The organism is Nitrospirillum amazonense, assembly GCF_007828045.1.
GTDB classification, from domain to species: domain Bacteria; phylum Pseudomonadota; class Alphaproteobacteria; order Azospirillales; family Azospirillaceae; genus Nitrospirillum; species Nitrospirillum amazonense_C.
This window is the reverse complement of record NZ_VITN01000033.1, coordinates 1-50,501: the sequence shown is the minus strand read 5'-3', so window position 1 is coordinate 50,501 and position 50,501 is coordinate 1. Positions and strand designations below refer to the sequence as shown.

Annotated in this window: 27 protein-coding genes and 1 pseudogene; 17 read left to right on the top strand and 11 right to left on the bottom strand. The window is 68.6% G+C overall.

The window, feature by feature from the left end:
• The first annotated feature begins 169 nt into the window (after positions 1-169).
• A complete protein-coding gene (locus tag FBZ89_RS31775; RefSeq protein WP_246172850.1) occupies positions 170-346 on the top strand; it encodes a hypothetical protein in 177 nt (58 codons plus the stop codon).
• Here FBZ89_RS31775 and FBZ89_RS28485 read toward each other — a convergent pair.
• From FBZ89_RS28485 to FBZ89_RS28470, 4 genes are read right to left on the bottom strand one after another with little or no spacing between them, the layout of a single operon-like run.
• On the bottom strand, positions 343-6,210 hold the full coding sequence (locus FBZ89_RS28485) for a non-ribosomal peptide synthetase (protein WP_145754268.1): 5,868 nt from the start codon (positions 6,208-6,210) through the stop codon (positions 343-345). The two genes, FBZ89_RS31775 and FBZ89_RS28485, sit on opposite strands and share 4 nt — an antisense overlap.
• Before the next feature lie 33 nt (positions 6,211-6,243).
• Positions 6,244-9,168 (bottom strand): non-ribosomal peptide synthetase, encoded by a 2,925-nt coding sequence (locus FBZ89_RS28480; protein WP_145754267.1) that lies wholly within the window; start codon positions 9,166-9,168, stop codon positions 6,244-6,246.
• Entirely contained in the window at positions 9,168-17,924 is an 8,757-nt protein-coding gene (locus tag FBZ89_RS28475) for a non-ribosomal peptide synthetase (RefSeq protein ID WP_186457637.1), read from the bottom strand. The genes FBZ89_RS28480 and FBZ89_RS28475 overlap by 1 nt, the downstream gene beginning before the upstream one ends.
• A 52-nt stretch (positions 17,925-17,976) precedes the next feature.
• Complete coding sequence (locus FBZ89_RS28470) at positions 17,977-19,017, bottom strand: TauD/TfdA family dioxygenase (RefSeq protein ID WP_145754263.1); 1,041 nt, start codon at positions 19,015-19,017, stop codon at positions 17,977-17,979.
• Positions 19,018-19,367: 350 nt separating this feature from the next.
• Here FBZ89_RS28470 and FBZ89_RS28465 point away from each other — a divergent pair, with 350 nt between their 5' ends.
• The 10 genes from FBZ89_RS28465 to FBZ89_RS28420 are packed head-to-tail and all read left to right on the top strand — an operon-like array spanning position 19,368 to position 32,903.
• On the top strand, positions 19,368-19,586 hold the full coding sequence (locus FBZ89_RS28465; protein ID WP_145754261.1) for an MbtH family protein: 219 nt from the start codon (positions 19,368-19,370) through the stop codon (positions 19,584-19,586).
• 59 nt (positions 19,587-19,645) lie between these two features.
• Positions 19,646-21,073: a diaminobutyrate--2-oxoglutarate transaminase gene (locus tag FBZ89_RS28460; RefSeq protein ID WP_145754260.1), complete on the top strand. Its 1,428-nt coding sequence runs from the start codon at positions 19,646-19,648 to the stop codon at positions 21,071-21,073.
• A 49-nt stretch (positions 21,074-21,122) separates the two neighbouring features.
• The gene (locus tag FBZ89_RS28455; protein WP_145754258.1) at positions 21,123-24,296 is read left to right on the top strand and encodes a non-ribosomal peptide synthetase; all 3,174 of its coding nucleotides are present in this window, start codon (positions 21,123-21,125) and stop codon (positions 24,294-24,296) included.
• The gene (locus tag FBZ89_RS28450) at positions 24,293-26,026 is read left to right on the top strand and encodes a cyclic peptide export ABC transporter (protein ID WP_145754257.1); all 1,734 of its coding nucleotides are present in this window, start codon (positions 24,293-24,295) and stop codon (positions 26,024-26,026) included. Before FBZ89_RS28455 ends, FBZ89_RS28450 begins: the two co-directional genes overlap by 4 nt.
• Positions 26,023-27,087 carry a GNAT family N-acetyltransferase gene (locus FBZ89_RS28445; protein ID WP_246172848.1) on the top strand — a complete coding sequence of 355 codons (1,065 nt, stop codon included), beginning with the start codon at positions 26,023-26,025 and terminating at the stop codon, positions 27,085-27,087. Before FBZ89_RS28450 ends, FBZ89_RS28445 begins: the two co-directional genes overlap by 4 nt.
• Before the next feature lie 3 nt (positions 27,088-27,090).
• A complete protein-coding gene (locus FBZ89_RS28440) occupies positions 27,091-28,407 on the top strand; it encodes a lysine N(6)-hydroxylase/L-ornithine N(5)-oxygenase family protein (protein ID WP_145754255.1) in 1,317 nt (438 codons plus the stop codon).
• A gap of 18 nt (positions 28,408-28,425) precedes the next feature.
• On the top strand, positions 28,426-30,618 hold the full coding sequence (locus FBZ89_RS28435) for a TonB-dependent siderophore receptor (RefSeq protein ID WP_145754253.1): 2,193 nt from the start codon (positions 28,426-28,428) through the stop codon (positions 30,616-30,618).
• A gap of 14 nt (positions 30,619-30,632) precedes the next feature.
• Entirely contained in the window at positions 30,633-30,989 is a 357-nt protein-coding gene (locus tag FBZ89_RS28430; RefSeq protein ID WP_211115393.1) for a hypothetical protein, read from the top strand.
• Positions 30,986-32,587: a PepSY-associated TM helix domain-containing protein gene (locus tag FBZ89_RS28425; protein WP_145754251.1), complete on the top strand. Its 1,602-nt coding sequence runs from the start codon at positions 30,986-30,988 to the stop codon at positions 32,585-32,587. Before FBZ89_RS28430 ends, FBZ89_RS28425 begins: the two co-directional genes overlap by 4 nt.
• On the top strand, positions 32,580-32,903 hold the full coding sequence (locus tag FBZ89_RS28420; protein ID WP_145754250.1) for a DUF3325 domain-containing protein: 324 nt from the start codon (positions 32,580-32,582) through the stop codon (positions 32,901-32,903). The genes FBZ89_RS28425 and FBZ89_RS28420 overlap by 8 nt, the downstream gene beginning before the upstream one ends.
• Positions 32,904-32,990: 87 nt before the next feature.
• Here the strand turns inward: FBZ89_RS28420 and FBZ89_RS28415 are convergent, their stop codons facing one another.
• On the bottom strand, positions 32,991-34,025 hold the full coding sequence (locus FBZ89_RS28415; RefSeq protein WP_246172846.1) for a LacI family DNA-binding transcriptional regulator: 1,035 nt from the start codon (positions 34,023-34,025) through the stop codon (positions 32,991-32,993).
• 176 nt (positions 34,026-34,201) lie between these two features.
• Here FBZ89_RS28415 and FBZ89_RS28410 point away from each other — a divergent pair, with 176 nt between their 5' ends.
• The 3 genes from FBZ89_RS28410 to FBZ89_RS28400 all read left to right on the top strand — a co-directional run bounded on the left by FBZ89_RS28410 (position 34,202) and on the right by FBZ89_RS28400 (position 38,215).
• Positions 34,202-35,164, top strand: coding sequence for a dihydrodipicolinate synthase family protein (locus FBZ89_RS28410; RefSeq protein WP_211115392.1), 963 nt, complete (start codon positions 34,202-34,204; stop codon positions 35,162-35,164).
• A gap of 252 nt (positions 35,165-35,416) precedes the next feature.
• Complete coding sequence (locus FBZ89_RS28405; RefSeq protein ID WP_246172844.1) at positions 35,417-36,682, top strand: MFS transporter; 1,266 nt, start codon at positions 35,417-35,419, stop codon at positions 36,680-36,682.
• Between the two features lie 84 nt (positions 36,683-36,766).
• On the top strand, positions 36,767-38,215 hold the full coding sequence (locus FBZ89_RS28400; RefSeq protein WP_145754246.1) for a carbohydrate porin: 1,449 nt from the start codon (positions 36,767-36,769) through the stop codon (positions 38,213-38,215).
• 123 nt (positions 38,216-38,338) lie between these two features.
• Here FBZ89_RS28400 and FBZ89_RS28395 read toward each other — a convergent pair whose 3' ends face one another.
• The 4 genes from FBZ89_RS28395 to ptsP all read right to left on the bottom strand — a co-directional run bounded on the left by FBZ89_RS28395 (position 38,339) and on the right by ptsP (position 45,071).
• Positions 38,339-39,664 (bottom strand): carbohydrate porin, encoded by a 1,326-nt coding sequence (locus FBZ89_RS28395; RefSeq protein ID WP_186457636.1) that lies wholly within the window; start codon positions 39,662-39,664, stop codon positions 38,339-38,341.
• Positions 39,665-39,734: 70 nt separating this feature from the next.
• A complete protein-coding gene (locus tag FBZ89_RS28390) occupies positions 39,735-41,516 on the bottom strand; it encodes a fructose-specific PTS transporter subunit EIIC (protein ID WP_145754245.1) in 1,782 nt (593 codons plus the stop codon).
• A 46-nt stretch (positions 41,517-41,562) separates the two neighbouring features.
• Positions 41,563-42,543 carry a 1-phosphofructokinase gene (pfkB, locus tag FBZ89_RS28385; protein ID WP_145754243.1) on the bottom strand — a complete coding sequence of 327 codons (981 nt, stop codon included), beginning with the start codon at positions 42,541-42,543 and terminating at the stop codon, positions 41,563-41,565.
• Complete coding sequence (gene ptsP, locus FBZ89_RS28380) at positions 42,540-45,071, bottom strand: phosphoenolpyruvate--protein phosphotransferase (protein ID WP_145754241.1); 2,532 nt, start codon at positions 45,069-45,071, stop codon at positions 42,540-42,542. Before ptsP ends, pfkB begins: the two co-directional genes overlap by 4 nt.
• Before the next feature lie 163 nt (positions 45,072-45,234).
• Here ptsP and FBZ89_RS28375 point away from each other — a divergent pair, with 163 nt between their 5' ends.
• Positions 45,235-46,227, top strand: coding sequence for a LacI family DNA-binding transcriptional regulator (locus tag FBZ89_RS28375; RefSeq protein ID WP_145754239.1), 993 nt, complete (start codon positions 45,235-45,237; stop codon positions 46,225-46,227).
• Between the two features lie 2,300 nt (positions 46,228-48,527).
• The gene (locus FBZ89_RS28370; protein WP_145754238.1) at positions 48,528-48,863 is read left to right on the top strand and encodes a helix-turn-helix domain-containing protein; all 336 of its coding nucleotides are present in this window, start codon (positions 48,528-48,530) and stop codon (positions 48,861-48,863) included.
• A 91-nt stretch (positions 48,864-48,954) separates the two neighbouring features.
• Here FBZ89_RS28370 and FBZ89_RS28365 read toward each other — a convergent pair whose 3' ends face one another.
• The gene (locus FBZ89_RS28365) at positions 48,955-49,536 is read right to left on the bottom strand and encodes a TetR/AcrR family transcriptional regulator (RefSeq protein WP_145754236.1); all 582 of its coding nucleotides are present in this window, start codon (positions 49,534-49,536) and stop codon (positions 48,955-48,957) included.
• A 410-nt stretch (positions 49,537-49,946) separates the two neighbouring features.
• Between FBZ89_RS28365 and FBZ89_RS32100 the strand changes: the two genes are divergently transcribed.
• On the top strand, positions 49,947-50,111 hold the full coding sequence (locus FBZ89_RS32100; RefSeq protein ID WP_145754235.1) for an AAA family ATPase: 165 nt from the start codon (positions 49,947-49,949) through the stop codon (positions 50,109-50,111).
• A 227-nt stretch (positions 50,112-50,338) separates the two neighbouring features.
• Here FBZ89_RS32100 and FBZ89_RS28355 read toward each other — a convergent pair.
• Positions 50,339-50,501 (bottom strand): annotated as a pseudogene (locus FBZ89_RS28355) (transposase); the annotation flags it as partial.

Here is a 50,501-nt window from a genome sequence, read left to right as displayed (position 1 = left end):
CCGCGCACAAAGGCCGGACACATGACCGCTTTCAACCCAAACAAAATCTTACGCCAACACCTTGTTTCGGCGGGGCCGTCCACACATGGTATAAGACCAGCGCCGCTGGATCGGCTTCCTGGGCGCCCGCGCCAACGCCAACTACGGCGTGGAGTAGTACCTGGGCAAGGTGACGGTGGGCTACGACCTGCCGCTGGCCGGCACCCTGACGCTGACGCCGCAGTATGCCACCGACCTGGGCCGCCTGGCGCCGGACCTGCGTCTGGCCTGGGTGCATGACTACCTGAACGGGCCCATCGCGAGTCTGAGCCGGCAGCATCCCGCATCCGAAGCGATCAGCCGCTAATGCGCTGCAAGCGCCAGAACACGCGCGGCCAGGCTGTCCACAAGCGCGCGGGCATTCCGTTTCCCCATGGTCCGGCCGCAATATTCCAGCCGCAACACCAGCGTGGCGCGAGGAACCACTACCAAGGCCAAGGGATAGCTGAGGCGACCGCGGTTGCTGACGTCGCTAAAACGCACGTCTCCCCGCACCTCATGACGCAAGGCCTCGTCCACCGGATAGTTCTCGAATACCAACGTGCTGTCGAAGGGGGCGTTTGCCGGGTCGTTCCACGATTGCAGATGGGGCGGCGGTGCGTGCTCGAACTGGCGCAGGCGCAGGTTCTGCTCGAACAGCCGGCGCAGGGCGGTACCCCTGTCCTCCCCAGCCGCCAGGGCGTGGACCACGGGCAGCGTGCCCGCCAGCAGGCCCATGACGCTGTCGATGTCGGGCATGTCCAGGCTGCGGCCCGACATGGTGGCGCCGAAGGCCACCGTGGCCTGGCCGGTTACCTCGGACAGCACCTGCAGCCAGCCCGCCTGCACCAGGGTGTTCAGGGTCACCCGTTCCCCCGCCGCCACGGCATTCAGGCGGCGCACGGCGTTCTCGTCCAACTCATATTCCACGGCGCCATCGGTTTCCGCCGGGGCCGGCGGCGCCAGATGGTCGCGCACCCGGGTGGGGGCGGGCAGGCTCGCCAGTTCCGTCCGCCAAAAGGCGTCGGCAGCGCCCTTGTCCTGGCGCCGCTTCCAGGCGGCCACATCGCGTAGCCGGCCAGTAGGCGGTAGCGGCGTTTCGCCATCGTACAGGCGCAGGATGTCACCCAGCAGGCGGGACATGCTCCATCCGTCCAGCAGGGCATGGTGCCAGGTCCAGAGGAAGCGGTACTGCCTGTCGCCCGTCCGTGCCAGGGTCAGGCGCATCAGCGGCGCCCGTTCCAGCACGAAGCCCCGGCGCCATTCCGCGTCCCGGTGTCTGTTCCAGGCAGCGTCGATGTCGGCCTCGCCCCGCCAGTCCAGGTACTGGACATCCAACTCCACCGCCCGGCGCACGACCAGCACCGGGTCGTCGCCGCCTGGCCAGGCGAAGCCGGCCCGCAGGATGTCGCAGCGCTCTGTCATGGCCGCCCACGCGGCCGCCATGCGCGCGGGGTCCAGGCCGTCGATCAGGGCCCAGACCTGCACCCCATAGGCGTCGCTGTCCGGGTGCAGACGGCGATGCCGGGCCATGCCGGCTTGCAGCGGCGTGGCGGGCAGGATGTCGGCGATGTCGGGCGTCGGCACGGGCAGGGTGTCCAATTGCGCCTGGGTCAGCCCCACCAGGGGGAAGTCCGATGGCGTCGCCTGGCCCGGAACCGTGGCGAGGCAGTGCCGGACGACGCTGGCCAGCGCGTCCTCGTAGGCGGCCAGGAAAGCGGCGGCCGTGTCCTCGCGGAACAGGGCGGCGCTGTGGCGCACATATAGGGCCAGTACGCCATCCAGCACCTGCCCGTCCACCGACAGCAGGGCGCCGAGGGGCGCGTCGGGGTCGGTGCCGGCGCCACAATCCTCCGGTGCCGCACGCCAGGGGCCGTCGCGCAGCGCGCCGTCGAACTGGCCCAGATAGTTGAAGGACAGCGACACCGGCGCCGCCAGCGCGTCGCGTGTCACCGCGTCCGGGGCCAGATGGCGCAGAAGGCCGAAGCCGATGCCGCCCTCCGGTATGGCGCGCAGGGTTTCCTTCACCTGGCGGATGGTGGCGTCCCAGCCGCCGGTGGTCTCCAGGCGCACGGGATAGACGCTGGTGAACCAGCCCACCGTGCGCTCCAGATCCAACTCAGGGAATAGCGGTTCGCGCCCATGCCCCTCCAGGTGGACGGTGATGGCGGGGCGTTTCCAGGTGCGGCGCACGGCTTCCGCCAAGGCGGCCAGCAGCAGCACGTCGACGCGGGTGCGATAGGCGGCGGGTGCGGTGGTCAGCAGGGCCTGGGTGGTGGCGGTGTCCAGCCGCAGGGTGCGCGTGACGGCGTGGCGCCGGGTATTGGGGGCGCCCGGCCGATCCGCCGGCAGGGGGGGCGTGTCCAGGGCCGCCCGCCAGCGGGGCAGTTGCGCCAAGGTGGCCGGCGCCCCGGCGAGCCCGGCCAGTCGCCCGGCCCACAGGGCATAGGGGGTGGTACGGCCAGGCAGGGCGCGGTCTTGGCAGGGGCCGGTGGTCAGCGCGCGCAGATCGTCCAGCAGCACCCGCCAGGACACCCCGTCCACCACCAGATGGTGGGCCACCAGGAACAGACGCTGGCCACCGTCGGGCAGTCGGATCAGGCGGGCGCGCATCAGCGGGCCGTGCGCCAGGTCCAGACCGTCCTGGGCTTCATCGCACAGGCGGGTGATGTCGGCCGTCGTCTCCGCTGCCACCTCATCCAATGGGATGACGGCTTGGGCCGCATGGCTTTGCCACCATGCGCCGCCGGCGTCCTGATGGAAGCGCAGCCTCAGCGCGTCGTGGTGGCGGCCCAGCACGGTCAGGGCGCCGGCCAAGGCCTCCGCGTCCAGCGGCCGGTCGCTGGCCAGCAGGATCGACTGGTTCCAGCGCTGGCGCCGGGGGATGGGCTGGCTGAAGAACCAGGACTGGATGGGGGTAAGGGGGGACGGGCCGTCCGGCACCGGCAGGTCTGGGGCGGCGCTCCCCTTCTCCTCCACCACCGGGGCCAAGGCGGCGATGGTCTGCCGGTCGAACAGCTGTTTGGGCGTGAAGCGCAGGCCTTGCGCGCGGGCGCGGGCCACGATCTGCAGGGCCAGGATGGAATCGCCACCGATCTCGAAGAAGTTATCGGTCACACCCACGCTCGCCTGGCCCAGCGTCTCCGCCCACAGCCGGGCCAGAGCGGCCTCGCATGCGTCACGGGGGGGCACCTGACCGTCCGCCTCCCACCGCGGGGCGGGCAGGGCGGCGCGATCCAGCTTGCCCGCAGTGGTCACGGGCAGGGCGGGAAGCAGCATCAGGCGCGCCGGCACCATGTGGGCGGGTAGTACCTCGGCCAGCCGGGCGGTGAGGGACGCCACGTCCACCGTGGTGCCGTCGGCGGGCACCACATAGCCTACCAGGCGGGTGATGCCGCCCGTCTCGTCCGCCACCACCACGGCCTGGTGGACACCGGCTTGCGCGATCAGTTGCGCCTCAATCTCCCCCGGTTCCACGCGGAAGCCCCGTACCTTCACTTGGGTATCGCGTCGGCCCAGATATTCCACCGTGCCGTCCTCGCGCCAGCGCGCCAGGTCACCGGTGCGGTACAACCGGGCGCCGGGGTCCCCGAAGGGGTCCGGGATGAAGCGGGCGGCGGTGGCCGCCGGCTGGCCGACATAGCCCCGGGCCAGGCCACTGCCACCGATCCACAGCTCCCCCGTCACGCCCACGGGCACCGGGCGCAGGTCGCCGTCCAGGATGTGGGCGCTGCGGTCGCCAACCGGCCGGCCAATGGGGACATAGGGGGTGTCCGGCAAGGTGGCGCCGTCGCTTTTCCACACCAGCGGGGTCACCACCGCTTCCGTGGGGCCGTAACCGTTGATGGCCCGGCGGGGGCGTAGGGCGGCGAACAGCCGCTGCAGCCCCATGCGCGGCATGGCTTCACCCCCGAAGGAATAGAGGTGGACGGGGGGCGGATCGCCCTGCGTCTCCGCCCAGGCCGCCAGCTGCTGCAGGTACTTGGGCGGGAAGCCGGCATGGGTCACGCCATGGCGGCGGATGGCCTCATAGGTCTGTTCCGCCGTCCACAGGCTGTCGTCGCGCAGCACCAGGCTGCCGCCCTGGGTCAGGGCGGTCATCCAGCGCTCCTGCGCGCCATCGAAGGTGAAGGACAGGAAGTGCAGCTCACGGCTGCCCGCCGTCATGTCATAGAGGGCGGCGGTGGCCACACAGTGCATGGCCAGCGCCCCATGCTCCACCGCCACGCCCTTGGGCACGCCAGTGGAGCCGGAGGTGTGGATGATGTAGGCCAGGCTGCGCGGATGGGGTGTCACCCCCGGGTCGCTGTCGTCCAACCCCGCCGTGCCGTCATCCGGGCCGGCCAGCATGGGCAAGCCGTCCAGGGGGGCGCCCACCATCAGCGACAGGTTGGCGCCCCTGCGGATGGCGCGCAGCCGTTCCGGCGGATAGTCCGGGTCCAAGGGCACGAAGGCGGCGCCCGATTTCATCACCGCCAATAGGGTGACGATCAGGTCCGGCGTGCGGTTGAGGCAGACGCCCACCCGCGCCTCCGGGCCGGCGCCCAGGGCACGAAGGCGGCGGGCCAGGCGGTTGGCGCGGCGGTTCAGGGCGCCGAAGGTCAGCACGCTGTCGCCGAACAGCACGGCGGGCGCGTCCGGCCGGGTGACAGCGTGGCGGGCGATCAGCAGCGGCACGGCCGGCGGTGGCGGCAGGGCCCAGGCCGGGTCGCGATGCCAGGCGGTGATGGCCGCCACCTCGGCGGGGGTGCGGGGATCAAGGCTGGCGATGGGACGGTCGGGGGCGGCGACGGCTTGCGCCAGCAGCGCCCGCCACCGCTCCACCATGCCCTGGGCGGACTCAGGGCCCAACAAACCGGTGCGATAGGCCAGCCGGCCGAGGATGCCGCCGTCCGCCCGTTCCACGCTGCCCAGCGCCAGGTCGAACTTGGCGGTGCGCACTGGCAGGGGCAGGGATTCCACCGCCAGCCCGTCCATGGCCAGGGCACCCAGTGGCGCCGGCGCATGGTCGAACATCACCTGCACCAGCGGCTGGCACTCCTGCGCGGGCGCCAGGGCGGCGATGTCCTCCAGCGGCAAATCCTGATGGTCCAGCGCCGCCGCCACCTCCGCCGCCGCCTGGGCCATCAGGGTGGTGAAGCCGCCGCGACCGTCCAGGCGCAGGCGCAGGGGCAGGGTGTTCACGAAACAGCCGATCAGGCCTTCCGCCTCGCGTTGGCGGCGGCCGGCAGCGGGGATGCCGATGATCAGGTCATCCTGCCCCGTCAGGCGGGACAGCAGGATGGCGTAGGCCGCCAGCAAGGCGGTGAACAGAGTGTGCCCACCGTCGCGCGCCAGGCATCGCAGATCATGGGTCAGGGCCGGCGGGAGGGCCACGGCGCATTCGGCACCGGCTTGGGATGTGTCTGTTGCCGTCGTGCGGTCGCCATCCGCCGGCAAGGCCAGGGGCGGGGGCGCATCCGCCATTCGGGCGCGCCAATGGTCCCGCTGCCGGTCGGCCTCACCGCCATCCAGCCAAGCCGCCTGCCAGGCAACGGCATCGGCGTACTGCACGGCCTGAGCGGCCGCTTGGGGCTCACCCCGCCGTGCCGCTGCGTAGCCCGCCGCCAGATCCGCCAGGGCCAGCGGCAGGGAGGCGCCATCGGCGGCGATGTGGTGCAGGGCCACCACCAGCCAATGCTCATCCGCCGCCAGCCTCAGCAACTTGGCCCGCAACGGTGCCTCGGCGGCCAAATCGAACGGTTGGGCGACGAAGTCCTCGGCCACCGCGCGGGCCGTCGTTTCGGCATCCGGCCGGTTGCTGAGGTCGCTATGGTCCATGGCGATGGGGCCGGGGGGCTGTACGTGGGGATGGGCGCCGCCCGCGCCATCGGGCCGGTAGACGGTGCGCAGGATGGCGTGCCGGGCCGCCAGACCGTCCAGCGCCGCCCGCAGGGCCGCGATGTCCAGCGTGCCGCGTAGGCGGAATACCCCCGGCATGGTGTAGGCGGCGGACGCGGGGTCCAACTGGGCCTGGGTCCACAGCCGCCGTTGCGCCGGCGACAGCACGGGTACCGCATCCGGCGCCCGCGGCGGGATGGGCAGGCGGGTGAAGGGCAGCCCCCGGGCGGCCAGCGCCTCCAGGAAGCCGCGTCGTTTTTCCGGCGGCAGTTGGGTGAAGCGCTGGGCGATGTCCAAGGTCGTCTGGGCCATGGGCGGGACCGTCCGTGAAATGGGAAGGAAGGGTCAGGCCACGGCCTGTCGTGGGGCATCCGGATCGGCGCCCATGGTGCGCAACTGCCCGGCCAGGGCGGTCACTGTGGGATGGTCGAACACCAGGGCGGGGGCCATCTCCACCCCCAGGCGTCGGCGCAGCCGTGCCACCAGCTTGATGACCAGCAGGGAGTGGAGGCCCAGGTCGAACAGGTTGTCCGTCCGTCCCACGGCGCCGCGTTCAAGCAGCCCTGCCACCAGGCCGGCCACCATGTCCTCCAGCGGGTCGCTGGCGGCGGTTGCCGCATCGGTGGGCATTCCGGCATCGGGGGCGGGCAGGGCGTCGCGGTCCACCTTGCCGTTGCCCAGGCGGGGCAATGCTGGCAGCGTCACCACCTGGGCGGGGACGAAGGCGTCGGGCAGGCGTTGCGCCAGCGCGGCGCGCAGGGCTTGGGCGTTCGCCGTGCCCACGACGTACAGCACCAGCCGCAGGTCGGCACCCTCGCCCCAGGGGCGCACGGCGGCCTGGCGCACGCCGTCCTGGGCCAGGGCCGCGGCCTCGATCTCCGCCGGTTCCACCCGATAGCCCCGCACCTTGACTTGGTCGTCGGCGCGGCCGATGAGGTGCAGGGCGCCGTCAGGCCCCAGGCGGCCCAGGTCGCCGGTGCGGTAGAGGCGTTGCCCGGGTGCCAGGGGATCATCGATGAAGGCCGGATCGTCCGTCCGGTTGAGATAGCCGCGACAAACCTGGGCGCCTCCCACGTGCACCTCGCCCACCGCGCCCAGGGGGGCGGGCCGGCCGGCGGCATCCAGCAGCCGGACCACGGTGCCGGCCAGCACGCGATCCAGCGGCAGGCTGTCTGGAAAGACGGCCTCGCCATCCAGCTTGTGCACCATCACTCCCACCGTCGTTTCCGTGGGGCCGTAGTGGTTGAAGATCTGGATGTCCGGATCCAGTGCACGCACGACGGACAGCAGGGCCGCCGGCGCCCGCTCTCCGCCCAGCACCAGGGTACGGGGCAAGCGCGGGTCGGCCGTGTCCAGCAGAGCGGCGAGGTGGGACGGCACGATCTTCAGGCAGTCGATGTCCCGGTCGGCGATGAAGCGGGCGAAGGCCGCCCCGTCCGCCATGGCCGCGTCATCCGCCACCACCAGGCAGCCGCCGGTGGCGACCGCGCCGAACAGGGTGGTGTTGCCCAGGTCGGCCGCTACGGTGGAGGTCAGGGCGAAGCGCCGGCTGCCCGCCAGGCCCAGGGCCTGGGTGACGCCGGCGGCATAGGCCGCCAACTGCGCATGTTCCACCACCACCCCCTTGGGCGTGCCGGTGGAGCCTGACGTGAAGATGACATAGGCCGCGTCCCTGTCCTTGGGCGGGGCCAAGGCCACGTCCGGTGCCGGCTGCGCCAGCAACTGGGCTACATCGTCCGCTGTCAGCGCCCGGTGTGGCTGGGCCGCCGCCAGCGTGGCCGCACGGCGCGCCTCAGGCCAGGCCGGATCGACCGGCACATAGGCGCCGCCGGCGCGCAGCACCGCCCATAGGGCCAGCACCAGCGGGGCCCCGCGCGGCATGACCAGCGCCACCCGTGTCTCGGCCGCCACGCCGGCATGGCGCAGATGGCGGGCCAGATGGTCCACCTGGCGCAGCAGTTCGGCATAGCTCCACACCGCGTCGCCCTCGCAGAGGGCCGGGGCGGTGGGCTGGCGCGCGGCCCAATGCAGCAACAGGCCGATCACGCCGGGTGCCGCGATCGCCGCCGCCCGTTGGTCCAAGGCCGCGTGCGCCTGGCGGTCACGGTCGCTTAGCAGGGGCAGGTCGCGCACGGCGCCGTCCAGATGAGGGAGCAACGCCGCCAGGGCGACGGCATACTGGTCCAGCAGGGCCGCCATGGCGCCGTCCCCGTACAGCGCCGGGTCATAGCGCAGCGTGGCCACCACGGGACGGCCGCCGTCCAGCGTCAGGTCCAGGGCCAACGCCACGGCGCCCAATGGCCGTTCCAGCGGGACGGCGGTCCAGACCAGGCCGCCCAGCGCCACGGCGGGGATAGGCTCATGCACGGCGAAGCCAAGGGAGGGCATATTTGTTGCGATTTCGGAACGATATTCCTGCTGCGCCCGGTGCTCCTCCAGCAGCGCCATTGCGCCCGCCAGGACGTCGGCGAGGGCGCTGTCGCCCGGCACCGTGACCGCCACGGGCAGCCAGTCTTCCAGCGGGCCGACCGTCCCCTGGAAAGCGTCGTAATCGCGGCGCGGATCGTGCCGCCACCATGCCTGGAAGCTATCCTGCCCCGTGATGCGGGCGGCGACCACCCACCAGAGGGCCTGCAACGCCGCCTCCAGTGCCAGGCCTCGGGCGGCGAGCGCCGGGATCAGGGTGCCGATGTCGGGCAAGCGGCGCTGGACCTGATGCTGGTCCCGGCCGTCGGCCGTCGTGACGTTGCGATAGGGTAGACGCGGTTCCGGCCCCGTCTGGTACCGCCAATAGGCATGCCCATCGGCGGCGTCCGGTGCCTGGGCCAGTTCCTCTCGCCAGGCGGCGTAGCGGGTGAAATCCAGCTGGGACGGTTCCTCCGCCCGGTCGGCATAGGCTGCCGCCACCGTGCGCAGCAGGGGCGCCACGCTACCCCGGTCGAACACCAGGGGCGATAGCGTCAGGATCAGGCGGCCGGCATCGCCACCCATGCGCTGGAAGGCTGCCTGCACCGGGGGGCTGTCCGTCGACGTCCTGGCAGCGGTTTCCCAGGTGACGGGTGCGGGGTTGCGCACCCGCTGCACGCCGCCAGTGATTTCCAGGCGCAGAGCCTCATGGGTGGCGATGGTTTGGTCCAGGGCTCGACGCAAGCGAGCTTCATCCACCGGCCCCCGAATGTCCAGGGTCAGGCGCCAGGGATGGCCGTCCGGTGCTCCGGTGCCCAGGGCCGTCAGGATTTCGGACTGGCGGGGCGTCAGGGCGATGGTCATCACGCCACCTCCGCCGTGCCGGAGGCCGCCAGGCTGGCGCGGTCCGTCATGGCGCCCATGGCGACGACGACGCGGCGTGGGCCCTCATAGGGGTCGCGGGCGTGGGCGGCCAGCATGTTGTCCAACATCACCACGTCGCCGTTACGCCAGTCGAAGCGGACGGCGCAGGCCTCATACGCCTCCCCGATCCGGGCCATGACGGCGTCGGGGATGGGCGTGTCGTCGCCATAGAGGACGTTGCGCGGGAAGCGGTCGATGCCCACCAGGTCCAACAGATCCTCGCGCACGTCGGCATCCAGGCAATGGGGGTGATGCAACTGCACCTGGTTGAAGAAGCTGCGCTCCCCCGTCAGGGGATGGCGGATCACGGCCGGCCCCCGGCTGCGGGTCTGCGGCGTCTCCGGGTCCAGCCAGCGGCAGTCGATGCCCCCGGCCGCGCAGCGGGCCGTCACCGCATCGCGATCCTCGCTCTTGAAGAAGTCGCGCCAACCCACGTCCAGACGGGGGGTGAAGGTGCGGACATACAGCAGGCCTCGGCGTTCCAAATCGGTGATCAGGTCGGCGGGCAGGCGGCGCATCATCTGGCGGCAATCGACGATGGGGGTGCAACCGCCCACGGGGGCCACCTGCTCGGCATAGAACCACTGCTTGCGCGGCCAACGGTCCAGGTGGGCGCTTTCGTTGTGGAACAGGATCATCTGACGTTCCGGATAGGGGGTGGAGCGATAGGTGTTTCGTCCCCCCTCCTTCTTGGGCAGGTCGCCATAGCCGCCGAACAGGCCGCCAGGCTCCATGGCCTCGGCGAAGCCCTCGAAGGCTTGTGCGCCGGGCAGGTCGAAGCCCCGGAACAGGATGCCGGCGTGGCGGGCCAGCAGCCCATCGATCAGCGGCCGGTTGGCCGCCGCCCAGGCGCTGGGGTCCAGCCCGCCCGCCGCCGGTTCCAGCACCACGGGGAAGGTGGCGCCGGGCGTCAGGAAGGACTGGCGCACAGCCTCCGGCTCTAGCGGGGCGGTGGCGGGGCGCGTGGCCGGGGCACCAAGGCGGGCCAGCTTGGCGTTCAGACGCTGGGTGGCGGTGGTCATGGTCGATGCCTTTGGCGATGCGATGGGCAGGGGCTGGTCCGGCGCGTCCACCGCGTGGCGCAGCAGGGCGATCCAGTCTTGGTGGAAACGGGCGATGGTGGCGGGGTCGAACAAGGCGGTGGCGTAGACCCAATCGGCCGCCATGCCGTCCGCGCCACCAGCTCCCTGGGGTTCAAGGAACAGGGCCAGGTCGAACTTGCTGCGCCGTTCCAGCGCCGGCAGCTGGGTGACGGCCAGGCCGGGCAGATCGAACCCGCCCTCCGGTACGTTCTGCAGGACGAACAGGGCCTGGACCAAGGGGTTGCGGCTGCGGTCGCGGGGCACGCCCACCGCCTCCACGATGCGGTCGAAGGGCAGGGCGTCCTGGTCGAAGGCGGCCAGGGCCGTGTGCCGGGTCTGGTCCAGCATGTCGGCCGGCGTCATGCCGGGCCGGCGGCGGGACCGCAGGGGCACCACGTTGACGAAGAAGCCGATCAACTCCTCCACCTCCGGCACGGGCCGGCCGGCGGTGTCTGTACCCACCACCAAGTCGTCGTCGCCCGTCACCTGGTGCAGCAGGGCTTGGAAGCCGGCCAGCAAGGCCATGAAGGGCGTGGCTCCGCGTGTCCGCGCCCACGCGCCCAGGCGGGCCAGCAGGTCCGGCGGCACGGTGAAGCGCAGGGCGCCGCCCGCCGTCTGCGCCACCGGCGGCCGGGGCCGGTCGGTGGGCAGGCGCAGCTGCGTCGGGGCGCCGGCCAGATGGCCGCGCCAGAAGGCCAGGCGGCCGCGCAACCCCTCGCCGGACAACAGGGCCTGCTGCCAGACGGCATAGTCGGCGTATTGCACCGGCAGGGGGGGCCAGTCCGGCGCCGTTCCGGCCAGTGCCGCGCGGTAGGCGGTGGACAGGTCGCGGGTCAATACGCCCACCGACCAGCCATCGGCCACCATGTGGTGCATGGCGAAGACCATTTGGTGGTGGCCGGGCGCCAAACGGAGCAGGCGGGCGCGCAGGGGCGGGCCCTGGGCCAGGTCGAAGGGCCGCCCCATGTCCGCCTCTCGCAAGGCCAGGGCGCAGGCGTCCCGCTCCGCCGCCGGCAGCCCGGACAGATCCTCCACGGGCAAGGGCAGGGTCAGGGACGCCACCGGTACGGCCACTGGCGCCCCATCCTCGTCCGCGTCGTTCTCCGGATAGGCGGTGCGCAGGATCTCATGTCGGGCGATGACGGCGTTCAGCGCGTCCTCCAGCGCTTGAACGTCCAGGTCGCCGCGCAGGTCCAGGGTGGCGGCCATGCTGTAGGCGGCGTCACCCCCCGTCAGCCGGTCGAGCAGCCACAGGCGCTGTTGCGCCGGCGACAGGGGCAGGGGGCCAATGCGTGGCACGGGGCGCAGCGTCGGCAGGGCGCTCACCCCATCGGTGGCCGTGTCGGCATCCAGCCGTGCCGCCAACTGGCGAAGGACGGGGGCCTCGAACACGGTGCGCAGGGCCAGGCCGTCCCATCCCAGGCGCCGCAACCGGGCCACCAGCCGGGCGGCCAGCAGGGAATGGCCGCCCGCCGCGAAGAAATCGCTATCGCGGCTGACGGCTTCGACGGGCAGCAGTTCCCGCCACAGGCCGGCCAGCAGCCGTTCGGTTTCCGTGGCCGGCGCCTCACCCGCCGTTAGGTCCATGCCGGGTTGGGGCAGGGCCTTGCGGTCCAGCTTGCCGTTGGCGTTCAGCGGCCAGGCTGTCATAGGGATCCACTGCGCCGGCACCATGTAAGGCGGCAGGTGGGCGGCGGCGTGGCGGGCCAGATCGTCGGACGTGATCTCATTCCCCGTCGCCTGCCAGTAGGCCACCAGCCGGTCGCCCCGGGCCACCACGGCGGCGCGGCGCACGCCGGGATGGCGTTCCAGCACGGCCTCGACCTCGCCCGGTTCGATGCGGAAGCCCCGCAGCTTGACCTGGAAATCCTTGCGGCCGGCCCATTCCAGCAGGCCGTCGGCCGTCCAGCGGCCCAGGTCGCCGGTGCGGTAGACGCGGGCGCCGGGCGGGCCGTCAGGGTCGGGCACGAAGGCTGCCGCCGTGCGGCGCGGGTCGCCGCTGTAACCCCGGCCCACGCCCACACCGCCCACCACGATCTCCCCCACCGCGCCCACCGGCGTCGGGGACAGGTCGTTGTCCAGCACGCGCAGGTCGGCGTTGGCGGTGGGACGGCCGATGGGGATGACGGTGCCCGGTTCCGGTGCGTGGTGCAGGGCATGAAAGGCCACGTCGTCGGCACACTCCGCCGGGCCGTAGGCGTTCATCAGGGGGACGTCGGGATAGGCCGCGAACCAGGCGCGGGCATCGTTGGCGCCCAGCGCCTCCCCCGTCGGCAGCACCCAGCGCAGGGCGCGCAGGGGGATGGCCCCAGCCCCCACTCCATCACTCTCGACCAGCGCGCGCATCAGCGACGGCACCGGTTCGAACACGGTGACGGCGGCGGTGCGCAGCCGGTCCAGCAGGGCGTCGGGGTCCTTGACCACCGCGTCGGGAATGATCTCCACCACCGCACCCAGCAGGGGCGCCATCAGCGTCTGCCAGACCGAGATGTCGAAGCAGGCCGGCGCGGTCTGGGCGATGACGTCGCCCTCGCCCAGCCCCAGGGGGCCCACTTTGGCCAGCATGTTGTTCAGCATGCCGTCGCGGCTGACCATCACCCCCTTGGGCGCGCCCGTGGAGCCGGAGGTGAACAGCACATAGGCCAATTGCCGCCCGTCCGGGGCCGCCATCGGTAGCGCCCCCTCCGCCGCCCGGTCCAGCAGGTCGGCCGGCGCCAGAGACGGCAGGTCGCAGGGGATGGCCGGGTCACGGACAAGGATGGCCTTCGCTTGCCCGATCACCTGGGCCCAGCGGGCGGGCGGGTGGGCGGGGTCCAGCGGCAGCCAGGCACCCCCGGCGCGCAACACCGCCACCATCATGGTCAGCAGTTCCAGCCCGCGCGGCAGCAGCAGGGCGACGATACCGTCCGGTGTGAGGCCGGCGGCCGACAGGCCGCGCGCCAGCCGTTCCGACCGTTCCCACAGCTGGGCATAGCTGAGGGTGGCGCCGTCACAGCGGGCGACGACGCGGTCAGGATGGCGGGCCACCCGGTCGGCCACGCGGGCGACCCAGTCGGGTTGCAGGACGTAGTCGGCGGCCGTGGTGCGCCAGCGGCGCAGCAGCGCCATTTCCGCGGCACCCAGGGTGGGAAGGCCGCCCAGGGGCGTGTTGGCCCCCCGGGCCATGCCCAGCAGGGTGGCGCGGAAGCCGTCCGCCACGCGGGCCAAGGCGGCTTCGTCGATGCGCCGGGCGTCCGCGTCCAGCGCCACGCCCAGCTCCTCCCCCGGGAACACCTCCACCGTCAGGCCGTAGTGCGTACGCTCCACATTCTGGCGCTGGCGCAGGTCCAGGGCCCCCACGCGGCGGCGGCGTCCTTCCAGCATGGGCAGGTTCTGGAAGACCAGCAGGGTGTCGAACAGTGTCCCGCCGCCCAGATGCTTCTGGATGTCGGCCAGGGCCGCGTGCTCATGCTCGCGCATGGCTACGTTGTCGGCCTGCACCGCGCGCAGATAGTCGCCCAGCCGGCGGCCGGCGGCGGGTTTCATCCGCAGGGGCAGGGTGGTGATGAAGACGCCCAGCATGGCGTCGGCGCCCGCCAGCTCCATGGACCGGCCGGCGGAGGTGACGCCGAACACCACGTCGTCGCGCCCCGACAGGGCGGCCAGGGTCCGGCCCCAGGCCCCCTGCACCAGGGTGTTCAGGGTGACGCCCAGGTCGCGGGCGGCGGCCGTCAGGCGCGCCGTTTCCGACCGGTCCAGCACCAGGGTCCGGTTCAGGGGCAGGGCCGGGCCCGGCTGGGCGGGACGCAGCACGGGCAAGGGGGGCGCATCCTGGACGCCGGCCAGGAAGTTGGTCCAGAAGGCCAGGGGCTGGGCGGTGTCCTGGCGGGCCAGCCAGGCGACGTGGTCACGGAAGGGGCGGCGGTGGGGCAGGTGGGGCGCTTCTCCCGCCAATTGGGCGCGGTAGCGCTCCAGCACCTCATCCAGCAGCAGGATGGAACACCAGCCGTCCACCACCAAATGGTGGCGGCTCCACACCAGCCACCAGCGGCCGTCCCCCCGGTCCATGACCGCCAGGCGCATCAGGGGCGCTGCTTCCAGCACGAAGCCTTGGGCCCGGTCGGTAGCCAGGAAGCCGGCCAGCGCCGTTTCCTGCGCCCCGTCGTCCCAGGCCCGCCAGTCATGCCGGCTGACCGGTAGGGTGGCGGTGCGCTGCACCAGTTGCAGCGGCGCGTCCAGCCCCTCCCACCGGAAGGCGGTGCGCAGCAGGGGATGGGCGTCCACAGCCGCCTGCCAGGCGTGGGCGAAGGCTTCAGGCGCGAAGGGCCCGGTGGCGTCCAGCACCAGCTGGTTGACATAGGCGCCGCTTGCGCCGTCCAGCAGGCTGTGGAACAGCAGGCCTTGCTGCAGGGGTGACAGGGGGTAGGCGTCGACCACGTCCGGCCGGTCGGCCTTGAGCGCAGCCAGGGACTCCGCCCCCAAGCCGCTGAGGGCGAAGGGCGGCGGGTCGGCCACCGGGATGGTGGCCGTCTTGGGCGCCTTGGCCGGCAGCGCCGCCAGGGCCGCCGCCACGGCGGCCACGGTGCGCTTCTGGAACAGCATCTTGGGCGTCAGCGCCAGGCCCTGGGGCCGGGCCTTGGCGATGACCTGAAGCGCCAGGATGGAATCGCCGCCGATGGCGAAGAAATCATCCGCCACCCCAACGGCCGGACGGCCCAGCACCTCCGCCCATAGGGCGCACAGGGCGGTCTCCACCGGCGACAGGCCGGTCCCGGCCGACGCGGCTGCGTCTCGTGGTGCGGTCTCGGCCGGCAGGGCAGCGCGATCGATCTTGCCGTTGGGCAGGCGGGGTAGGGCCGGCAGCACCGTGAGGCTGGCGGGTACCATGGCGTCGGGCACCTGGTCGGCCAGGGCGCGCACCAGGGCGCCGGGCTCCGGCAGGTCGCGGCCGGCGACGAAGGCCACCAATCGCAGGCCGGTGGCGCCCGGGGCGGTGGACCGGGCCACCACCGCCGCCTCAACCACGCCGGGCAGGCGGCGCAGATGCGCCTCCACCTCGCCCAGTTCCACGCGGAAGCCCCGGATTTTCACTTGGTCGTCGGCGCGCCCCAGGAAGCGGATGGCGCCGTCCGGCGTCATCACTACCCGGTCGCCGGTCAGGTACAGCCGGCCGCCGGGGACCGCCGGGTCGGGCACGAAACGCTGGGCGGTCAGGCCCGGCCGGTTGCGATAGCCGCTGGCCACGCCGGCGCCGCCCACGGCCAACTCACCGGGCACACCCACCGGCACCGCTTCCAGATGGTGGTCCAGCACCATCACGTGCGCGCCCGCCAGGGGCCGCCCCACGGGCACGCCGGCCTCATCGGTGTCGCCGGCCCGCCAGGTCAGGCAGCCCACCGTGGTTTCCGTGGGGCCATAATGGTTCACCACTTGGCACTCAGGAGCGAGGGCGCGCACCCGCGCCACAAATTCGGCGGAGAGGACCTCTCCGCCCAGCACCAGGCGCCGGCGCGGCAGCAGGTGCGCCGGTTGGGGAACCGCCATCAGGGCCGCCAGGTGCGATGGCACGATCTTCAGCGCGTCCACCGGCCGTTCCGCCAGATGGCGGGCCAGGGCGTCGGGGTCATCGGCCAGGGCCGTGTCGATGATGCGTAAGGTGCGGCCGCCCAGCAGGGCGCCGAACCAGGCGGTATAGCCCAGGTCGGCCGTGACGGCGGCCAGGGTGGTCAGGGTGGCTTCCGCCGGCAGGTCCAGCGCGTCCAGCACGCCCAGGGCATAGGCGGCCAGGTTGCCCTGGGTCACCACCACGCCCTTGGGTGCGCCGGTGGAGCCGGAGGTGTAGATGACGTAGGCGGGCAGGGAGGGTGTTGCGGGTGGTGGCGGGGCGCTGGGGGCCTGCTGTCCCGTTACGGCCAGGCGGGGTGGTGTCAGCTCCGCTGGCACGCCGTCGCCCACGACCAGGCGCACGGCGGCGTCGGTCGCCATGAGGGCCAGGCGGGCGGGCGGCAGGGCCGGGTCCAGGCAGAGATAGGCGGCGCCCGTCTTCCACACGGCGATCATGGCCACGGCCAAATCCACGCCGCGCGGTAGATGCAGGCCCACGGTGTCACCCGGCCGCACCCCGGCCGCGGCCAAGCGGCCGGCCAGGGTGGCGGCGCGGGCGTCCAGGGCGGTGAAGCTCAGGCTGTCGGTGCCGCATTCCACCGCCGTGCGGTGCGGCGTGCGGTTCACATGGTGGTGGAACAGGGCCAGCGCCGTGTCCGCCCCGGCCACCGGGCCGCTCAGCACCGCGGCGTCGCCGTTGGTTTGGGCGCGCAGGGTGGAAATGCGGGCCTCGGGTGCCGCCAGCACCTGGTCCACCAGGGCCATGAAACCCCGTCGCATGCGGGCGACGGTGGCGGGGCTGTAGCGGCCGGTGTCCTGCCGCCATTGCAGGGTCAGGCGGTCGCCGCCATCCACCCAGCGCAGGTTCAGGTCGTTGGCGCCGCCGCGCTGGGTGGCAAACCGCAGGTGGGGGATGTAGCGGTTCATCAGCCCACGCTCCCCCACCGGCACATAGGTCGTCATGTGTTGGAACAGGGCGCCGCCCCGGCCTATGGCGGCGGCAATGCGCGCCAAGGGCAGGCGGTGGTGCCGCAGCATGGCCATGAAGGTGGCCTGGGTCCGGCGCGCCAGGTCGGCGAAGGCAGGATCGCCCCGCAGGTCCACGGGCCAGGGCAGGGCGTTCACGGTGCAGCCGATCAGGTCGCGGTCCGCCGCCCCCATGCGGCCGGACACGGGCGTGCCGATCAGGAAACGCTCCCGCCCGGTCCAGCGTCCCAGGAACACATGGTACAGGGTGGCCAGCAGGGGGAAGAGGCCGATGTCCAGGCGTCCCGCCAGGGTGCGCAGCGCCGCCGTGGTTTCGGGGGACAGGGCGATTTCGGATTCATGCGTCCCGCTGTCATCGCCGCCATCCGACGGCAGCTCCAGTTCCGCTGGCGGATCGGTCAGCAGGGTGCGCCAGAACGTCTCCAGCTTCTGGCCCCGCGCCCCCGCCAGCGTGGCACGCTGACGATCCACCCAGGCCCGGTACCGGCCGGTGGGGACGGTGGCGGGCGCCAGGCCCTGCACCAGCCGTTCGTAGGCCAGCATCACCTGCCCCGTCAGGGATTCCATGGCCAGGAAGTCACCGGCGATGTGGTGCACGGCCACGACGACGTGGGCGCCGGCGTCCTCCACCAGTACCCGCACGCGACAGACCTGGCCGGCCTCCAAATCCAGGGGCGCGTCCGCCTGGGCCGCCAGCCAGGCGGCGCGGGATTCATCATCGGCGAAGGGGGTGGTGACGATGGCCACGTCCGGGGTGACGGTGCGCAGCGGACGCATCACCGGCGTGCCGGCGGCATCCTCGCCATAGGCGCTGCTCAGCGTCTCATGCCCGGCGATGACATGGGTGAAGGCGGAGGCCAGATGATGAGGGGCCGTGCCCGGCAGCAGGGCGCCGGCATAGGCCATGATGTACCCGGCTTCGCCCGGTGCGGCGCGATAGGCCGCCCACAGGGCGCGCTGCTCCTCACCCAAGGGCTGGGGGGCGTCGGAGGCATGATCGGGCGGGCAGTCCGGCGCGGCGGGCGCCGTGCGCGTCGTGGGCATGGGGGCATCCATCAAGGTGACGGGCAAGGTGACGGGCAAAGTGTGGGAACGGTCAGCGCGCGGCGGCGGCAAGTTCCGAAGCGCGGATGGGGTCGGCCATGGCCACCACCACCTTGCGGGCGCCGGTGAAGGGCGCGCGGCCATGGGCCGCCAGCATGTTGTCCAGCATCATCACGTCGCCCGCCTGCCAGGGGAACGACACGGCGTGGGCGTCCAGCACGCTGCGGATATGGGCCAGGTCGGCTTCCGCGATGGGGGCGCCGTCGCCGTGGAAGACATGGCGGGGCAGGTCCATCTCATCCTCCACCACCGCCAGCAGGGTATCGCGCACGGCGTGGGGTAGGCCGGAAACGTGGAACAGGTGGGCTTGGTTGAACCACACCATCTCCCCCGTCGCGGGGTGGCGGGCCACCGCCTGGCAGGTCTGGCGGGTGCGCAGTTCGCCATCCTCCTTCCATTCCCACTCGATGGCGTTGGCGCGGCAGAACCGCTCCACCGCCGCCGGGTCGTCGGTGTTGAAGGCACGCTGCCATGGCAGGTCCAAGCCGTTGCCGTAGTTGCGCACATACATCAGCCGCCGCTCCGCGAAACGCCGGCGGACATCCGGATCGAGGGCGCGGTAGATGGCGCGGCTGTCGGCAATGGGCGTGGCGCCGCCGGTTTCCGACGCCGTCACGCAATGGAACCAGATCGTGCCCGGCCACTGCAGGGTGTAGGACTGCTCGTTATGCAGGGGGATGGACTGGTGCGCCGGGTATTCGGTGGAGGTGTAGACCCCTCGTTCCACCATCGAGCGCGGAGTAGACCCGAAGTCGTAATCCAGCAGCGGCCGGCCGAAGGCTTCAACGAAGGCGCGAAACGGCGCGTCGCCCTGAATATCCAGCCCCCGGAACACCACCCCCCCCACCGTGGGCAGCACCTGGGCCACAACCCTTTCGATGTCGGTGAAGACGTCACGCCAAACCGTGCCCGGCGCCTTAGGCGTCACCAACAGGGGCAGAGGCGCGTCCCGGTCTTCCAGGAGGGGGGCCAGCCTTAGGGGCTGCGCCGCCGCTGTGGCGGGTGGGGTGGCGAGAGGGGGAAGTGTATCCATTTCAATCCATTCCCGTGTGATTGCCTGCTTCCCAGGCACCGCTGGGGTGCCCCCGAGTCAGCCCGCCGATCCCGCCGAAGGGATGCGCCGGGCTTATGTCTTAGGAATGAGAATCACTTTCAGCGATTGACCGAGGTACGGATTTCCGTAAAACCACTGGGGCCATTGCTATCATCGGCGGTCTTTCTCCAGCGTGCGACGCTGCCCGATCCGATGTGATCAACCTTTCCCATCGTTGACGTACCGATCGTCCCCGAACGTGGCTAACGCTACCCCAGCTTGAAACGACTTGCAAATAAGAATCAGTATCAATATTAAAGAAGATGTCAGACACCGATGGGGGACCACACATGAGCTGGGATAGCCCTGACACCCGCTTCCACGTCGTGATCAACGGGGAAGAGCAATATTCCATCTGGCCGGATCACAAACCGCTGCCCGCCGGCTGGCAGGCGGTTGGCGTCAGCGGTACGCGGGATGAGTGCCTGGCCCACATCGAAACGGTGTGGACGGACATGCGGCCGTTGAGCCTGCGCCGCGCCCTGGAAGCCGCGGATCAGGCGCAATGACTTCGCCGCCGGCCCTTGCCGGCCGGGTGACGCCTTCGCAAGACAATGGGAGATGCACGATGTCCAGCGACCTTCAGGGGGCTGTGCCGTTGACTTTGACCGGGTTTCGCGGCCAGCCGCCCGTCCGCCTGCAGGACGATCCCCTGTTGCGCCGGCAGGCGGCGCGGGAATCCAACGCCCGTTCCTATCCCCGCCGCATTCCCCTCGCGCTGAGGGAGGCGCGCGGCATTTATGTCCGCGATGGGGCTGGCCAGGTGTACATCGACTGTCTGGCCGGCGCCGGCACCCTGGCCCTGGGGCATAACCACCCGGATGTGGTGGCGGCCCTGCGTGAGACCCTGGAGTCAGGTCTGCCCCTGCACACGCTGGACCTGACGACGCCGGTCAAGGATCGTTTTGTCGAGGATCTGTTCGCCAGCCTGCCGGCGGCCTTCGCCGCCAAGGCGCGCATCCAGTTTTGCGGCCCCACCGGCGCCGACGGCATCGAGGCCGCGCTGAAGCTGACGCGCACCGCCACCGGCCGGCGCGTCGTCCTGGGCTTCTCTGGCGCTTACCACGGCATGACCCAGGGGGCCCTGGCGCTGATGGGCAACCGCGCGCCCAAGGAACCGCTGGGCACCATGGGGGCTGACGTGCAGATGCTGCCCTACCCCTATGATTACCGCTGCCCCTTCGGCTTGGGCGGAGAGGCGGGGGTGGACGCAGGCCTGTCCCTGATCGAGCAAATCCTGACCGACCCGGAATCGGGCGTGCTGCTGCCCGCCGCCGTGGTGGTGGAGGTGGTGCAGGGTGAGGGCGGCGTCATTCCCGCGCCGGTGCGCTGGCTGCAGGGCCTGCGTCAACTGACGCGTGAGCACGGCGTGGCCCTGGTGGTGGATGAGGTGCAAACCGGCCTGGGCCGCACCGGCCGCCTCTACGCCTTCGAGCATGCCGGTATCGAGCCGGACGTGGTGGTCCTGTCCAAGGCCATTGGCGGCGGGCTGCCCCTGTCGGTGGTGGTCTATAACCAGGACCTGGACCGCTGGGCCCCCGGTGCCCACGCCGGCACCTTCCGCGGCAACCAGCTGGCCATGGCGGCCGGAGTGGAAACCCTGCGCCGCATCCGCGCCGACCGCCTGGATGAACAGGCCGCCATCCTGGGCCGGCGCCTGGTGGATCACCTGAACAGCCTGCGGGCCGATCACGCCTGCTTGGGCGACGTGCGGGGCCTGGGCCTGATGATCGGGGTGGAGGTCGTGGACGAACGCCGGCCGCAATTGCGCCTGGGCGCGCGGCCGGCTGACGGCGATCTGGCCCGCCAGATCCAGCGGCGCTGCCTGGAACAGGGCCTGATCCTTGAGGTGGGTGGCCGCCATGGCGCCGTCATGCGCTTCCTGCCGCCGCTGATCGTCACCGCCGAGGAGGTGGATGAGATCGCCAGCCGCTTCAAGGCCGGGCTGAAGGCGGCCCTGGCCGACCGACCGGGCATCGCCCTGGCGGCGGAATAACGCGGCCGAGAATCGCGACTAAGTCTGATTAGCGTATGAGGTGGGTCCGATGGATGGCCTGGTGAACGAAGTGGAACGGACGGCGCCGCTGTCGCATGCGCAAGAGCGCCTATGGCTGCTGCACCGCTTCAATCCCGCCGACACCGCTTACAACCTGACCCGCGCCTTCCGCCTGGTGGGCCCGCTGGACAGGACGGCGCTGGAGCGGGCGTTGCAGGCGGTCGCCTGGCGCCACGCCATCCTGCGCACCCGCTTCGCCGAGGGCGAGGACGGGCCCGTCCAGCTTGTCCAGCGCGCGCCTACCCTGCACCTGGCCCTGGAAGACGGTGGCGATCCCGCCGCGCGGGCGGTGGCGGAGGCGATGCGGCCGTTCGACCTGGCGGCGGCCCCGCCCCTCCGCGCCACGCTGGTGAGGACCGGACCCACCGACCACACCCTGATCCTGGCGCTGCACCACATCGTGTCCGACGCCGCGTCCAATCCCATCCTGGCGCGGGACCTGATGCGGGCCTATCAGGCGGCGGCGCTGACGGATGAGGAGGGGGTCGAAGTCGCCGGCCTGCTGCCGCCCCTGGCCCTGCAGTATGCCGACTACGCCGCGGCCCAGCGCGGGCCAGAGGCGCAGCGGCGGGTGGCGCGTGCGGTGGATGGCGCGCTCTTTGTACTGGGCGCGCCGCCGCCGGCGCTGGACCTGCCCACCGACCGGCCGCGCCCAGCGGCTTGGTCCGGGCGGGGTGCCCGTCATGCCTTCGACCTGCCGTTCCATTTGCTGCCGGTGCTCAAGGCGGCGGGCGGGGCGGAAGGCTGCACCCCCTTCGTCCTGGTGCTGGCCGCCTGGCAGGCGGTGCTGTCCCGCTGGGGCGGGCAGCGACACTTCGCCGTGGGCGTGCCCCTGGGTGGCCGCGAGGATGAGGAGTTGGAGGAACTGATCGGCTTTTTCATCGACACCGCCATCTTCCCGGCGGCGATGGAACCGGGCCTGACCGGCCGGGCCTTGTGCCGCCGGCTGCGCGATACCGCCCGCACCCTGATCGACAATGGCGCCACCCCTTTCGACCAGGTGCTGGCCCGGCTGTCGCCACCGCGCGATCCCAGCCGCGCCCCTGTGTTCCAGACCATGGTCAATGTGCAGATGGGCACGTCGGCGACCGTGCGTCTGGCTGGCCTGGCCATCGAGCCCGTGCCGGTGGCGGAGACAACGGCCAAGGTGGATATGGCGCTGGAGGTCACGGTCACCCAGGATGCCATCCGCTGCGCCATCGACTACGCCACCGATCTGTTTGATCCGCCGACCGTGGCCGCCCTGGCCGGCGCATTCGCCACGCTGCTGGCCGGCCTGCTGGCCAACCCCGACGCGGCGGTGGACACGCTGCCGCTGCTGGACACGGCGGGCCGGGTTCGCGCACTGGCCATCGGCAACGACACCGCTTTGGATCTGGGTCCGGCCGACGATCTGCTGGCCCGGTTCGAGGCCCAGGCCACGCGGGCGCCGGAGCGCCCCGCTGTGATGTTCGATGGCGCCGCCATCAGCTATGGCGACCTGAACCGCCGTGCCAACCATCTGGCCCGCCGCCTGGCGGCGCGGGGCGTGGGCCGCGACACCCTGGTCGGCGTGCGCTTGCCCCGGGGGCCGGCGCTGGTGGTGGCCCTGCTGGCGGTGTTGAAGGCCGGTGGCGCCTATCTGCCCCTGGACCCCGACCAGCCCGCGGCCCGTATCGACACCATCCTGGCCCATGCCCGCCCTCACCTGGTGCTGGAGGGCGATAGGGTGGCCGATGGGGAAGAGGCCAATGGGCAGGAGGATGACTGGGATCTGGGTCTGCCCGTTCATCCCCGGCAACTGGCCTATCGTCTCTATACGTCCGGTTCCACCGGCGTGCCCAAGGGGGTGGAGATCGACCGGCAGGCCATTTCCAGCCTGTTGCGCGCCATGGGGGGGCTTCTGGCGGCCGGGCCGGATGATCGCCTGCTGGCCGTGACCACCGTGGGCTTCGATATCGCCGGCCTGGAACTGTTCCTGCCGCTGACCACCGGTGGCGCCGTCGTGCTGGCCAGCCGGTCGCAGGCGCTGGACCCCATTGCCCTGGACGGGCTGATCCGGGACCGGGGCGTCACCTGCCTGCAGGCGACGCCGGCCACCTGGCGCATGCTGCTGGACGCCACGGACGGCCGGTGGCCGGGCTTGCGCGCCCTGTGCGGGGGTGAGGCGCTGCGCGGGGATTTGGCCCACCGGCTGCTGGATCGGGGCGTGCGCTTGTGGAACGTCTACGGTCCCACCGAGACCACCGTCTGGTCCGCCGCGCACGCCGTGACGCCGGTGGACGGGACGGCGCCGGCTGTGGCCATCGGCAGTGCCATCGCCAACAACCGTCTGTTTATCCTGGACAGCCAGTTGGAGCCCGTACCCCCTGGCGCTGCGGGGGATTTGTGGATCGGCGGCATTGGCCTGGCGCGCGGCTATGCCGGCCAGCCGGGGGTGACGGCGGCGGCCTTCGCACCCAACCCCTTTCCCGATGGGGCCGTTCCCGGCTGCGGCGCCGGCAGCCGGATTTACCGCACCGGCGATCGCGCCCGCCGCCGCCCGGATGGGACCATCGAATTTCTGGGCCGTGCTGATCACCAATTGAAGGTGCGCGGCTTCCGGATCGAGACGGCGGAGGTGGAAGGCGCGCTGGAGGCTCACCCCCAGGTGCGCCAGGCGGCCGTCGCCGCTCATATGCCAGCGGATGGGGAGGCCATCCTCTGCGCCTATCTCATGACCGAAGGGGAAAGCGTTCCGACTGACCTGCGCGCCTTCCTGGCCGCGCGCCTGCCGGCCTATATGGTGCCTACCGTTTACATCCGGCTGGACCGGCTGCCGCTCAACGCCAGCGGCAAGCTGGACCGCCGCGCCCTGCCGCCGCCGGAGGCGACGGCCTCGTCATCTGCCGCCGATACGGCTCCCCTGACCGGCGTGGCCGCCACTTTGGCCGGACTGTGGACGGAGGTGTTGGACCGGCCGGTCACCCGGCTGGACGCCGACTTCTTCCTGCTGGGCGGTCATTCGCTGCGCCTGGCCCGCCTGCAGACCCGCATCCGCACCACCTTTGGCCGCGACATCCCCCTGGCCCGGCTGTTCCAGGCGCCGACCCTGGGGGCTATGGCGGCCCTGGTAGATGCCTTGGGGGCGGTGGACGAGGCCGAGGACATCGCCTTTATGGCCAACCTGCTGGATACGTTATGAGATTGCTGTCCACGCTGATGCGGCGCTTCGGTGCGCGCCTGCCCCTGGCCCTGGCGCTGGGCGCCGTCGGTGCCGTGGCCGGCCTGGTGATCATCGCCTTGGTGAACCGCCTGATCGCCGGCACGCTGGCGGCCGGCGCCGCCACCTTCGCCGTCCTGGGCGTGGCCCTGCTGCTGGTGTTCGGTTGCGGCTTCGCCTCCCAAGCCATCTTGACGGCGCTGGGCCACCGCGTGGTGCGCGACATGCGGACCACCACGGTGAAGCGCCTGCTGGACACCGACATCGACCGGCTGGACGGCATTGGCGCGCCGGCGCTGTACGCCACCTTGACCAAGGATATAACAGCGGTGGGCCAGGCCTTTAACCGCCTGCCCTTCGTCTTCTACAACGGCGTCCTGCTGGGCGGGGGCTTCGCCTATCTGGCCTGGCTGTCGTGGCAGCTGTTCCTGTTGAGCGCCGTGGTCCTGGGCCTGGCGGTGGCTTGCGCCCAGGGCTGGGTCTTCGCCATGCGCCGCCTGATGATGGAGGTGCGTGCCACCGACGACCGGTTGTTCGCCGGCTACCGGGGGGCCATCGAGGGGCGCAACGAGCTGGCCCTGAATGCCGCCCGCCGCGCCGTCTTCCACCGCTTGGATGTGGAGGCGGCGGCGGACCACGCGCGGGCCACGGAAACCCGTGCCGACCGCTATTGGGTGCTGAGCCTCAGCTGGACGGCCCTGGTCATCCTGGGGCTGATCGTCGGCCTGTTCATCGTCGGTACCGGCCTCGGCCTGGCGCGGGAACAGGTGGCGGGCTTCGTCCTGGTGCTGCTGTTCCTGCGCATGCCGCTGAACGACCTGGTAGGCACGCTGCCCATCCTGATGGCGGGCGGCGTGGCGCTGGCCAAGGTGGAAAGCTTGAACCTGGCGCCGCACCGCGCCGGCTTCGACATGCCGGGGGGCCCCATCTTGGCAGCCACCATACCCGCCGGCGCCACGGCCGTGCCGCCACCCTTGTTCGAGCTGTCGGGCGTCACCTACGACCATCCAGGCCAGGACGGGGAGGCGGGCTTCCACTTGGGGCCCGTTGACCTGACGGTACCGGTAGGGGAGACGCTGTTCATCGTCGGCGGCAACGGTGGCGGCAAGTCCACGCTGTTGGCCCTGCTGGCGGGCCTGCGCCGGCCAGCCGGCGGGCACCTGCGCCTGGGCGGCGTGGCGGTGACGGAGGATTTGCGCGGCTGGCACCGCGAACAGGTCAGCGCCGTGCTGTCCCCGGCCTATGTCTTCGATCATCTGGTGGGGCCGGACGGCCACCTGGATGAGGATCTGGCCCAGGATTTCCTGCGGCGCTTGCGCATGGACCACAAGGTCGCCATCGCCGATGGCCGCCTTTCCAATACCCGCTTTTCCCAAGGGCAGCGCAAGCGCCTGGCGCTGCTGTCCGCCGTGGTGGAGCGGCGGCCCATCCTGTTGTTGGACGAATGGGCGGCCGACCAGGACCCCACCTTCCGCCGCTTTTTCTATGAAGAGCTGCTGCCCGACTTGAAGCGGGGCGGCCGCACCATCATCGCGGTCAGCCACGACGATCGCTACTTCCCCCTGGCCGACCGGGTCCTGCGCTGCGACGGCGGTGTGCTGACCCCGTGGTCGGCTGCGCCGGCCGACGCCGGCTCCGCCCAATTCCTGGGCCACACCTTCAACGACGGGGCGTCGCAAGTGCCGGCGCCGCCGGGAGGGCGACAGCAATGACAGGCGATCCACATAACCGTGCCGCGGGCACCGTTCCCTACGTTTCAGGTATCGCACCGCGCTGCCTATGGGAAGGCGATACCCTGGTGGTGAAGATGGGCGGCACCGTCCGCCAGCGCTGGCTGTTGGACCAGGCGGAGGGCGGGCCGGTCCTGGCCTTCCTGCACGACATGGGCGGTGCCGGTTCCCGCACCATCGCGGCGCTGGCGGCGCTGGACGCTGCCCTGACCCGGGCGGGCGACCCGCCTGGCCTGGGCTTGGCCCTGCCGGCCGACCTGCGGGCCGCGCTGGAGGCCGAAGGCGTCCTGACGATGGCGCCGGGCGGTGTGGCGCGTGTGCTGGCCGCCGCCCTGTACCAGAAGCCGGAGCTGTGGCTGCGCGGCCCCGGCGGCAGCCTGCAGCCCCAGGTCCATACGCTGAGCCACGGCCGTTACCACCCGCGCCGTCCGGCCAAGGTGCCGGGTCTGCTGTATGAGCGGCGCATCCCCTGGCTGGACCGCACTTTGTCGTTTCGTCTGGCCGACATGGACCGCGACCTCAGCCGCTTCCACGCCTGGATGAATGATCCACGCGTCGCCGCCTTCTGGCAGGAGGAAGGGGAGCTGGAGCAGCACCGGGCCTACCTGGAAAACCAGTTGGAAGATCCGCACACCCTGCCGCTGATCGCCAGCCTGGACGGCGAGGCCTTCGGCTATTTCGAAGTCTACTGGGCCAAGGAAAACCGCATCGGCGCCTTCTACGACGCCCAGGATTATGACCGTGGCTGGCATGTGTTGATCGGGGACGAGAGCGTGCGGGGCAAGGCCTATGTCAGCGCCTGGCTGCCGTCGCTGGTCCATTTCATGTTCCTGGACGACGTGCGCACCCAGCGCATCGTGGGTGAACCGCGGGCCGATCATCACCAGCAGATCCGCAACCTCGATCGTTCCGGCTTCGCTAAGGTCAAGGAATTCAACTTTCCCCACAAACGCGCCCTGCTGGTGATGCTGTTGCGGGAACGCTTCTTCGATGACCGGCTGTGGCTGCCGCGCGCCGAGCCCGCACCCAAGACGGGGGGCTGAACCATGGGAACGACCGTCAGCCTGAATGAGCCGCCCCGGACGTTGGATGTCCTGGGTGTCGGCTTCGGCCCATCCAACCTGGCGTTGGCCATCGCCCTGGCCGAGGGCGGGCCGACCCTCTCCTGCCGGTTCCTGGAACGGCAGGACAGCTTCGTCTGGCACGGCAACATGCTGCTGGACGGTAGTCGCATGCAGATCTCGTTCGTGAAGGACCTGGTCTCCATGCGTGATCCAACCAGCCCCTACAGCTTCCTCAACTATCTGCATGTCCACGGCCGGCTGCAGGATTTCATCAACCTGCGCACCTTCTTTCCCACCCGGCGGGAGTTTAACGACTACCTGGCCTGGGTGGCCGGTCACTTCGCTGACCGCTGCGACTATGGCGAGGAGGTGGTGGCGCTGGAACCGGAGGTGCAGGACGGCCGGGTGCTGCGTTTGCGGGCGCGGTCGCGCGGCCGTGGTGGACGGGAGCGGACCTGGCTGGCGCGCAACGTCGTCATCGGCGTGGGCGCCAGCCCCCGCATCCCTGAAATCTTCACCGGCACCCTGGGCGACGCCCGCGTCATCCATTCCAGCAGCTATCTCGCCAGTGCCGAAACCCTGGCCCGGGCCGGCCGCGTCGCGGTCGTCGGCTTCGGCCAGAGTGCCGCGGAGATTTTCCTGGATCTGCATGCCAGGGGCGTGGCGGTGGACCTGATCGCCCGGGCGCCGGCCATGCGGCCCGCCGACAGCAGCCCATTCGTCAACCAGATCTTCGACCCGGCCTACACCGATTACCACTACGGCCGCAGGGTGGAGGAACGGGAGCGCATCCTGCGCGAATTCCAGAACACGAATTATGCCGTCGTCGACCCCGACCTGATCGAGACGGTCTACGGCGTCCTCTATCAGCAGAAGGTGGACCGGCTGGACCGGCATCGCCTGCTGCCGCGCCATGAGGTGCGCGAGGTGCGGCTGACCAGCGGGCCTGATGGGGTGCTGCTGGACCTGGCGAGCCTGGATGAGGGCGAGCGGCGGATCCGTCGCTACGGCGGCGTGGTGCTGGCGACCGGCTATCGGCGCCAGCAGCATCACCGGCTGCTGGAACCGTTGACCCCCTGGCTGACGGGGGAGGGGGTGCGGCGCGACTATCGCCTGGCCACCACCGACGCCTGCACGACGGGGATTTTTCTTCAAGGCTGCAACGAGCCGACGCACGGCCTCAGCGACACCCTGCTGTCCGTTCTGCCCATCCGGGCGCGCGAGATCACCGCGGCCTTGGCCGCCCCTCATTCCGGCGCGGGGGTGCCGGAGCGCCGAAATGCGGCGCATGCCTTCTGAAATTGGAGATATCGAGACATGAATAAGGTCGGGAATCCGGCGCGTGCTTGGGGACTCATGGGGACCGTGGCGCTGATCGCCCTGCTGCCGGTGATGGCGGCCCAGGCAGCGCCTGATGCGGCGGCGCCGGACGGGGCCGTTACGGACAGCGGCGATACCGCGGCGACGGTGATCGTCACCGCGGACCGGGAAAAGGCCCGGACGGTCACGGCCAAGCTGCCGATGACGCCGCATGAACTGCCGCAGTCGTTGTCCGTCCTGGGGGCGGAACAGTTGCAGGAACAGAAGCTGGTCACCCTGGACGACGCCTTGCGCCAGACGCCGGGTGTGATCGTGGAGCCCATCGACGGCAATCGCGTGAACTTCTATTCACGTGGGTTCGAGATCACCAACCTGCAGTTCGATGGCATCCCCACCACCATGGATGACCGTATCTTCTCCCCGCCCGACCTGGTGGTCTTCGACAAGGTGGAGGTGCTGAAGGGGCCAGCCGGCCTGCTGGCGGGCTTCGGCGGGCCCGGCGGCGCCATCAATCTGGTGCGCAAGGCACCCCTGGCCACCACGGCCGGCTATGCCAGCCTGACCGTCGGCTCGTGGGACAACTACCGCCTGGAAGGGGACTTCAACGCCCCCCTGAACGACAGTGGCACGGTACGTGGCCGCCTGGTCGGCGCGTTTCAGGAGCGCGACACCTTCCAGGACTGGACGCATCAGAAGCGCCTGCTCGGCTATGGCACCGTGGGGGCCGACCTGACGCCGGACACCACGGCCACCGTCGGCGTCTACCGGCAGGAGAACGACTACAAGGGGGCGTGGAACCTGCCGGGCCTGGTCAACGTGGTCGGTGGCAAGTACGCGCTGAGCCTGCTGAACGTGCCGCGCTCCACCTCCCTGGGTGAGAAGTGGAATGAGGATGAGTTCACCACCACCGGCGGATTCGCCAATGTGGAACACCGCTTCGGCGACGGCTGGCACATCAATTTGGGCACCCAGTACCTGGACAACGTGATGGACCGGGTCATGGCCTATGCCTACACGCCGGTGGTCGCAGGCCAGAATACCACCACCCTGTACGCGCAGAAGGTGCGCTACGACCAGTCGCAGGCCGGCACCGACCTGTCCGCCACCGGTCCGTTCAGCCTGTTCGGACAGGTGCACGAGGCCGTGGTTGGCGCCAGCTACGAGCGTACGGAATTCCGCAACCGCTCGGCCAACGGCTACAACCCCAACGGCAGCACCTGGTCCGCCACCGTCACCGTCTACGCCCCGGTGGCCACGGCGGCGGAACCGGTGTTCCCCACCTGGCAGCGCGACAGCAACACCGTCACGGACACCTACAGCACCTATGCCGCCCTGCGGCTGCGCTTGCTGGATCCGCTGCGCCTGATCGCCGGCGTGCGCGCCACCTGGTGGGACACGGCGGTCGATACCGCCTTGCCGGCCAAGACGCCGCGCAGCGCGGCCTCCGTCGACGGCAAGGTCACGCCCAATGCCGGGCTGGTGTACGAGGTGAATCCAGCCCTGGCGCTGTACACCAGCATCACCCAGGTCTTCCAGCCGCAGGCCTATACCGACGCTACCGGCAAGGTGCTGCAGCCGTTGGAGGGTATGCAGTATGAGGTCGGCACCAAGGCGGATTTTCTCGATGGCCGCCTGCACGGCAGCCTGGCCCTGTTCCATGTGGATGAGAAGAACCGGGCGGAGGCGGACCCCCGCTACCCCAACCAGGCGATCTACCTGTCCCAGGGCAAGGCGCAGAGCGAGGGCGTGGAGCTGGACCTGACGGGCGAGGTGCTGCCCGGCTGGACCGTCACCGCCGGCTACGCCTACACCTTCGCGGAAAACCTGGACAGCAGCGTGGCCGACAGCAGCGCCTTCAGCGCCATCGCCCCCAAGCATTCGTTCAAGCTGTGGACCAATTACCGCCTGCCCGAAAGCCTGGACAACCGCTGGACCATCGGCGGCGGCGCCACGGTGCAGTCGGCCATGTCCAATACCTTCCCCACCCTGGGCAACGCGGTGCTGACACAGGGCGGCTACGCCGTGTTCGATGCCCGTGTCGGCTTCGATGTAACGGAGAAGGTCAGCATCGCGGCCAATGTGAAGAACCTGTTCGACCGCACCTACTACCAGCGTGTCGGCACCCCGCAGTCCGGCAACATCTATGGGGAGCCCAGGTCGGTCCTGGTGACCCTGCAGGCCAAGTTGTGACGATACCAACCTCCATGACGACGCCAGCATCCCCACCTGCGTCGTCACGGCGGCCCCGGCCCCCCAGACGGGGGGGCGGGGCCCCGCCGGGCGGCCGCCTGCACGTCCTGGCGCGGGTGCTGGCCGCCATCGTCGGCACCTACGCCCTGGCCTGGGGCTTCGGGGCGCTGGGCGCCGTGGCCGGCACGTGGCTGGGCATGGCCCCGGCAGAGGCCACCACCCTGTTCGCCTTGCTGGCGCTGTCGGCCATGCCTGGCATCGCCCTGTGGGCCCTGGCCGCCGGCCGCGTCATGCGGGTCTGGGCCGTATTGGCGCTGGGGGCCCTGGTCCAGATCGCGCTGGCCTACCTGGTCCGGGGAGCGGGGGCATGAGCAAGGCGCTGCGTGCGGCCCTGCTTTGGCCCCATACCTGGATGGGCGTCACCCTGGGCGGGTTGTTGATCGTTATCTTCTTCATGGGGTCGCTGACCGTCTTCATGCCGGAGATCGACCGCTGGATGATGCCGGCGACCCGGGTGGCGATGCCGGGCGCTCCGGTGTCGGTCGATGCTATCGCCCGCCCCTTGCTGGAACAGCTGACGGCACAGCGCGCCGCCGGTGGCGCCACGGTGCGGGATTGGCTGGTGGAAATGCCGGACGCCCGCACGCCGGTCCTGCAACTGCGCGTCCGCACCAGCGCCGGCGGTGCCGGCATGATGGCGACCGCGGATGGCCGCCGCCTGCCGCCGCCGGGCACCTTGGGCGCCTCGTCCTTCTTCTACCCGTTGCACTACTGCCTGCTGCTGCGGCCGGGCTTCATTGGCTATTGGATCGTGGCGCTGGCGGCGGTGGCGATGATGGCGGGCCTGGTCTCCGGCGTCGTCATCCATGCCCGCATCTTCCAGGACTTCTTCACTTTCCGCCTCCGGGCGCATCCCCAGCGGTCGTTGCTGGATCTGCACAACCTCATGGGTGTGCTCGCCTTGCCCTTCCACCTGATGATCACCTTCAGCGGCATCGTCATCGTCCTGCCCGTGGTCTTTCCCGCCGGGACCACGCTGCTGTACGCCGGCGATATGAACCGCTTCTATGCCGAGGCGGTTGGCAACTACGACCGGCCGGCGGTGGGCGCCGCGGCCCCGTTATTGCCGTTGGATCCGCTGGTGGATCGCGCCCGCCGGCTGTGGGCGGCGGAGACGGGCAGGGATGTGGCGGTGGCCCAGGTGGGCGTTGTCCATCCCGGCGACGCCGGCGCCTATGTCCGCATCACCCGTCTCAACGACGACCGCGTGACCCTGCACAACGATCCGCTGTACTTCGACGGCGTCACCGGCACCCTGTTGGCCCGGGGGCGGCCGGGGCCGGTGGTGGGGGCGCAGCGCTTCATCGCCGGACTGCACGAAGTCCATTTCGACCACTGGACCTTGCGTTGGCTCTATTTCCTGCAGGGACTGGGCGGTTGTGTGCTGATCGCGACCGGCCTGCTGTATTGGCTGGAGAAACGCCGGGTCCGGCATGATGGCCGGGGCTGGCGTGCGGTGGCGGCCACCGCGTGCGCCACCACCACCGGTGTCGTCCTCGCTACCCTTGCCATGATGGTGGCGAACCGCTTATTGCCGGCAGCGCTTCCCAGCCGGGAACTGGCGGAGGTGGCCGTATTCTTCGGGGTTTGGATCGGTACGGCGGCGCATGCGGACCTGCACCTGCGTCGCCATCCGGACCCCCCTTGGCGAGCCCACGCCGGCCTGGTGGGTGGCCTGGCGCTGGTGGCCATGGCAGCCAACTGGATCACGACCGGCGACCATCCCATCCACGCGTGGGCTGAGGGACACGGCGCCGTCCTGGGGGTGGACGGGGCTCTGGCGGTGACGGCCTTGGTGGCCTTCTTCGCCGCATGGCGCTTGGAAGGCGGGCGGGCGAAGGCGCGGCCGGGCGGGGCACGATCTGGCCAAACCCTGGCGATCACGCCAATGGAGGCGAAGAATGGCTGACACGCAGCAATTGGGCGTTTTCCTCCTCGCCACCTCAGGCATGGCGATGACCGCCTTGGGGCTGGACCGCCATTGGCTGGACCTCGTAGGCCGCCGCCGAGCCGTCAGCCACCGGCACGCTTTTCCCCTGCGGTTGGCGGCGGTGGCTTGTTGGGCTGGCGCTTTAATTTTGGCGATAACGAATGACGGTACCGCTATTGGTGTCATCCTCTGGATCACGGCGTTGACCACCGGTGCGTTCGCCGTGGCCCTGTCCTTGACGCTTCTGTCCTTGAGAAAACCGCGCCGCCGACACGCCGCGAAAGAAGTGCGATAATTCAGCTCGGGCCACTCGGGAGGCTCCGGCCGCCTGGTCGAACAATTACGTTTCAAGCTTCGATCTACGTTGCCGTCACCCAGAGTCTCAGTTGCGATGCCGTGGCGCCGTGGATCGGCGGGGGATCAGCGTCGGTGCGGAAACCCTGATCCTGTCGCTCACCTCAGTCGGCTCTTCCGTAAGCAATTCAAGCGCGACCGATGCGATCTGGTCGAAAGGCACCCGCAACGTGGTCAACGGCGTGGGCAGGTGTCCGACGATGGGAATGTCGTTGTAGCCCACGAGGGAGACGTCGCCCGGGACCGTTAAACCCAGCCTGGTAAGCGCCGACAGGGCGCCGATGGCGGTGTTGTCGTTGACCGCGAAAACGGCGGTCGGCTTGGGGTCCAAGCGCATCAAGGCCATGGCCGCTTCGGCGCCGGACTCAATGCCGAACGTTGACTCGACGATATAGGCGGGATCCTGTGCCACGCCGGCCTCGTCAAGCGCCTGCCTATATCCCTGGACGCGGCCGCGTGCGCTTGACGCGTAGGAGGGGCCGGCAATCAGGCCGATATGGCGGTGCCCCAGATCGAGCAGATGCCGGGTCGCGAGGTAGCCACCCAACATGTCATCGCCAACCGAGGACAGGCTGTGGCCGTCCGTGCGCAAAGCCAGGACATGGGGCACGCCGCGCCGCGTCAGATCGCTGGGAAAGTCATCATCCTGGCGGGCCGTGGACAAGACCAGGCCGTCAACCCCCCGGCGCAGCAAGGTCTCCGCCGCCATCCTGTCGGCCTTGGGCCTGTCGTCCGTCGTGGCGACGATGGCGAACCGTCCGGAACGGACGCACGCCTTGGTCAGCGCTTCATAAAGCATCGCCATGGCCGTGTCCGTCAGGCGCGGCACGATCACACCGATGGTCATCGTATTTCCGCGCCGCAGGCTGGCGGCTGAGATATCGCGGATATAGCCGAGGCCGGCCGCGACTTGGCGGACCCGCCTGGCTGTCTCGCTATCCGACTGGGGCAATCGTTCATCCAGGATGCGCGACACGGTGGACTTGGACACCCCCGCCGCCGCCGCCACATCGTGCAATGTCACCCGCCCAGGGCGGCCAACCAGGTCTTCCTTATCCGACAACAGAATCTCCCCACCATCCACGCGACGGGCGCGGTGCGTGCCCCACCTCCCTTTTGTATGCCTCAACATCAGGCTTGACTCCAGTATGCTTTGGATCGATCGTGGGAACGTTCCCGCGATCGATCCCTCACCTGATGATGGAACGTCGCCTGAAACCGATAACTGTGAGGAAACCCATGAACGCGCCCATCTCCCGGCAGGAGAAGTCTGCCTTCCGTACCCCCGTCATGGATTTGCGCGGCCTGAGTCCCGCCCCGGTGACGGCCTTCACCAAGGACGGCAAGGTGGACTACGAGGCCAATGCCGCGCTGGCCAAATGGCTGGTCTCGATTAAGGGTGTGAAAAGTCTGGTTTGCCTGGGGCATGCCGGCGAAGGCACCTTCCTGACCCAGGATGAACAGGTGAAGCTCATCGAAACGCTGGTGGAGGCGGTGGGCGGCCAGGTTCCCATCATCGCCGGCATTACCGGCGAGGGCACGGAAGTGGCCGCCAAGGAAGCGCGCCGCGCCGCCGATGCGGGTGCCATCGGCGCCCTGGTCTACCCTTCCCACGGTTGGCTGCGTTTCGGCTTCCAGGATGGGGCACCGCAGGATCGCTACAAGGCCATCCATGAAGAGTCGGGCCTGCAGTGCATATTGTTCCAATACCCCGATGTCACCAAGGCCAGCTACAACCTGAAAACCCAGCTGGAGATCGCTGCCCAGCCGGGCGTGGTGGCCACCAAGAACGGCGTGCGCAACATGCGCCGCTGGGACACGGAGATCCCGGTGCTGCGCAACGAGTTCCCGGATCTGCAGATCCTGACCTGCCACGACGAATACCTGCTGCACACCATGTTCGACGTGGACGGGGCGCTGGTCGGATACGGCAACGTGGCGCCCGAGTTGTTGGTGGACTTCATCGCCGCCGGGAAGGCCAAGGATTACCCGAAGGCCCGGAAGATCCATGACCAGCTGCTGCCGGTCACCAAGGCTATCTACCATCGCGGATCGCATATGGAGGGCACGGTGGCCCTGAAGATCGCGCTGGTCGCCCGCGGCATCCTCAAAAACGCGACCATCCGCTCCCCTCTTCGCGACCTGTCCGCCGAGGCGGAGGCCGAGATCAAGGCGGCGCTGAAGGCGGCGTCTATCATCTAGTCCCCGTTGCAAGGCGCCCCGGGGTTCCTGGGGTGCCTTGACCACCCGTATAAAGACAATAAGACATGCCGCGCACCGGTGCGCCGGGGCGGGAAGGCGTGCGTCCACTGGGAGGGTCGAATGAATATGATTTCGCGGGACGGCGCGGAGCGACGGAGCGCCACGTCCACGACCGGAGGTGCCGCCCTCATCGCCAGGCTGGAGCGCTTGCCGGTAACCAAGCCGGTCATGTGGGCGCGCGGATGCGTCGGCATGGCGACCTTTTTCGACGGCTACACGACCATCGCCATCGCCTACGCCATGCCCATCCTGTCCAAGGAATGGGCGCTGGCGCCGGCGACCACCGCCGCCATCATCTCATCCGGATATTTCGGCCAGCTGATCGGCGCGGTCATCTTCGGCTGGCTGGCGGAGCGCCTGGGGCGGTTGCCCGTCCTGGCCATGGCCATCGCCATCTTCGCGGCCATGAGCTGCGCCTGCATCTTCGCCTGGGACGCGCATTCCCTCATGCTGTTCCGCTTCCTGCAAGGCATCGGGACCGGTGGCGAAGTTCCGGTGGCCAGCGCCTATGTCAACGAGTTGTCGGGTGCGAAGAAGCGGGGACGTTTCTTCCTGCTGTACGAACTGCTGTTCCTGGTGGGCCTCACGTCCGCCGGTGCGATCGGCCTGGTGCTGGTTCCCGAGGCTGGCTGGAAGGCCATGTTCATCGTGGGGATGGTGCCGGTCGCCCTGGTCATCCCGCTGCGCTTCTTCCTGTCGGAAAGCCCGCGCTGGCTGATCAGCAAGGGGCGGATGGCGCGGGCCGAGGCCATCGTGGCCCGCCTTGAGGCCAGCGCCATCCGCGATGGCAAGGTTCTGCCGGAACCCGTCATTTCCGCGACGGTGACCGCTCCAAAAGCCCAGGGCTCGGTGAGGGAGCTGTTCGGCCCGCTCTACGGCCCGCGCACCCTGCTGCTGTGGGTCATGTGGTTTGGCGCTTACATGATCAACAACGGTTTGATCACGTGGTTGCCGACCCTATACAAGACGGTCTTCAATATGCCGGTCGGGCAGGCCATCGGTTATGGCTTCATTACCACCGGTGCCGCCTTGGTGGCCTCTTTCATCTGCGCCTTGGTCATCGACCGGGTGGGCCGCCGCCGCTGGTATGTCGGCGCCTTGGCCTTCGCCGTTTTCCCGCTGGCGGCCCTCTACCTGGAAGGGGCCAGCAGCGCGCTCGCCGTGTTGTTGCTCGCCACGCCCGCCTTTGCCGCCATCCAGACCGTCACCTATTCCCTCTACCTCTATTCCGGTGAGCTTTATCCGACGCGGCTGCGGTCCTTGGGGGCCGGCCTGGGCAGCGCCTGGCTGCGCGCCGGGTCCATGGCGGGGCCTTGGGTGATCGGCATGATCGTCGCGCAAGGCCCGGTGGCGCCCGTCTTTCTGGTCTTCGCCGCCATGTCAGCCTTCACCGGCCTGGCCGTCTGGCTGCGCGCGCCGGAAACAACCGGGAAGTCCCTGGAAACCCTGTCGCCCTGAACCTCGGGCGACGGCATCCGACGCATTCCAACAATTTCAACGGAACTTCGCGCGAGACGAAGTCCGAACGGGGAGGCTTTATCCATGAAAATGCTGGCGGCACTGGTGGGGTGCATCGTCTTGGGCACGACCTCCAGTCTAGCTGAAACCATACAAGAGAAGCCGGCGGCCACCGCCGAAGAACAACCGGCCCCGACCGCGCAAACCGACCGCGCCCGGGTCATCCCGCAACTTCATATCCTACCGCCTCCGGGAAGCGGGTTCACGCCCCCACCGCCAGACGGCCCGTTCAGGGACGTGGGCCAGGCCCTGGCCGACCGTGGCATTTATCTGCGCGCTTTGCTGGTGGACGAGTTCGCGGCCAACACCACGGGTGGCCAGGGACGGGGCAGCGCCAATTCCCTGGCCACCCCATTCGGTACCGACCTCGACCTTGATAAAATGGTTGGCTGGACGGGGGCGACATTCCACATGTCGATCAATGAATCGATCGGCACATCGCTGGCCGCCGAGCACACTCTGAATGCGGTCAGCTTTCAGACGCGCTTCAAGACCTACCACAACATGCGCCTGTCCGCCCTGTCGCTGGACCAGGATTTGTTTGACGGCAAGATCAATGTCACCGGCGGGCGTGTCTCGGCGCTGACCTTCTTTAACGCCTCGACCATTTACTGCAACTTCCAGAACAACTCCGTTTGCTTCAACCCCGCCGTGCTGCCGATCCAAAACAGGACTCTGTCGTTCTTCCCCTATGGCACATGGGGCGGGCGGGTGAAGGCCACCTTGTCCAAGACCTTCTATGTCCAGGCGGGCGCGTTCGAGGCCAACACTTCCCTCATCCCCACCAACGGGTTCGACTGGTCGATCAAGGATGGCACGGGGGTGCAAACCGCGGGTGAGATGGGCTTCCAGTCCGCCTCACCCCTGGAGGACTATGCCTATCACCTGCGGTTGGGCGGCTTCCGCAATACGTCCCCCGTTTCGGACCCTTTCCTTAACAGTCGCGGCGTGTCGCGCATCGCCTACAAAGGCGCGGCACTGATCCATGATGAAGGCCAAACCGGATGGTACGCCATGGGGGACATGGTCGTGGCCCGCTTCAGCGGGGATCGGCAGCGCAACCTGACGCTGTTCGGCGGCATGATTGGTTCGACCGCGGACTTCACCCAATTCAAGAAGCAGACCCTGCTGGGTTTCGTGTTGACGGGGCCGTTCGAGAGCCGGCCGGACGATACCTTCGGCATCGTCGGCAGCTATATTCAGCTGGGCCCGCGGGAGGTTGATTTCCTGCGGGCCTCGCGTGCCGCGGCCGGGGGCACCGATCCCGTGCACAATGCCGAAAGCATCTTCGAAATCAACTATGGCTACAAGGTCGCACGCGGCATCAAAGTCAGCCCCAACATCCAGTATGTCGTGAACCCTGATAACATCCTGAGGCCCGGCGCACTCCATCAGTCCGAAGACATCCTGGCGTTTGGCGTGCGGTTATCGGTCGAATTGGGCGCCGTGTTGGGCTTCCCCGTCTGGCGGTAAGGTTTCAGAACGTTACCCACCTTTGCCCAAGGGCTCATTTCGGCGCCCTTTCACAGTCCCGTGGGGGAATGTCGGGCGTTACCCATTTCGCCCGCATCCATGACGCACGGCCGTATCGGGGCGCTAGCGCCCCCGCAGGATCGCCGCGAGGTCCAGGTCGAACCGCAAGCCGATGACGAAAGCGTCCGGGGCGTCGTGCAGGCGGGCGGGGTCGCTGAACTGGTCCGGATGGATGACATATTGCAGGTTGGGCTGGATGCGAATGGCGCGGTCCAGTTGCACGCCGTAGCTCAACTCCATCATGATCTGGTCGTCCGCCGGCGTGCCGCGGCCGCCAGCCGCCGCGCGGGCCAAGCTCAGGGCCTCCAGGGCGTCGTGGCTGTACTTTTGCTGGTTCACGACGAAGCCGATGGTATCGTTGTCACGTCCCGTGAAGGTGCCGCGCTGGACCAAGCCCAGTTCCAGGAAATGGTCTTCGATCAGCCGGCCGCTTACGCCCGTCATCGCCACGCCGAACAGGGTCAAGCCCCGCTGCGACGTGTCGTCGGGGCGCAGCACCATTTGTTCGAAACGGAAGAACACGCCCGACCGGCCGTTCAGGGTGGCGTTGGGTTGGCCGCTGGTCACGGCGGCGCGCCCGCTCGCGTCGCGGAGCGGGTCGGTATAATCGGCGCCGTCGTACCAGCCGCCGACTTCGTATTTGCGGGGCAGGCGGTCGTTGTCAAACGTCGTCTGATACCCCAGCGCCATCGGCGCGATGGCGCCCGTGGCGGTGGACGTGCCCCAATCGAAGCCGTGCTCGGTGCTGGACTGGTGGCTGGGGTTCACTTCGTAGGCGCCGACATGCAGATAGACCGTGGGTGTCAGCCAGGCGGTGGCGTGGGCGCCCCAGCTGGATACCGGCCACCAGGTGAAGCTGCTGGTTTTGAAGACGAAGGTGGGGTTGCCGCAGGCGGAGTTGATCTGGAAATTGGCGCAGAGCGATGACCCGAGGAAGCTGATGTTGGCCACCGTGCGCCCCCCTTCCACCACCAGGCGGCCGTCCAGCAGGGACTGTTCCACCGTGAAGCGGGCCAGGCGCGTGTTCTGCGCGCCATAAATCTCCTGCAAAGAGGTGGTGCTGCCCAGATACTGGGCCGCCAGGTTGCTGCCGTGGCGGTTCACCGCGGCGACGTGCAGGGTGCCCCCGCTCCAGTCCATGGCGTTGTTCAGGTTCACGTCCGCGCCCAGCAGAATTTGGCCGGCATAGGCCGCCCCCTGGCGCATGCCGCCGCTGGGGTTGGCCGCCGCCTCGCCCGTGTAGCTGGCCAGCCAGTCGATGGTATCGCCCGTGCCTGGTTCGGCGGCCAGGGCGGCCCCGGACAGCATCATGGCCAGGGCGGCCACTGGAAACGTTTCCACAACGGGGCGCAACAATGGGTTCGGCACCGGACGTGCGACTTCACGCATGGATCATCCCTCCCTGGGGTCTTCTGGTTACGGCCTTGAGGCGGCCATGTTGGTTGGGCGGCCCCGGCCTTCAGACCGGGCGCTTCAGGACGCGCAAGGCGACGGCCGTCACCCCGGCGCCGATGGCCAGCGCCGCGATATAGCCGCCGACATGACTGACGGCGTTGGGGATAGGCAGCACGAACACGCCACCGTGGGGCACCCGCAGTTCCGCGCCGATGGCCATGGAAATGGCGCCCGCCACGGCGGACCCCGCCACCAGGGCGGGGATGACCCGCAGCGGATCGCGGGCGGCGAAGGGAATGGCCCCCTCGGTCACAAAGGCCAGGCCCAGCACCGCCGCGGCGCCGCGCGTCTCCCGCTCCTCCACCGTGAAGCGGTTGGCGAACATTTGGGCGGCCAGGGCCAGACCCAAGGGCGGGGTCATGCCGGCGACCATGGCCGCCGCCATCGGGGTGTAGACCTGGCTGGCGATCAGGCCCGTGGAAAAGGCGTAGGCCGCCTTGTTGATGGGGCCGCCCATGTCGAAGGCCATCATGCCGCCGATCAGGATGCCCAGCAGGATGGCACTGCTGCCCTGCATGCCCTTCAGCCAGGTGGTCATGGCGGCCAGCGCCCCGGCCGCCGGCCCGCCCACGACGTAGATCATCAGCAGGCCGGTCAGCAAGGTGCCCAGCAAGGGCAGGATCAGCACCGGCTTCAGGCCCTCCAGGGTCCGGGGCAGGCGGATATGGCGGTTCAGGAAGGCGGTGCCGTAGCCGGCGATGAACCCGGCCAACATGCCCCCCAGAAAGCCCGCCTGAAGATTGGCCGCCACCATGCCGCCGATCATGCCGGGCGCGATGCCCGGCCGGTCCGCGATGGAATGGGCGATGTAGCCCGCCAGCACGGGCACGATCAGCACGAACGCCCCCTTAGCCCCAACCTGGAACAGGGCGTAGGCCAGCGTGCCCTTGTGGGCGTCGTCATAGGCGTAGATGCCGCCCAGCGCGAAGGCCAGCGCGATCAACAGCCCCCCCGCCACCACGAACGGCAGCATGAAGGAAACACCGGTCATGAGATGCTTATAGGGGCCCGTGCGCCCGCCACGCCCGGCCTTCGCCCCGGTGGCGGCTTGCGGCGAAGCGCCGGCGGCTTGTCCCTCGTCCGGCGCGCCACCCTCCGGCCCTGCCAAGGCGGTCGCTTCCACCAGGGCCCGCTGGATCAGGCCGGCGCCATCGGTGATCGCGGGTTTGGTCGCCGACTGGAACACCCGCTTGCCGGCGAAGCGGCCCAGGTCCACTTGGCGGTCCGCGGCGATGATGACGATGTCGGCGGCGGCGATCTCGTCATCCGTCAGGCCGTCCCGGGCCCCGACCGATCCCTGCGTCTCCACGCGGATGGTGTGCCCCAGTGTCTTGGCGCCCTGCTGCAGGCCCTCGGCCGCCATGAAGGTGTGGGCGATGCCCGTCGGGCAGGAGGTGATGGCCACGATGTGTCGTGGACCGTCGGTTGTCGACAGGGTGGCGGCCTGGTCCCGCTTCATCCGATGCGGCTTGGCTGCTTCCGGTTCAGCCAGGATCAGCGGATCCAAGGCCGCGGCGGGATCGGCCAGGACGGCCTCTATGCTGGTGCCGTGGTGGGGCAGCGCCCCGAAGCGGTCAGCGTCCAGGGTGCCCGTTCCCACCAGGAGAACGGCGTGCGCCTCCTGGATCCGCGCCGGTTCCAACGCGCCCAGGACGCCCTGTCCGGTGCGCACCTCCACGGCGATGGTGTGGCCCCCGCTGGTGGCGGCCTTGCGCAGGGCCTCCGCCGCCAGCAGGGCGTGGATGGTCATTTCGCCGGCGTCGATCACAGCCAACAGTGCGGACATGGTTCCTCCCCGGGGGCGGGTGTACGGCCCGCCCGCCCTTCATTCTTCAGTGCGGCGCATGCGTCGCGGTGGTTGATGCCCAATCGTCGGCGGGTGTCAGCGTGACCTGGCCGGCCAGGGCCCGGACGATCTCCACCCCCGGAAGGTGGGGGCCGGGGCGGCCCAACTTGGCCACGGCGAACCCGGTCGCCAAGCGGGCGATCGCCTCCAGTTCCAGGCCGGCATGCAGACCAGCCGCCAGCCCGGCCACCATGGCATCACCGGCGCCCACGGTGCTGCTGCCCCGCACCTCGGGGGCCTGGGCGTGCAGGGCGGTGCCGGCGTCCACGAACAGGGCGCCGCCGGTGCCCAACGACACCACCACCAGGCGGATGCCATGCCCTTGCAGGTGCCGCGCCGCCGCCAGCAAGTCGGGTGGCGCCAAGGGCTGGCCGGCCCAGCCCTCCAACTCATGTCGGTTGGGCTTCACGCAGTGGGGCAGGACGTCGGCGGCCAGGGCCCGCGCCAGCGGCTCCCCGCTGCTGTCCAGCACCACGCGGGCGCCGGTATGGGCCAGGCCGGCCACCATGTGGGCATAGGTGTCGGGGGGCAATCCATCGGGCAGGCTGCCGGCCAGTACCACCAAGGTGCCGGGGCCGACGGATTCCTCCAGATAGGCCTGGATCCGCTCCACCGTTTCCGGGACTGCCACCAGGCCTGGCAGGTTGATGTCCGTGGTGCCGCCGTCCTGGCGATCCAGCAGTTTGATGTTGGTGCGGGTTTCGCCGGGCACGCGCAAGAAGCGGTCGAGGATGCCCTTGGTGGCGAACAGAGCCTCGAACGGGGCGGTGTTGTCGATGCCCAGCAGGCCGGTGGCGGCGACATGCAGGCCCCAGTCGGCCAGGCAGGAGGCCACGTTCACGCCCTTGCCGCCGGCATTGTGGCGCACGGCCACGGCCCGATGCACCTGGCCTGGTCGCAAGCCATCCAGGGTGACGGTCTCATCGATGGCCGGGTTCAGGGTGACGGTGTGCAGATCGATGCTCATGCCATGTCCCCTTCCAGCGCCCGCACGTCCTCTGCGGCCTCGCAGGCCACGGCCCGGGCCGCCAGCGCGCGCAGCGCCGTCAACGCGCTATCGCGCAGGCGCGCCTTCACCGCCGGCACTTCACGCGGGGTCATCGACAGTTCGTGCACGCCCAGGCCGGTCAGCAAGGCGGCGCCGAAGGGGTCGCCGGCGATGCCGCCGCAGACGCCGACCCAGCGGTCATGCTTGGCCGCCCCCGCCACCGTGGCCTGAATCAGGCGCAGCACGGCGGGATGCAGGCTGTCCGCCTCGGCGGCCAACTGCGGGTTCTGGCGATCGATGGCCAGGGTGTACTGGGTCAGATCGTTGGTGCCGACGGAAAAGAAGTCGGCATGGCGGGCCAGGCTTTCGGCCTGAAGGGCCGCGGCGGGCACCTCGATCATGATGCCCAGCGGCACCGCCGGCGCCTCGACCTCGGCCCGGATGCGCTCGCTGACCGTGCGCAGGGCGATGATCTCGGCCGCCGTGGTGATCATGGGGAACATGATGGACAGGCTGGCGCCCGCGCGCGCCGCGCGGTACAGGGCGCGCAACTGCGGCTCCAGCAGATCGGGCCGGCGCAGCAGCAGCCGGGCCCCGCGCACGCCCAGGAAGGGGTTTTCCTCATGCGGCAGGTTCAGATGGGCCACCTGCTTGTCGCCGCCGATATCCAGGGCGCGGACGATCAGCGGCCGGTTGCCCAGGGCCTCGGCCATGGCGCGATAGATGTCGAACTGTTCGTCCTCGCTGGGGGTTTCGCCCCTTTCCAGGAACAGGAACTCGGTGCGCATCAGGCCGACGCCCTCCGCTCCCTGCGACAGGGCGAAGGCCGCCTGGTCGGGCAGGTTGATGTTCGCCCCGATGGACACGGTGTGGCCGTCGCGGGTGCGCGCGGGCAGGGCGCGGGCCTCCGCTTCACGGGCGCGAGCCTCCGCCTTGACCGCCAGCCATTGCCGGGCGGACGCCAGGTGGGCGTCGCTCGGTTCCAAGTACAATTGTCCCGACTGGCCATCCAGGATGGCGCTGGTGCCGTCCGCCAGTTCCAGCAGGGCGCCCCCGCCGCCCACCAGGGCCGGCAGACCCAGTGTGCGGGCCAGGATGGCGGTGTGTGAGGTGGGGCCGCCCGAAGCCGTGGCCAGGCCCACCACGCGGGCCGGGTCCAGGCCGGCCGTGTCCGACGGGGACAGGTCCGATGCCACCAGGATGCAGGGTGTGTCGGGCAGGTCGAGCAGCGAGTTGGCGCGCAAGGAGGGGTCGATATGCCCCAGCACCCGGCGGCCCACGTCGCGCAGATCGGCGGCACGGGCGGCCAGGACGGGATTGCCCAGCGCGGCCAACCGGCCGGCCATGCGATCCACCGTCTGGTTCCAGGCCCAGGCCACGCCATGACCCTCCACCATCATCTGGCAGGCCAGGGTGATCAGGTCGGTGTCGTTCAACAACTCCGCCTGGGCCTTGAAGATGGCGGCATCGGTCGCGCCCAGCCGGCGGGCGGTGTCGTCGGCCAGTGCCTTGAGTTGTTGGCGCGTGCGGCTCAACGCCTCTTGCAGCAGGCTGCCCCCCTCCGCCAGGGCGACGGGATTGTCCGGCACCACCGGGTCCGCCGCCTTCAGCACATGCAGGGGGCCGATCGCCAATCCCGGCGCCGCCGGCACGCCGCCGATGGTAGTGAGCGGCGCCGGGGGCGTCCAGCCGGTGCGGGGCGTCTGGCGGGCGCGGCTGGCCGCCAGGGCCGCATCCATCTTTTCCTGGGCGCTCAGGCCGGTCATGGCCTGGCGCATGGCCACCAGCGCCCCTGCGGCATCGCCGCCGGCGGTGGACACCACCACCGTGTCGCCGGCGCGCAGGCCCAGTTGCAGCAGGGCGATCAGGTTCTTGGCGTCCGCCGCCTGGTCTCCGTGGCGGACCCGGACCTGGGCGGCGAAGCGGCGGGCGGTATCCACCCAGTGGGCGGCCGGCCGGGCGTGCAGGCCGCTGGGATAATCCACCGTCCAGTCGAAACCGGGCCCCAGGTCACCCACCGGCACGCCGGCCGCGTTTTCGTCCGCGCGCCCGGCCGGGGGCGTTTCGTGACCCAGGGCGGCCGCGATCTCGCCGGCGTCGGTGGTCACCAACAGACGGTCCAACCGGTCGCCGTCCTGGATCAGGCGGGTCAGGCGGCGCAGGATAGTGATGTGCGCGTCGGACTGGGCGGCAATGGCGACCACCAGGCGCGCGCGTTGGCCGGCATTCCACTCCACGCCGTCAGGAACCTGCAGGATGGCCAGGCCGTTGCGGCGGACCAGGTGGCGATCCTCGCCCAGGCCGTGGGGAATGGCGACGCCCTGGCCCAGGAAGGTGTTGGCCACCTCTTCCCGGCGGACCATGCTTTGTTCGTAGGCGGGATCGACGCACCCGGCGGCGACCAGCATCTGCGCGGCCTCGCCAATGGCGTCACGCTTTCCAGCCGGACGCGCGCCGAGGCGGATCAGCTCGCGGGGCAGCAGGTCGCTCTCAACGGCGAAGGGCATTCTCGGAACCTCCCGATTTCGTTCTTGCGCTTAGTGGTAACGTTTCCACAAAAATTGTCAAAGGGAATCCCTAGGGTAGGTCTGAACGGAGGTGCCGTATTCCCTTTGATCGCGTGTTGGAAGGCTTTAGACTAAGGCAAAATAACTGGAAACGATTGCGAACATGACGGTCAACATCAAGGACGTCGCCCGGGTTGCCGGTGTCTCGGTTTCCACCGTGTCCCGTGCCTTGGGGGAGGGGCCGGTCAGCGCTGAGGTGCGGGAACAGGTGCAGGCGGCGGTGCGCGCCACGGGTTATAAGCCCAACCTGTCGGCGCGGCGGCTGCGCTCGCAACGCACCCAGACCATCGGCTTGATCGTCGCCGACATCCGCAACCCCTTCTTCACCGCCGTCGGCCGGGCGGTGGAGGACGCGGCCTACCGCGCCGGCATGCGGGTCATCCTGTGCAACACCGATGAGGACCCCGCGCGCGAGGCGCTCTACCTGACCCTGATGCAGGAGGAACGGGTGACGGGGCTGATTTTCGCGCCGACCCGCGCCACCGTCGATCGGTTGCAGGCCGATGCCCTGGATTTCCCCATAGTGCTGATCGACCGCGCCGGGCCAGGTGGTCAGTTTGACACCGTGTTGTTGGACAATCGCGAGGCCAGCGCCACCCTGGTCGATCATCTGGTGTCCCGGGGATACAACCGCATCGGTGGCCTGTTCGGCGCCACCAGCACCACCGGTGTCGAACGGCGCGACGGTTACCTGACGGCCATGACCGCCCGGGGCTTGACGGGGGAGGCGCGCTTCGTGCCGCCGTCGGTGGAGGCCGCCGAAAACGCCGCCGCCGCTTGGCTGTGCCAACCCGACCGGCCCCAGGCCCTGCTGGTCAGCAATGGGCTGTTTCTCACCGGCGTGGTGAAGGCGGCCCGCACCCTGGGGCTGCGCATCCCCCAGGACATCGCTGTGGCGGGTTTCGACAACGAACCCTGGACGGAACTGGTTGAACCGGGCCTGACGGTCATCGAGCAACCGGTCGAAACCATAGGCCGCGAAGCCATGGCCTTGTTGTTCCAGCGCCTGAAGACCCCGGACGCTCCGACGCGCAAAGTGGTGCTGTCCGGCCGTTGCATCGCCCGGGGCTCGACGGCTGCCCTGCCGCGCGCGTGATGGAGGCCGCCGGCCCAATAACCGCCAACGCGTCCACTCCGCCCTCGGATACATCACCCCGGATCAGGCCGAGAAAAAGGCCGTATGACACGGTGTCCACTTAATTCGGGGGAGGCTCACTTCAGGAAGTAGGTCTGGCGCCGCAATGTCGTGTAGGGAATGCGGGGCAATTCGAGGCCTCGTCCGTGTGCCACAGCCGTGTGCCACAACGCTTTTTGGCGATCCTGGAATTGCTGAGCAACATCAACGGCTTGTGAGCCGGATGGCGTCCCCTAGGGGATTCGAACCCCTGTTACCGCCGTGAGAGGGCGGATTCAGTCGTTATAGTGACAACAAAAACGGCTGTTCTCCTGGAGATATGCGTCGACTGGTGTCACTGATTGGTGGTGGATGTCGATGGAAACTGTCCCGCAAATGTCCCGCAGAAAATCCGGTGATCTGCCGCGAAAAGCACATCTGCGCCTTCTGTGTCTAGGGACGCATACGTCGAATCGGAGGCGCCGTCAGCTTTGCTCCGTTGCGCCTCCCCGCGACGCTGCGGAGGTGAAAAACAGCTGTTTTCCGTTAACCCGAATTTGGCGCGATACCATGGAGGCGTCCTGGACGGGGTGGGGGATATAATCGCATAAGTGGTGTGAAAACGCCTGTTTATCTCCGGCGATTTTTCTCAGTTACGGGGGGAGAGCGATTCAAAGGCGGGAAAATCCAAGGCTGATTGTGCCGCGGGCCCTAAAGTTGCTTACAACCAGAATGCTGTATTCATCTGGAGGTACGTGGGGGCTGTCCGATGCCGCTCGTCGGCACACCGGGTAGATCGGGTCCCCAGGGATGTGACTGCAAGGATTGATCCGTTTCCACCGACCGCGCCGATCCAGCGCGGATGAAATCCACCATGAGATGGAATTGTGCAGGATGAAGCCGATCAGCGAGGAGGGGGGGAAGGCGCGCCGAACTGCCAATGCCCCAACACGAGGCTGGCCAGGGGCAGAGGGATGGGTGTCAGGATGACCAGCGGCAAGCTGAAGTCGCCTAATGTCCCACCAACAGGATGTAGATGCCCAGGTTGGCCGCGCCGAAGGCCGTCCGCTTCTCCCGGAAGTTGAGGGTGACTGTCGCCCACTCGATCTCATGGCAGGGTGGGCTTGGATTCGTCGGTCGGCTGGCCGTGAAAGGGGACGGTGGGCGGGGGAAGCGGACTCCAGTTGGCGGCGGTGATGGCCTCGTCCACGACGAAGATGCTATAATGAACGCCCTGGCCAGTTCCGCCGTGACCATGTCCGCGTAAAAGCTGCTTGGGCCATTTCCACCTCACCGACCTTGGCGCGGATTACCTTCTGATCCTTCGTCATCGTGGCTTCCAACAGAGGCCGCCGGTGCTGGGGTTAGCCCTGGCGCGAACCGGAAAGCCTAAGACAGCCAGTGAGGCGGAGGCGGGGCGGCCGGGTGTAGGGTGGGTCTTCCGGCTCCGCGCCACGTCAACGAATTCTGCGGCCACCCAACGCTTTTAGGGCGCCAACGTCATGATGCGCAATTAATGACGGTATGGATATGGCTAGAAAATATAATCCTATTAAGAAGAATGGAATTACTAATATGGGGGGGGGGGGGGGGGGGGGGGGGGGGGGGGGGGGGGGGGGGGGGGGGGGGGGGGGGGGGGGGGGGGTTCGCAACCNNCGTTTTTTTATTGGTTTTAAAATAAAAACAAATTAAAAAAAATTAAATTATTAATAACCCCCCCCCCCCCCCCCCCCCCCCAGAAGGAGGATAGTGTGAGTGATGATTCCCGGGTCATGATAGTATATTTCTCCGGACGGCGTCTTTATACCGAAAACGAATTTCTTAAACCAGAACGTTGAGTAATAAATAGTCGTCTCTCCGTCTGCATCCACGTCAAGAAAGTCATTTATTCCGGATGGAACAATGACTTTCTGCAAAATCTCATCGCCAATGCGGATTGTCGTATAATTATGAGAAACACTATTGAAGTGCGCGTTGCCAAGAAGGCGTAGTTTTCCGGTGGCCTTTTTCATAACTAATCCGAAAGCTGGGGGTCGTGCCGGGCAGTGAGTTGACTGGCAAAGGCCAATGCCTGAGGCCCTTCAGGAACAGGCCTCGTCGCTGGCCGGGAAGAAGGCCAATGAAAGCGCACAAATGAAGGTGCAGCCTGGGGCTCGGTGGGATGGGAGGGCGGGCATTGATCGGACCTGACAGGAGGGGGCAGACGTAAGTTGGTTCTGGCTGAAGGAACCTGAGGAATAAGCGCCCCAGGTCGACCCTCAGGCGGACTTAAGATATATATTATGGCGTTGGCATTTGCAACCGCGTGTCTTTCGCGCATGGCGGAAGACATCAGGATTCAGTTCGGGCGGCTGTTACGGCAGCAGCGGAGGGCCAAGGGCCTGACGCAGGAGGAGCTTGCCGGGCGGGCAGGTATGGCTGTGCCCTACCTGTCTGATTTGGAGAGGGGCAAATGGAACCCAAGCCTTGCGATGATCGTGGACTTGGCCCGCGGGCTGGGCGTCGAGGCGTGGGAAGTGTTATGTGGGCTGGTAATTGACCGCGGCGGCGCCGGGGGTGGCGGAAACGACGACGGCGATGGGCCGGAGCTTCCCGAAAGGAAGCGTGGCGGGGTGTGAATGCACGCGGCGTTGCGTTGGGAGTATTGCCTTTTCCGCTGCTAGCAAGGAATAATCATTTCCGTACAAGCTATCCCTGTCACTGTTATAGTCATTCAACGTTCGGGCTTAGGGATTGATCAATTAGAGCGCTTATCATTTTGATGAATAATGATTTTTCTGCTTCGCTCGTAATCATTGTTCTTGCCATTCCTATTATGAAGATTAACCTGCCGACTGCGACCTCTGTCGAGACATTTTCCGAAATATGCCCCATATTTTTACCGTCCGTCAAAATTAACTCGATCCTGCTTCGGAGATTTTGGTCTGAACGTTTAAATGCCTCTTCAATTCTGGGTGATCTTAGTGCTTTCATTCTTATCTCGTTGTAAATAATCCCGTAAATTGGATTCCTATTCACAATAGAGATTATTTTTTCTCTTATATATTCCTTTGTATTACAATTTGCGCACCTCTCATCAAAGCGCTTGCCTAAGTTTTCTATGCACCCCTCGAATAAAACAAGTATAATTTTTTCTTTATTGGGGAATATTTTATATATCAAATTTGGATTTATTCCAGTATCTCGGTTGATATCCCGTATTCTTACATTAAATAGTCCTTTATCGGCGATGACCCGGATGATTGATGAATATATATTATCAATATAGATTTCTCTTTGATTCTGGTTCATTTTTGTCCTTCCATCATCATAATAGAGTTATAGCAATACCATTTTTCGTGGTCGCCCTCGTTTTCGAAGTGAGCGCGGAGATGGTGGGGGGCCTGTAATCGCTATTGGTGATGATATTTCATTTTCTTTTTCCTTTATCCATCGTTCTATTTCCATGACGGAGTAAAGGCGACGACGGCCTATCTTGATTGATCTGAGATCTAGTCCAGGAAGTAGTGATCGATGAATCCCCAATAATTCTGAGGTTTGTTGCACTGACAGGAGCTTTAGGCGCGAAAGTTCAGGATTCATGACCCACCCACCCTACGGACCGGTTCCACCCGGTTCATCGACCCGAGCCCCCACCAAATGAGCGGCGCGGCCGCTGCGACAAGTGGTAAAATGAGGATCTCGACCCTCCGATCCGCGGAATGCGGACACTGGTGGTGATGGTGGACGGGGTCGCTATGATGGACAGGCGTACCTATGCCCAGCTGATGGAGCGGGCCGCCGAAGCGCCGGCCAAGGTGGTTTTGGTCGGCGACGATCGTCAGGCGCGGCGGCATCTTCAGCGATGTCAGCGCCCGGCACGATAGAGGCAGCGCCGTCGGTCCCGTCGACATCAGCAGGCCATTTACACCAGCGGCAGTTCATGCCCCGCCATCGTTGATGGTCCGCTGGCCTCGCTATCGCCGGGCGGCGCTGCAGCCTCGATCGGGGGCGAAGCCAAGCTGTAAATCGGCGCCCTCCGGTGAACCCACCGACTTCAATAGAATCAAATCGATACCGTGCCGATCGGCGTCCAAACTGCGCGCCGATTAACACCCATGGCCTGGACCAGATCATCCACCGCGCGGGTGGAGACGCCCTGGATGTAGGCCTCCTGGATCACGGCCGTCAGCGCCTTCTCCGCCATGCGGCGGGGCTCCAGGAAACCGGGGAAGTAGCTGCCCTTCCTCAGCTTGGGGATGCGCAATTCCACCGTG

What these genes read in the sequence shown, in the direction of transcription:
- FBZ89_RS28485 (WP_145754268.1), bottom strand. Translation starts at nt 6,210, where the DNA reads ATGGCCCAGACGACCTTGGACATCGCCCAGCGCTTCACCCAACTGCCG.
- FBZ89_RS28480 (WP_145754267.1), bottom strand. Translation starts at nt 9,168, where the DNA reads ATGACCATCGCCCTGACGCCCCGCCAGTCCGAAATCCTGACGGCCCTG.
- FBZ89_RS28475 (WP_186457637.1), bottom strand. Translation starts at nt 17,924, where the DNA reads ATGCCCACGACGCGCACGGCGCCCGCCGCGCCGGACTGCCCGCCCGAT.
- FBZ89_RS28470 (WP_145754263.1), bottom strand. Translation starts at nt 19,017, where the DNA reads ATGGATACACTTCCCCCTCTCGCCACCCCACCCGCCACAGCGGCGGCG.
- FBZ89_RS28465 (WP_145754261.1), top strand. Translation starts at nt 19,368, where the DNA reads ATGAGCTGGGATAGCCCTGACACCCGCTTCCACGTCGTGATCAACGGG.
- FBZ89_RS28460 (WP_145754260.1), top strand. Translation starts at nt 19,646, where the DNA reads ATGTCCAGCGACCTTCAGGGGGCTGTGCCGTTGACTTTGACCGGGTTT.
- FBZ89_RS28455 (WP_145754258.1), top strand. Translation starts at nt 21,123, where the DNA reads ATGGATGGCCTGGTGAACGAAGTGGAACGGACGGCGCCGCTGTCGCAT.
- FBZ89_RS28450 (WP_145754257.1), top strand. Translation starts at nt 24,293, where the DNA reads ATGAGATTGCTGTCCACGCTGATGCGGCGCTTCGGTGCGCGCCTGCCC.
- FBZ89_RS28445 (WP_246172848.1), top strand. Translation starts at nt 26,023, where the DNA reads ATGACAGGCGATCCACATAACCGTGCCGCGGGCACCGTTCCCTACGTT.
- FBZ89_RS28440 (WP_145754255.1), top strand. Translation starts at nt 27,091, where the DNA reads ATGGGAACGACCGTCAGCCTGAATGAGCCGCCCCGGACGTTGGATGTC.
- FBZ89_RS28435 (WP_145754253.1), top strand. Translation starts at nt 28,426, where the DNA reads ATGAATAAGGTCGGGAATCCGGCGCGTGCTTGGGGACTCATGGGGACC.
- FBZ89_RS28430 (WP_211115393.1), top strand. Translation starts at nt 30,633, where the DNA reads ATGACGACGCCAGCATCCCCACCTGCGTCGTCACGGCGGCCCCGGCCC.
- FBZ89_RS28425 (WP_145754251.1), top strand. Translation starts at nt 30,986, where the DNA reads ATGAGCAAGGCGCTGCGTGCGGCCCTGCTTTGGCCCCATACCTGGATG.
- FBZ89_RS28420 (WP_145754250.1), top strand. Translation starts at nt 32,580, where the DNA reads ATGGCTGACACGCAGCAATTGGGCGTTTTCCTCCTCGCCACCTCAGGC.
- FBZ89_RS28410 (WP_211115392.1), top strand. Translation starts at nt 34,202, where the DNA reads ATGAACGCGCCCATCTCCCGGCAGGAGAAGTCTGCCTTCCGTACCCCC.
- FBZ89_RS28405 (WP_246172844.1), top strand. Translation starts at nt 35,417, where the DNA reads ATGGCGACCTTTTTCGACGGCTACACGACCATCGCCATCGCCTACGCC.
- FBZ89_RS28400 (WP_145754246.1), top strand. Translation starts at nt 36,767, where the DNA reads ATGAAAATGCTGGCGGCACTGGTGGGGTGCATCGTCTTGGGCACGACC.
- FBZ89_RS28395 (WP_186457636.1), bottom strand. Translation starts at nt 39,664, where the DNA reads ATGCGTGAAGTCGCACGTCCGGTGCCGAACCCATTGTTGCGCCCCGTT.
- FBZ89_RS28390 (WP_145754245.1), bottom strand. Translation starts at nt 41,516, where the DNA reads ATGTCCGCACTGTTGGCTGTGATCGACGCCGGCGAAATGACCATCCAC.
- pfkB (WP_145754243.1), bottom strand. Translation starts at nt 42,543, where the DNA reads ATGAGCATCGATCTGCACACCGTCACCCTGAACCCGGCCATCGATGAG.
- ptsP (WP_145754241.1), bottom strand. Translation starts at nt 45,071, where the DNA reads ATGCCCTTCGCCGTTGAGAGCGACCTGCTGCCCCGCGAGCTGATCCGC.
- FBZ89_RS28375 (WP_145754239.1), top strand. Translation starts at nt 45,235, where the DNA reads ATGACGGTCAACATCAAGGACGTCGCCCGGGTTGCCGGTGTCTCGGTT.
- FBZ89_RS28370 (WP_145754238.1), top strand. Translation starts at nt 48,528, where the DNA reads ATGGCGTTGGCATTTGCAACCGCGTGTCTTTCGCGCATGGCGGAAGAC.
- FBZ89_RS28365 (WP_145754236.1), bottom strand. Translation starts at nt 49,536, where the DNA reads ATGAACCAGAATCAAAGAGAAATCTATATTGATAATATATATTCATCA.
- FBZ89_RS32100 (WP_145754235.1), top strand. Translation starts at nt 49,947, where the DNA reads ATGCGGACACTGGTGGTGATGGTGGACGGGGTCGCTATGATGGACAGG.